Source organism: Aestuariibaculum sp. M13, assembly GCF_024723255.1.
Lineage (GTDB): Bacteria > Bacteroidota > Bacteroidia > Flavobacteriales > Flavobacteriaceae > Aestuariibaculum > Aestuariibaculum lutulentum.
In genome coordinates this window covers 519,044-576,714 of the sequence record NZ_JANIAC010000003.1, presented here as the reverse complement: position 1 = coordinate 576,714, position 57,671 = coordinate 519,044, and the positions used below count along the sequence as shown (strand labels likewise).

The window sequence follows — 57,671 nt, the reverse complement described above, 5'->3', positions numbered from 1 at the left end:
ATTATCAAGTATTTTTCTAACCGCAGGATAATTAAATTATAAATAAAAAATCGATAGCTAATTTGTTATACTTTAAATAAATCACTTAGGACTTGAAGTCCATAGATTTGTTAAACGAGGGACTTTAGTCCCTCGTTTTTTTACTCTAATATGAAATTAGAGTTATCTGAATCGGGCTTTATATGATGCTCCAAATATTAATTTACCATTTCATCGGTTATATTACCTGTACTCCAAACTTCATATCCTGTTGCCCAAGAATGTCTTCCCCAATATATTTTGCCCAATTGTGGAAATTCCTGTTGCACTTTCTTGAATTTCTACCCTTCAGCTGTTTTAACAAAAAACTAATACTTTACTTGGGGGAATATTCTATATGAAGATTAACAAAGTCTGCACTTAAAACCCCTTTTAATATTGCTAATTCTTCTGTCTCACAAATCTGAATCAGTAAGTCTAGACAACGAAACTAAATTTCTCCTTTCAATACTTTATATTTATACTTGGTTCACCAAACTATATGACAACTCAAACCACTAACTATATAAGATCCTTTTCGCAGATATTCTGACATCTTATAAAGATATAATTTTTATATCATGAAATTGCAGGGTTTCAGCCCCTATGTGAAACCAATAAAACAACAGAGAAATAATCTATTAATTTCTTTTTATTTATATACATCTTTAATTTCTATTATAATTAAATAAACTGAAGACACTTTAAGTTGCCTAATTTGATAATGAACAATTAAATAATAAAAAAGCCTAATGTAAGCTTAATCTTATATTTAAATTTTTCTTATAATTTTCAACTAATACCGAAGTATCTTATTAATTTCCTCTGTAAGTCGAGTATCCAAATGGCGTCAGAGTAATTGGGACGTGATAATGCTTGTTATCTTCTATTTTAAATACCACTTCTATATATGGATAGAAAGTTTCCTTATTCTGTTTATTAAAATAGGAGTTCGTTTCGAATCTAAGTTTATATATTCCATAATTAGAAGAATCCCTTTTATTTTCTAAAAAACTAGTTATTCGTCCATTTTTGTCTGTGAATTTGTTATCGATTAGAGTCCAATCATCACTCAACTCTTTCCTAAACAAAATAATTTTCACGTTTTCCACAGGTGTTCCAACTGTTATATCTAACACATGAGTTGATAATTGATAATTCCCTTTCTGCGCAGAAATATTTTGAAAACTTAATAAAAATAAAGAAAAGATGGTTATTAATAAGATTCTTCTATTATCAATATTTTTTAAATAATTATACATTCTATTTTTTATTTGAGAATATACTTCTTTACGATTTCAATTCTTATCTCCTTGTTATTATTGCAATTCGCAAATAATAAAATAATTGTTATTGAAATTAAAAAACCACATTTCCTTTAAAAATAAGTGATTTCACATTTGACATCCTTGAAACTACCTCAGCTGAACAACTAGCATCAAAAAGTAAAAAAGTAGCATCATCTCCAACTTTGGGCCATTGTTGAACACCTTCATCATCTAAAGGAACAACTCCTGCAGTAGCCAAACTTAACATTCTAGACAATTCAAATTCAGTAACTTTACCATACAATTGTGCTGCTAAATTTGCCTTGTATAATACACTTCCTGTTCCAAAGGTATTCCAATGATCCATAATACTATCATTACCTGTCATAACTTTTACACCATATTTCATTAAGGTTGGAATGGGCATAATCAGACCTCCAAATGGAATAGTTGATATAATACCAATTTGAGCATCCTTAAGCTTTATCGCCATTTCCTTTTGTTTCTGATTGTCTAATCTTCCTAGAACAAAACAATGGCTTAAATAAGTCTTCCCTTTCAACTCAGGATTTTCATTAACCTTTTCTATAAGATATTCTACAGTTTTCAATCCAGAATCACCAGTTTCATGTAAATGAATATCTATTCCTTTTTGGTTTTCTAAAGCTAGTTGCAATGTAAAATCCATTGATCTCTCTATAGATCCATCAATACTATACGGATCTAATCCTCCTATAAAATCTATATCAGATTTAGCTACTTCTTTCATATAGGCAATGGAATCAGTATAAAATAATCCATGTTGCGGAAAGGCTACTAATTCAGATTCAAATCCATTTTCTTTGTTTTTCAAAGCAATTTGTAAATTTTCTAATGATTTTAATTTAGAAGTTGGTTCAATATTCACATGACTTCGTGCAAATGATGTTCCATAAGATTGCAATAGCTCTATAATTTGTTCTGCCTTGTATGTAGAATTCCGTAGTAATTCTGGTATAATTTTCTTTTCTAATGAAATCATACCTTTAACACCGTCTCTTCTTTTTTTAACTGCATGCCACTCACCGCCGCCATACAAGGTTTTATCAAGGTGAATATGCATATCTTTAAAAGAAGGTAGCATTAACATTCCTTTGGCATCTATAGCATTTATATTCCCCTTATTTTTGTGTATTGCTTTAATTTTACCTCCCGACATCTCAATTGAAAATATATCTGTTTTGGTAGCAATAACTTCTCCTTCTTTAAATTCAAAACCTATTTCTAATCTTACATTTTCCAGAGTATAATTTTGGTTCATATTTTTATCTATAAGGCTTGGTTCACTAATCAATGATTGAGCATTCAGAAATCCAGATGACAGAGATACTCCAGCCATACTTAATGTTGAAATTTCTAGAAATTTCTTTCTTGTAATAATAGGTTGTTTAACATCCATTATTTTACTTTTTTTTTAACTTGAATAAATTATTATTAAATTATAATTCAAATGTATAGCAGTATAACACTTGAAGCATTGAAAGATCTCTATCAATATTTGTAAAATTTATCTCTTTCCTCTAAATACCTTAGGAGAAACCCCAGTTTTCATTTTAAAAAAATTGGAAAAATAGGCATGATCTGTGAATCCTAGCTCGAACGAAATTTGACTTATGGAGAGCGTCGTACTTTGAAGAAGTCTCTTTGCTTCCTTAATAATGCGTATTTGTATAAGGTATGTCGCAGAAACCTTTAAATGCGTTTTGCATAAAACATTTAAATAATTAGCAGAAATATTTAGTTTATTAGCGTAAAAACTAACATATTTATTTTCCTTATAAAATTCATCTATTAACATATTGAATCTAGCTAGACGAGGATTAGACTGATAAATTTTAAATTCAGTGAATTTATTTTCTGCTTCTCTACTAACAATAGAAGCAATAACAGTAGCGCGAGCCGTAATTAATTGCCTAAGAGATTTTTCTTCCTTCAATTCATTTTTGATAGCATTAAACTCATACAAAATTAGTTTGAATGCTTCACTGGATAATTGAATTACGGGATGATTTTGATAATTTGTAAAAGAAAATCTAAAATAAGGTGCAAAATGTTCGAAAAATGATTTTTCTACCATTAATTGATAACCCAAAGTGTCAGCTTTCAGCGACCATTTATGTATTTGTCCAGGAAATAAAATATGAACCTCTCGATTACCTAAAACGTAATCTTTTGAGTCCATATTGTGTATTCCTTTGGCTTTTAAAAAAAGAATTATAACAAAAAAATCATGCTTATGCGGTTTGTCAATAAACATTTCACCTTTTAACTCATTAAATATAATCCCCTCTTTACCTGCTACCTGATTCTTACGGAATTCTTCAATATTTTTTATTGACAAAAAGCCTTCTTTAGAACTATCCATAACTATTAAATGTCAAAAGCATCTCTATTCAACTTAGGGTAATTTTCTTAATATAAAATTATTATATATGGTATAAAGTCATTATTACTTTTTATTAAAAATTACGAAAAAATCTAAATAATAAGAAAAACATTTTTTTAGATTTTTTTAGATTTTTTCTAATATCACAAAATTTCAATTTAAAGTTCCAAAAAAATATTTTAATTAGTATCCAAAATTAGTAGACACAGCTAGTTTTGCATTCTACAAAATTAAGGATTAGAGGCTATTTTTGGTTTAGTTTAATTTTAAGAGTTATCTCTTTTATTACTAAAACTCTAGCAAAAAAAAAGTTTAAAATTACATTCTCCTAATTTTGTAATAATTTAAAAGTAATTCACTTTATAGGGACAAACATTATAATAATAAATTGTTTTAGCTGGAAATTTTGAAATACACCAAACAATTAAGAGAGAAATAAAAAGCTTGTAATCACTTATCAAACACATTCTTAATAAAAAGCCGCTAGAGGAGCATGGATACTTTCGTTGATCATGGGACCCATTCCTAAAATAATAAAATTAATACTACTTAACACAAAGTAAAGTTATTCTTTTTACAAAAAAAAAAAAATGGTTTCTTTGATGGCGCTGACATGCTGTCAAGTTTTTTTTTCAGAAAAAATAGTGCTTATGGAAAGGGTTTTGTAATTTTTTATTGGAGTTACATACTCATATTTTCACAGAAATATTTCACCCGTTTATCAAATTAATTAAGACTTTTTGTTCTTATTAAAATGATCCAAATAGTTTAATTTGCAATGGTGATTTTAAGTTATAGCTTAATAGCCTGTAGTAGCAAATTATAAAGTGATCTTTTTTTTTATAAAATTTTAACCCTTATAATTATTAATTAATCAAAGAAACAAATTTGTAGCTTTTTATGAAATCAGCAGTAACAACAAAAGAGCAATTAAGGGAACGTATTAAAGAATTAACTTGCCTTTATGAAGTCTCTACAATTATTGTTCAGGCCGATTACGACTACATCGAGGACAGTTTAAAAGCCATCGCTTTTAGTCTAAAAAAAGCTTTACAATTTCCTGAAAAAGTTGAAGTTTATATTAATATTCCAGGCCTAAAAGTTTTAAGTGGAACGATAAAAAAAACAACCTGTAGTATTTGGAGTGACATTCCCGTTTTCAATATCATTAAAGGTAAAATATCAGCTCATATTGTATCTAAAGACACTTCTGAGCATTATTTTTTAGAGGAAGAGCAGGCTTTAATAGACAACATCTCATTAAAAATTGGCAGCCTATTAGAACGAATTGAAATTAAAAATAATGCGTTACTTTTAAAACGACAAATGGAACGTGCCGACCGCTTGGCGGTTTTAGGAGAACTGACTGCCGGTATCGCTCATGAATTAAACACCCCACTTGCAAATATTTTGGGCTTTGCCGAGTTGCTTGCTTCAGATTTTAAGGCAAATACCGCAGCCTCGGAAGATTTAAACAAAATCATTCAAAATGCTATTTTCTCAAGAGAAGTTGTTAAAAAGCTTATGTTTTTTTCTTGCGAAATGCCTCAGGAAATGACAATGGTTAATCTGGTTCCGAATATTAAAAGTGCTATCAACTTGCTCGATGCCACCTTTAGAAAACAGCAGGTAAAATACATTGTGAAAATTGAAGAAGAAGAACTTTGGTTGCGAGCAGACACGGTTCAGCTTACACAAATTATATTTAATTTAACAATGAATGCCATCTATTTTTCACCTAAAGATAGTCTTGTAATGATAGAAGCCTTTCAAATCAATAATGAAATTATTCTGAAAATCACAGATCAAGGACCGGGTATTCCTGAGAATTTACATGACAAACTATTTCAACCCTTTTTTACAACAAAACCCACCGGCGAGGGTTCAGGCCTTGGGTTAAGTGTTGTGCACGGTATTGTTTCCAGTCATAAAGGAAGCATTACAGCTAAAAGCAACAACAAAAAAGGCACTATCTTTGAGGTACGACTTCCTAAATAAGAATTAATGGTATTAAAAAAGGAAAATATATTGATTGTAGATGATGATATTCATATATTGGAATTAATTCATAGGCATTTAAAATCATTGCAGTTTCATACCTATAAAGCTATTTCGGTTAAAGAAGCCGTTTCTATTTTAAGAGATACAAGGGTCGATTTACTTATCACCGATTTAAAAATGCCGGAAGTTGACGGGTTTGAGCTTTTGAAATTCGTTTCAGAACATTATCCTCAATTACCTAAACTGGTTGTTACAGGCTACCCCTCTATTCAGGATTCTCTTGAGGTCATTAAACGTGGCGGTATGGGGTATTTAACCAAACCATTCACCAAAGAAGAATTATTAAATGCGGTGCAAAATGCCTTTAATAAGTATGAAAACATTAAAAAGGAAACAAAACAAACAGCTAATCTTCAAAATGGATATGGAGAGCTTATTGGTGCCTCTAAATCCATCAACAAGGTATTTCAAATTATAGATCGGGTAAAAAACAACAAAGCCACAGTTTTTATTCATGGAGAAAGTGGCACTGGAAAAGAACTTATCGCCCGTGCCATTCATTATCAAGGGAAGTTCTCGAAAGCGCCTTTTATTGCTGTGAATTGCGGAAGTATTCCTGAAAATTTATTGGAAGCCGAATTGTTTGGTTACATGAAAGGAGCCTTTACCGGTGCCGATAATAACCGTCAAGGATTCTTTCAGGCCGCTCATGGCGGTACCATATTTTTAGATGAAATTGGCAATGCCTCTCTCGCTGTTCAGCTTAAATTATTACGTGTGCTACAGGAAAAAGAAGTTCTAAGAGTCGGTTCGCAAAAAACAGAAAAAATTGATGTTCGTGTTATTGCTGCTACTAATAGCAACCTGAAAGACATGATTAAAACAGGACGTTTTCGCGAAGACTTGTTTTACCGACTTACAGTTGTTGAAATTGAGGTTCCTGCTTTAAAAAACCGAAAAGATGATATTCCTCTTTTGGTTGAAAAATTTCTATTTAAATATGGTGTTGAATATAAAGACCGATTTATAAAAATAACCCCAAGTGCTTTAGAAGTTTTAATGCGCTACGAATGGCCTGGGAATATTAGAGAATTAGAAAACATAATTCAACGAGCGGTTATTATGTGTGATAACACTGTTGATGTTGAACATCTTTCTGATGCCTTAAAACACCACATTAACTTCCCTGAAAATAATTTACTTTCGTTGAGAGAAGCTGAGAAACGTTACATTCAGCACGTATTACATTCAACCAACAACAATAAAACTCAAGCTGCTAAAATTCTTCAAATAGACCGTAAAACGCTTCGGGAAAAACTCAAAGATTAACTTCTTGGTTCACTGAGGATTTTTGAATCAATTGAGGAAAAATTCCTCAGTTACTTTTCTGCATCTTTCAAATTAAACCACTACTTAACCTTTATTCTTCAATGGTTTACAAGATGATATCATTTTTGTGTGCGATAATGGCATAGCGGTTGCCTTTATAATGGAAACCGTAAAATAAGTTATTATATGAACACAAAATCTTCTAGTATTTGCTTATCATGCATTAACATGTCCACCTGCGTGCTTACGAGATTTAAAAACACTGTATGGTCGTGTAGCGAATATGCGCAAACAAACCAAATCATTAAATACAAGCAAAACGTTTCAAATCACCCAATAAAACAGTAAAAACAAGATTATTAAGAATTAAAACAAAAACAATGACTGTAATTAATGATATAAAAAAACCTGCCAAACCTAATGCAAAAGGCATGGTTAAAAATGTTCTAGAACAATTCAACAACGCTGCAAATCATATTAATCTGCATCCAAATATTCGTAAAATACTAAGCATTACCAACAACGAAATTATCGTAAATTTTCCTGTAAAAATGGATAATGGCGATGTTGAAATCTTCCAGGGCTACAGAGTTCAACATAATAATGCTTTGGGACCTTATAAAGGGGGATTACGTTACCATCCTACCGTAGATATAGATGCAGCAAGAGCCTTAGCAATGTGGATGACCTGGAAAACCTCGCTGGCAGGATTACCTTATGGTGGCGGGAAAGGAGGTATTCAAATTGACCCGAGCAAATATTCTCAAAACGAATTAGAACGGATTACCAGACGCTTTACTTTTGCTTTAGGTGATAATATTGGTCCTGAGCATGATATTCCGGCTCCCGATGTTAATACAAATGCACAAACCATGGCCTGGATGTCGGACACTTACATGAGTACCAAGGCTCCAGCAGAGCGTTCTAAAAACCTGCATGTTGTTACCGGAAAACCTATTGGAAGCGGCGGCCTGGATGGTCGAGATCGTGCTACCGGTTACGGGGTATACTTAACCATTAAATTGTGGGTTGAGCAACATGACGACAGCCTTAAAAACAAAACCTTTATCATACAAGGTTTTGGTAATGTTGGATATTGGGCAGCCTATTTCTTAGAATTAGACGGCGCTAAATTAATTGGAGTTCAAGATGCCTTCGGAAGTATCACAAACCCAAACGGTATTCTTGTAGAAGATTTGTTTTCGTATATGAAAAATAATCACGGAAGCCTCGTTGGTTATCCTAATGCTCAAGCTATAGAACAAGATACCTTTTTTGCTCTAGATTGCCATATTTGCGTGCCTGCCGCTTTAGGAAATCAGATTACTGAAAACAATGCCCATCTCATAAAAGCCTCTCTAATTGCTGAGGGCGCCAATGGCCCTATAAACGTTGAGGGTGAAAAAATATTACTGGAAAAACATATTACCATCATTCCAGATATTCTCTGTAACTCAGGAGGTGTTATTGCCAGTTATTTTGAATGGCTTCAAAACAGAAATGGCGAATTGTGGCAAATTGTAGACGTTATTGATAAACTAGAAAAGAAAATAAAGAACTCTTTCGATAGAGTTTCTGCGTATGCACAAAATGAAAATATAGACTTACGTAAAGCGGCTTATTGTATTGCCATAGAACGCATTGAAAAAGCTTACATACAACGCGGGATTTTCCCATAAATAAATCCATTATGAAATACGGTAATTTAATTTTAGAAAAAAAAGAATATGTCCAGGTTAAACATTTACTTAATCTATCTGGGTTTACAGAAGATGTTGAAACGAAAAAGTCCTTTGTTAAATTCATAGAAGAATTAAAAACAGCTCATGTTCTTGACGAAGAAGATATGCCGCAAGATATTGTGCGATTAAACAGTATCGTTACGGTAGCTTCATACCATAACTGGGAGAAAACCATTCAAATTGTTCAACCTGCCGAAAAAGACTTGAAAGCCAATAAAATTTCAATTCTTACGCCCATGGGAGCCGCTTTATTTGGATATGCAGAAGACGATCAGGTTGTTTGGAATTTCCCTACGGGACCTAAAGAACTTAAAATACTTAACGTCATACAAAATGCGGCAAATTCGAGTCTAAACATAACACAGCAATAATATTATGACCTTAAAAATATACGAACAAGATTCTGACATTGAAGTTGTACATAAATACAACAGTATAGAACTAAAAGGTTGGCTTAATCAGCTGCAATATATAAACACTGAAATAGACAATCTGCTAAAACTATATCAAAAAACCACAAACAACAGCATTATACCTGATGATATATATAGTTTTTTTTCGAAAAGAAAAACACAGAATAATGAGTTGTATGACACGATTTTATCTTATTCAAATACTTATATGAATGTTGTGGAATGTAACGACATACAGTGTGACATGGCTTACTTAAATGAATATGAACGTCTTCGACGAACTTATCAATATCACTTAAACCGATATCAAAAACTTAAAGACGTTTTATATAAACGTGCTTTACAATATGTTTAAGAGCAAAATAAAGCCTTTTAAAATGTATTTCATGAGCGGAATGATTACCACTCTAATTATACTAATCATTCTGCTTTTGCTATAATAATGAAACGCTTATTAAATCTGATTTATTATAGTTTCATATTTAAGACCGTGAACAAAAGTCTGTTCACGGTCTTTTACAAACTAACCTAATTACCTACATTTTATGTCATTTATAAATAACAATTATACTCCCCGGGAATTTGAAGCCAAAAGAAGACTATTACTTCAAAAAGATTTTTTAGAACTTCAACAATGGATGGATACTGTTGAGTATATTCATGAAGAACTAAATGTTTTCGGAATGATTGAAAAACAACTCATTATTAAAACAGCTATAGCAAGTAATATTCAGGCATTACGACGAAAAAACACTCTTGTATTAAGCAATTTGTGCAAATACGAACAACAGCTTAAAAACGAATTGGAATACGGAAAAAATGACTACGACCATATACGTTCTAAAGATCATGAACGGCAACAGGCATTTTTTAAAAACCATATCTTAGATTACAGAAAACTAAAAAAAAACATTTATATTTTAATGCTACAATTTAAAAGAAAATGATATTTAAAATCTATTTTAAATAATCATCCATCTACTAACTTTAAACACACTATAGACCCTAACATTAACCAATTAAATTAATTATCAATTTTACATGGAAGGGCATGTAACAAATTAACTAGAAAAAGTATTCAACCATAGCATTTCAATAAGAGATATGAAAATCTTAAATTTTTTCCATAATATTTATTTACATATAACACAAAAACCAGAACAAGTGCTTGTTCTGGTCTTTGAAAAGGGTCGTATTATTTTGCTTCTTTTAGTAACTCCTCAAAACAAAGTAATGTATCTTTAAATATCTAATGAGGCAAACAATACATCTAATTTATCTTCAGATGGTCTCGGCGCATCGTAATTAACAATATTTCCCTCAGGATCTAAAAGAATAAATCTAGGAATGCCGTAAATGTAATAATCTTTGACAAACTGAGAGTTATAGTCATTATCGGCCAAAAGTTGGATACCTCCCATATTTTTTGCCTCAATCATATCACGCCATTTTTGCTCATCTTTTTTGGTGTCAATTGAAATACTTACAAACTTAATATTTTTATCGTGGTACTTTTTTTCTACTTTTTCTAAATACGGTATCTCATATTTACAAGGACCACACCAAGTTGCCCAAACATCAATATAAACATAACTTCCTCTATAGTCTTTTAAAGAAGAAGCCCCCCCTGCATAATTAACATAATCGTTAAATTCTGGCGATCTATTTCCTTTGGCTAATGCTTTATTTATTTTTTGCTGCTCGTTGTATTGCGACAAGTTTTGCTCCTGAAAAACAACCATTTCCCGCTTTTGTCTATTAATAAATACAGAATCTAAAGCTGCTTTGTTAGCTTCCAATTCACTTTTAAAAGCGTTAAGGTAATTGTTGGTTTTAGCATCAAAATCCTCTTGGTTTAAACTAAAATAAGTTTTATAGTCGTTACCGTAAAGTTTATTAAGCCCTTTCAATTTAAATTTCAAGAAATTATTTTCGGCTTGGCCTTTTCCTGAGAATACTAAACTTTCAGAAATATTTTCGGCATCTAATTGCAATTGGATGTCCATATCGTTTGCTAAATAAAGATTAAAAGCACTTTTATAAACCGCCGTAAAATTAGCTGGGTTTTCTAACTTTAAAGTATCTCTAAAGCGGCCATCTGTATCTACATCGATCATTACCGTTTTATTTTCCTTTGGATTAAAAAGCCTTAAATCTAAACTGTCTATTGGATTGGCAATTGTGCCATGAACCACCACATAATCTTTAGGTGGTTGTTCATTTATACACGAAAACACACTAAAAATCAAGGCTATAAAAAATAGATATCTCATAATTGTTTTATTGATAATTATTAATAATCTGGGTTTTGAATTACATTTTTATTACCAATAATAACCTGAGAAGGTATTGGCAAAACAAATTGCTTTTCTGAAATAATTGAAGTTTTTATGTTTGATGCATCAATATTTCCCAACACATCATAACGAACCAAATCAAACCAAGGCTCTCCATTTTCAAAAAACAGTTCCAATAGTTTTTCCTGTCTAATATCTTCAAGCAGCGTAGGCCTATCAGAAAGTGTTTTTGGTGTAACTGTAGCACGGTTTCTAATGGTGTTAAGGCTTTTTAGAGCTTCATTTAAATCGCCTCCCGTACGTCTCGCTTCTGCTTCTGCATGTACTAAATATATCTCGGCCAACCTTAAATGATACATGGTGTTACTTTGCGATGCTGTACTAACCAAAAACGGATATTTACCTTGCATATTAGGCCCTTGGTTAGCTTCGGCATAAGCAAAACTAAAACGAGGATCATAATTAGCGCCTGCGCCTGTTAAATCGCCATCATTGTCTGCTCCTACTTGGGCATCTGCCGAGCTGCGCAAATTTTCGCTATAAGAAGTTCTGTTAACCAAATTCATATTGGTTCCACCTTCTTGCCCAGAACCTGTAACGGGCGCAAAAATAACTTCTACCGAATTAAAACTATTGGCAAATATATCTGCATATTGCGTTTCAAGAGCATAACCTTCGGTATTATTAATAACATCGTTAGCTAAAATAGCAGCCTGACCGTAATTACCCATATACAATTCAACTTTAGCCAAAAGCGCTTGAGCGGCTAATTTTCCCGTATAAAAATGTTCGATAAACTGTGGTCCATTGGCTACAGCAAACTCTAAATCATCATGTATAAATTCATAGACTTCTTGTACCGTATTTCTTGATGCTGCAACTAATTCTGTTGAAAAATTATTTCTTAATACAACTCCGTAAATAGAGTTTGTATCATAAAACTGCCCAAAATAACGCAATAGGTTAAAGTAAGCGAATGCTCTTTGAAATCTTGCTTCAGAAAGCATTTCAGCTTTACGAATATCTGAAATACCTTGAGCATCACCAGCCTCTAAACCTTCTATTAAAAAGTTACACAAATTAATAATTTTGTAATGTGCATTGTACAAATTGGCCAAAACCTGGTTATCTACCGGTACCTGATTAGTATTATACCCTGTTCCACCGGTTAAATTTCCTGTTATTAGCCCTTCATTTCCATAGCCCGCTAAATACAAAGGGAAAGAACTTAAATCAAACTCTCTGCCTAAATCGTACACCCCATTTAACACCTGTCGAGCCGATTCTTCATCTCTAATAGTGTTTTCTTGAGTTAATTGGTTAATCGGTTTTATGTCTTCTATACTACAACTTGATAAGGTTACAACAACTGATGCCAATACCAAGCTCTTTAATTTATTTATATATGTTTTCATCTTTTTTTACTACTTTTAAAATTGAACTTGTACGCCTAGGGAGAATGATTTTGACAACGGATATGGGTCTTCGTTATCTACTTGATCGGTTATCCCGCCTCTTTCAGAGAACGTTTCTGGATCCATACCTGGCCAATTGGTCCAAGTTACCAAGTTAGTACCTGCAAGCACAAATCTTGTACTGGTAATACCTAGTTTATTTAAAAATTTACCATCTAAATTGTAACTTAATTGTAAACTTTTTAATCGTAAATACGATGTATCGTACAAATAACGATCTGATGTTCTGCTGCTAGCCGAAGGGTCAAAATACAAAGCTCTAGCATAACGTGCATTTGGTGTTTCTGGTGTCCAAGTATTCAAAGCATATTCGCTATATTTATTTTCCCCTAAAATATTTAAGGTTCCAAATGGAATATTGCTCCAAGTACGTTCACCACCGACCGAATATTGCATCAATGCGGTAAGCGCAAAATTTTTGTACTGGAAGGTATTAGAAATACCTCCAAAATAATCAGGCTCAATATCGCCAATAATCACTCTATCTTCTGTGGTTATTTGGCCATCCCCATTTACATCCTCATACATATAATCACCTACGCTGGTAGAAATCTGATCGTAGAAGCCTACCGGAGATGCCGCGTTTAATGCATCCACCTCGGCCTGATCTTGGAATATTTTAACCACACGGTAGCCCTTTATAGTACCCACTGGTTCACCTTCAATAAAATAATCAAGCTGGAATGGGTTGATATTGGCACCGTTGAGTTTGTCTAACTTGTTTCGGTTTAACGACCAGTTGATATTAGTAGACCAAATAAAATCTTCGGTTTTAATAATATCTCCTCCTAAACTTACTTCAATACCTTTATTGGAAACATCAACAAAGTTTGAAAAATAAGAATTAGGTCCAAGTTCTAAAGGTAGTGGCGTATTAGCCAAAGCTCCAATGGTTTTTCTATTATAAACATCTACACTTCCGCGTAATCTGGAGTTCAATAATGAAAAATCCAATCCAATATTAACCTCTTCCGTTTCTTCCCATCCAATATTTGTATTAGGGAAGTTGTTATTTGGCACAATAGCAGAATTCCCGTTGTAAATATCATCTGATGCTTTTTGGAAAAACTGTAAGTAAGCAAAATTTGAAACATTAGTTGACCCTACCCTACCTGCACTGGCGCGTAACTTTAAAACATTAACCATCTGGCTATCAGCTAAGAAATTTTCATTAGCAATATTCCAACCCACCGATAAGGATGGGAAATAAGCCCTTTGGTTTGATGGACCGAATTTTGACGACACATCGGTTCTGAAATTGAATGTGGCGCTGTACAGGTTTTTATAACTATAGTTAACACGTGAAAACAACGAATTTAAACCCGACTCTACGCGATTACTAGAATACGAACCTACCGACTCTGCCGATGATCCGTTTATTAAAATATCATCATCTGGGAAACCAGTGTAAAACTGACTGCTTAAATCGAAATTAGTGCGATCCCAAGCGGCACCCAACAATAAACCGATACGGTTATTGGAAAGTTTTAAACTATAATTCGCCGTAAGGTTTGAAGTTACGTTTGAGACCAAACTTGTAGATTCGCTTAAAAAGGATTCGTTTGGAAAAAACACAAAATCGGTTTGTGTAATTTTTGGGATAAATGAACTCTCGTCTGTATAGAATACTGCAGTATTTACATCGGCCTTTAATTTTAAGTTTTTTACAGGCTCTATCTCTATATATGCGTTACCAATAAAATTGTAGTTTTTCTTCTTTGTTTTGTTTTGCAAGCGCATAATTGGGTTAGGCTCTAAAGTAGCAAAACCATAAGAGAAATCGGTTTGTCCTAACAGTTCGCCGTTTGTATCGTACACTGGTAAGTCTGGACGTGCCCTAGCTATTGAACTATTAACTGTATACTGCCCAAATAAATCATCTTCACCAGAATTTGACTCTACATGTCCTAAATTAGTGGTAGCTCCAATTTTTATTTTATTAGTAAGATCGGTATCTAAAGACATGCTTAAGGTATATTGTTTAAGCCCATCTTTAATAGTTAAGCCTTCCTGATCTATAAATGCCAAACTTAAAGCATAATTATTTTTATCTGTACCACCATTAAGGCTTATGTTCGCTTGATTGGTAACTGCTAAACTTCGAAATACTTCTTTATTCCAATCAGTATCAGCATCACCAAAATAATCCTCATTTAAACCGTTATAACTTACCTGAAAAGTACTAAAGTCTATATCTACATTTCCTATATTGGCAAGATCGAATGCAAAGAAGGGATCAATTTGTCCAGCATTCATTGCAGCTACAGAATTTGATATTAAGGTATCGTAAAAATTGCGATACTGTGACGCATTTAAAACACTTACAGTATTAATAGGTTGCGCCAAAGTGGTTGTATAAGAAACATTGACTCTATTTTTTTGATTACGTTCTCCTCTTTTTGTTTGAACGATAATAACCCCATTAGCACCCCGCGAACCATAAATAGCGGTTGCCGCTGCATCTTTTAACACATCGAAGCTTTCAATATCGTTAGGGTTAAGTGTTAATAAAGGATTAGCGCCTTGCAATCCATCAATATTAAACGGAACGCCATCAATTACGTATAATGGCTGGTTAAGTCCACCAAAACCGGACAATGGAGAGGTGATTCCTCTAATATTTAATCGTACAGGTGATCCAGGACGACCAGACGATTGTGATACGTTAACCCCTTTTACCAAACCACCAAGAGCACGATCAAACCCAATTGTACCTGTAGCAGCTTGAACAATATTACTAGGCTTTATAGATGACACAGCTCCAGAAACCTCCTCGATATTTTGTTCGCCATAACCAATAAGAACGACTTCTTCCAGCTGACTAAAATCTTCTTCCATTACTAAATCAATAACATCTCTGCCGTTTAGTTCAATCCTTTGGGTTTTGTAACCCAAAGAAGAAAATACCAAAACGTTCTCGTTGAAGTTAAAATCAATTTTAAAACTGCCATCATAATTGGTAACAACTCCTTTTTGGGTACCTTCAATTACAACGGTAACCCCTGTCAACGGCATACCTGTTTTATCTTTAACAGAACCTTTTATTTGTTTATTTTGGATATTGTTAGACTCGTCTACATCCTTGTTCCCTGTAAGAACAATTTGGTTTCCTAATACCCTATAAGTTATTGGTTTATTTTTAAATATATGAGTTAAAACCCCTGAGAGTTTTTGGTTTTTGATATTTAATGAGATCTTTTGATTGATATCTAACTCATTACCGTTATAGAAAAAGTGAAAGCCGGTTTGTTTTTCAATTTGGTAAAAAACCTCATTTAGGGAAATATCTTGTCCCATTATGGTTACCTTTTGGTCTTGACCATAACTGGTATTTGCATTAAGCTGTGTGAGACTCACAAATATTAAAAGAAAAGTGATTTTCATTTTAAGTTGAGATTGGTTCAAAATACACATAAGCGCATTTTTAATTCGCTGTTTTTTCATAAGTTTACATTGGTTTAATTAGATACTAGGCTAATAAATCGTTAATTATTATGGAAGGTGTTGGCGCACCTTCCTTTTCTTTCATAAAATTAATCTGGTTTGGTAATGGTTACTATACCATTTTTATTGGTATAATTAAATGTTTTGTAAGTTTGAAATGTTTTTAAGACCTGATCAATACTTTCGTTTTCAAAAGTTGCAGTTATCATAATATCATTAAGATCTGAATAAGTATTGTTCAACTTTATTCCGTATTTTCTTTCAATCTTATTTTTTATAATTTTAAAAGGATCGTCTATAAATACTAACTTACCCTCTTTCCAATCTATATACTTATCCACATTCACCTGTTCTGTTTTTAATTGACTTCCCTTAAAAAACACACGTTGATTAGGCAAAAGCTCTATAACTCCTTGATTTATTATTTTGTTATGCGCGGCCACTTTACCTTCTACCAAAACTGCATAAGTTTTATTGTCGTGCCTATAAGAAGTTACATTAAATTTTGTACCTAAAACCTCGACATCCATATCTTGGGTATTGACGATAAAAGGTTGTTGGGTATTCGTTGTAACATCGAAAAAAGCTTCTCCATTAAGATAAACCGTACGATTTTCCTGCTTTTTTATAAAGTTAATTGGGTATCTTAACTCCGAGCCTGCATTTAACGTTACCTTTGTTCCATCTGATAATACTATACCAAAGGTTTTTCCTAACGGCACTTTTAAGGTATTATAAGTTAGTTTTTCCTCTTCTTCTCTTTTTGGGGTGTAAATTAACTGACTATTTTTTTGATCGGACACCTTTTTACCGTTTGCATCTAAAATGGCACCACTATGCTCAGACTCGACCACTTTTATGCTGCCATCTTCCAACTGAAGAACTATTTGATTACTGGTATTTTCTATTTTATTAGTATTGTTATTATAGAAAAAGATATAGCTTCCCATTAAAACACCAATTATAACAGCCGCATATTTTAAAACGGTCTTAAATCGCCTAGGTAAAACATATGAATTTACTTTTATGTTTCTTTTAACTTGCTGAAAGGCCTCTATACTATTAACATGAAATGAAATACTATTTAAATCATTATTTATAAGCACATATTCTTTAAACTTTTCTTGATTTTTAGGCTTCTCAAGCCAATCCAATAAAAGACGACGTTCTTCTTCGGTATTCGAATCATTTAAATATTTAAAAACAATTTGTTCCATTTATTATTCTTATCTATATCTAATTTATTTTTTACAAAAAGCAGTTTTCTTCTAAAAAAATTGAAGATTTATCTATTCCATTCAATATATAGATGCATAAAAAATTATTTGCCCTTAAAAATTTTTTATTTTTTTTTAATATTGTCAATCGTAAAACAAAATTCGATAGACTCCATAATGGATGAAAATAAACTAATAGCACAAATAAAAACAGGCAACAAACTAGCTTTCAAGCAACTGTTTGACAACTATTATGAGACCCTATGTCTATATTTAGTGAATTTTACTAACAACAAGCAGGCAGCTGAAAATTTGATTCAGATAGTTTTTATAAATTTTTGGAATAAACGAAGTTCTATTGAAATTAATTCATCTGTAAAAAACTATCTACGAAAAATGGCTTATCGAGAATTTTTAATGGATTTGCGGAAAAATAAAAAAGAAGCTTCTATTCTAGAAACATTAAAATATGATGCTCTAATAGAAGCAAATGTTCCTACCGAGGAAGAATTGGCTAATAAAAATGAGCGTCTTCTATTTATAATTTCTCAATTACCAGACAGGTGTCAAGAAGTTTTAATACTTAAAATGGATGGTATGAAATATAAAGATATTGCTGAAAAACTAGAAATTTCAACAAAGACTGTGGAGTCACAAATTCGTATTGCATTCAATAAAATAAGAAAAGAATTCAAAAATGAACTCTTTCTATTCTTAACTATACTGGAATAACATTACTTTATACAGTTTTAATAAAACGTATTTTTTTAATAAAATTTTTCTTAAACTTACCTTATATTCAAATACTTTATTAAACAGCATATTAGAGTATTCATTTTTTAACAATGTTTAGCTTATTGACTTAAAAAAAGGTCTTTTAAAAAAAAAACTACAATCACGTAAAGCTAACAACACTTTCTCTCTCTCCCCTTACTTATATAATGACTATTAGTTTATCATGCCAAAAATTTTATAAATGAAATAATAAAAGTTAAATAATCAGCATTATGTATTACATAAAAAACAATACATTTGTATAATTCATTGAATATAAAATCAGTAAAAAAACATGCAAAAACATCATCTTTTCCAATACAAATATTTTAATTTAAAAAAAATTGGTTTGACTCAACACTAAATCTAATAAACAATTTTATATCATTTTTAATTTAATACTAACAGAAATAATACGGACTAATTTGTTTGACGACCATATTCAAACTTTAAATCATCTCTACTAATTTAAAAATAGTATTTTCTAATATTAATTAAAAATTGTTTCTAGAATAAAAGTTTATGAATATTTCCAAAAAATGCGAGTAAATTCTTAGGTTACTTATACAATTAAATAATTTAACACGTGATAAATATGAAATTTATTTTTGAGATCCAACTCTTAAACTAATCTTAAATACAATCCCCATGTAGAACAGTACGTTTTTTACAATAAAACAAAACATGTTTTTCTATAAAATTAATATTCCACATCAGTCTTAATTTAAACCTTAATCTATTACCATGCCTTATTTCGTGCCATTACTACTCATTAGTCTCTTATTTTCTAGTTGTGAATTGAAACCTAAATCTTTTTCAGAAAATGAAATTTCATTAGTTCCAAAACCAGTTAGTATGACACTTAAACATGGTTCCTTTTTATTTTCCAGCAGTACTTCCATTTATACAGATAACAACTTACAAAAGCCAGCCGCCACTTACTTATCCGATTTATTCAATAAAGCTGCCAGATTTCCTTTAAAAATGGAAAACTCGACAGAAAAAGCCAATGTGGTGTTTTCCGAAGATGTCTCCATAAAGCCAGAAGGCTATCAGCTTGTAGTCTCATCAGAAAAAATAGAAATTAAAGCCAGTGATGCTGCGGGGTATTTTTACGGCGTTCAAACTTTAAGGCAGCTCCTACCTCCAGCCATTGAGGTAGCTAACAGCATCTCCCAAACTTGGTTGGTACCCGGCATTTCCATAACAGACGAGCCACGGTTTTCGTGGCGTGGCATGCACATGGATTTCAGCAGGCATTTTTTTGGTATCGACGAGGTAAAAACCTTTTTGGACTATATGGCTCTGTACAAATTAAATACCTACCACATGCACCTTACAGACGACCAAGGATGGCGCATTGAAATTAAAAAATATCCATTACTCACCAATAAGGGAGCTTGGCGTATTGAAAGTTCGCACGATAAAGCGTGTAAAGAAAAAGCAAAAGCCGATCCGTCGTTTACCATAAATCCAAACCATTATCACGACATAGAAGAAAAACGTATGTACGGTGGTTTTTTTACCCAAGACCAAATCAAGGAAATTATTGCTTACGCGGCCGATAGACAAATTGAAGTGATTCCGGAAATAGACATGCCTGGCCACTCTAAAGCGGCTATTGACAACTACCTCTATTTATCGTGTACTAACGAGGCGGGATGGGGCAAAGACTTTTCTACTCCTGCCTGCTTGGGCAAAGAAAGCACATATGAATTTACAAAGAACATCCTTTCAGAGATTGTAGATCTGTTCCCTTCAGACTATATTCATATTGGTGGAGATGAGGTAAACATCCAGTCTTGGAAAGAATGCCCGTTATGCAAAAAAACCATTAAGGACAAACAACTGGAAAACGAACACGAACTGCAATCGTATTTCAATAGAGAAATTGAAGCCTTCCTGAATTCAAAAGGAAAAAAACTAATTGGCTGGGACGAGATTGTTGAAGGAGGATTATCGAACAGTGCAACCATGATGTGGTGGCGCAATTGGGCACCAAAAATGATTGAAATTGCTGCAGAACAAGGCAATGACATGATTATCACCCCGTGTTTTGAGTACTATTTTGATGCGCAACATGAGGTAACACCATTCAAAAAAGTATATAACTACGAGCCCATTCCGGAAGATTTTTCAAAAGAACAGACGCAGTATATTTTAGGTATTCAAGCCAACCTGTGGTCTGAAATGATACCAAATTTTAAACGTCTCCAATACCAAGCATTCCCCCGTTTGTTAGCGATGGCCGAAACGGCATGGACTCCAAAAGAGCATAAAAATTTCAACGATTTTGAAAATAGGATGAACCTTCAATACAATAGGCTCGATACTTTGAATATCCACTACCACATTCCATCAGTTAAAGGACTTAAAGACAAAGTGGCGTTTTTAGATAACACCACGATTACTTTGGAAGCACCACTAGAAAACATGGATATTTATTATACCACCAACGGCGATACGCCAACAAAGTCTTCAAAGAAATATACAGGGCCTTTTCAAATTTCAGAATCTACTACTTTAAAAACCATCGCCTTTCGTGGTAAATTGGCTAGTGACATTAAATCAGCCGAAATAGAAAAACAAACCTATTTAGAATCCCTCGCTATTGAACCTAAAATGGGTTCTTTAAAACGTTGGGCTGCGGTAAATCAATTTACAGTGGTTGACGATGTTGAACTGCCCGAAAATGCCACTTTTGAATCGGTAAACGATATTCAGTTTAAAGGCTTTAATGGCAAATCGCAAGTATCGCTGGTGTTTAACGGCTATTTTTACGCCAACACAGATGGTTTATTCGAATTCTCTACAAAATCTGATGATGGCAGTTTGTTGTATATTGGTAACAATTTAGTTGTAAATAACGGTGGAAATCACTCGGCTATAGAAAAAAACGGTATGGTGGCCTTAAAACAAGGCTGGCATCCGTTAACCATAAAATTCCATGAAGCTACTGGAGGCGGACAATTAACCGTATGGTATCAATCACCCAACGGTGAAAAAAACATTTTAAAAGGAAATGTAATTGCTGAATAAAGACACTCAAAAACTTAAAAGAACATGAAATTATCCGTAAAGACTCTTTTTGTTTTTGCCATGATTTTTATTCTGGCATGTCAAAAGGAAAACAAAATTATAGTAGCCAACGCTTACCCAGAACCAAAAGATCCAGATACTACCTTGATTTCTACTTGGAAAAATGTACCCGAAGGACTTCAAGCCTCAGTAGCTTCAAAATATATTAGGTTTGTAAGAAATGAAAAACCAAACCTTGAACAGCAAGATGTTTGGGACGGTGTGGCCTGGAAAGGCGAACGGCTTTCTTTACAGTTGGCTTTATGGAGTCAAGATACTTTAACCAAAGTGAAAACTGAAATTTCAGATTTTAAATCGGACAACAACGAGGTATTACCTGCAAACATCGCTAATATAAACTTTGTAAAATATGTTATCACCGATGAATTTGCTAGCGGATGTGGTTACAGAAAACCTGAAGATTTTGATGCATCATTGGCTGCCGATGTTTTAGAACCCATAAATTCCTTTGCGATAAAAGCCCATGAAACCCGACCAGTATGGATTACTATAAATGTACCGCAGGATGCTAAACCTGGCCTTTACAAAAGCGTTGTTTCATTGAATATAGAAAGACAAAAAAGCAAAACATTCAACTTAAATTTGAAAATAGTTGACAAAACCTTACCCTATGCTACCAATTGGAAATTCCATTTAGATCTATGGCAGAACCCTTATGCTGTGGCACGATACCATGAAGTAAAGCCCTGGTCTGAAGCACATTGGAAATTACTAAAACCTATTATGGAGCGCTTAGCAAATGCTGGACAAAAAGTCATTACAGTATCGTTAAACAAAAGACCTTGGGGCGGACAAACTTTTGATGCGTTCGATTCCATGGTTGAATGGCATAAAAAAATCGATGGTACTTGGACTTACAATTTTTCGATTTTCGACAAATGGGTACAGATGATGATGGATCTAGGTATCCGTCAGCAAATCAATTGCTATTCTATGGTGCCTTGGGGTAACGAATACTTTTATTTTGATGAAGCCTCGAACCAAGAAATTAAAATTACGGCTGATCCTGACAGTAAAGCCTACCGAGATTTATGGGTACCCTTTTTAAAACAATTCAAATTACACTTAGAAGAAAAAGGTTGGGAACACATTACCCAAATAGCTATGGATGAACGCGCTCCTAAAGAAATGAAAGCAATGCTTAAAATACTTAACGAGCACGCTCCTAACCTAGGGGTTTCGTTTGCAGATAACCATAAAAGTTATAAATTGTATCCCGATGATTTGAAGGACATGTCAGTTGCCTTCGGTCACCCTGTAGATGATGAAGATTTGAAGCAACGCAAAGCTATGGATTATTTTAGCACCCATTACGTTTGCTGCTCTGATGCCTTCCCCAATACGTTTACATTTTCATCACCCGACGAAGCCGTTTTTATTGGCTGGTACACTATGGCTGCAAACTTTGATGGCTTTTTACGATGGGCCTATAACAGCTGGGTAGAAACCCCTTTGATAGATTCCAGATTTAGAGCTTGGCCTGCAGGAGACACTTATATTGTTTACCCAAACAACTGGAGCTCTATACGTTTTGAAACTCTTCGTGAAGGTATTCAAGATGCTGAAAAAATCAGGATTCTAAAAGAGACGCTTTTAAAATCGAATCGGTTAGACGACCTCGACTATTTAAATCAAATGGTCGCTCGTTTCAATACCACAAAAAAGCCAGAAGATTTGCCAAAGATACTAGACAACGCCAAAACAATACTGAATATATTGGCCGAAAAATAAATACTTATCGCTCATTACAGAGCGCAAAAAAACAATTATTAACTAAATCTATAAAAACTATTTAAATTACTTTTAAAATGAAACTTATCCTTTATGCTGTTATTGGCCTAATCTCAATAACATTACACGCTCAAACCCTTAACCATTCGAAGGTTTCAGATGTTAATATCATCCCAAAACCTGAATCTGTAGTCCTTGGTAATAAGCAATTTACCATTAAAGATGGGTTTACTATTAAAGCCCAAACCGAAAGTCAGAAAAAAGCAGCTCAGCACCTTCAAAATTTTGCCCAAAACACCTTAGGATTAAACCTAAAATTAACTACTAAAAAAAAGGCACAAATTGTTTTTCAACAAAAAGAAAACTTAGGTAACGAAGCCTATCAACTTGAAGTAAGTCCAAAACGTATTACCGTATATGCCAACGATGCTTCTGGATATTTTTACGCTGTACAATCTTTAAAGCAGCTTTTTCCAACACAAGTTATAAAAGCCTCAAAATATCTGGTGCCAACGGTTAGCATTACAGATCAGCCTCGCTTTAAGTGGCGCGCCTACATGCTAGACGAATCTAGATATTTTCACGGTGAAGCGTTTGTAAAACAAATGCTAGACCAAATGGCTTTATTGAAAATGAACACCCTCCACTGGCACTTAATAGATGACGCTGGATGGCGTGTTGAAATAAAAAAATACCCTCTATTAACCGAAGTGGGAGCCTTTAGAAAAGACAGCGAAATAGGTACTTGGAAAAGCGGAAAAACATCGGGCGAACCCCATGGCGGTTTTTATACTCAAGAACAAATTAAAGACATCGTTGCTTATGCTACCGAGAGACACATAAATATTGTTCCCGAATTTGAAATGCCTGGGCATTCCAGCGCTGCTATTGCTGCTTACACCTGGTTGGGCACTGCAGGTGTAGATATTGACGTTCCTGTTAAATTTGGGCGTTTATACGACAACTACGATGTCACTAAACCAGAGGTTATTACCTTTATAAAAGATGTTTTAAAAGAATTATTCGAGCTTTTCCCTTCGGAAGTTATACACATTGGTGGCGACGAAGTTGGCTATGAGGTTTGGGAAAAATCAGAATCGGTTCAAAAATACATGAAAGCACACAACATTAAAACCCCAGCCGATTTACAAGTAGATTTCACCAATAAGATATCAAAATTTATTGAATCTAAAGGACGTCGCATGATGGGTTGGAACGAAATTATGGGTAAAAATATCCATAAGGATTTTGGCGAAAAGAAAAACGATAAAGAAGCCGAAACCGAACTCGCTAAAAATGTTATTGTTCATTTCTGGAAAGGTGACATCGATTTATTAACCGATGCAGCTCAAAAAGGCTATGGTATTGTTAACTCTCTGCACAGCAGCACGTATTTAGATTATAACTACAAAAATATACCCTTGAAAAAAGCATATAGTTTTAATCCTATTCCAGATGGTTTAGATCCCCAATACCATAAAAATATTTACGGTCTTGGCTGCCAAATGTGGAGCGAATGGACGCCAACCAACCCCGATGTAGAGCGCCAAACATTCCCAAGAATTGCAGCTTACGCCGAAGTTGGGTGGACTACATCTGAAAACAAAGATTACAGTAGCTTTTTAACAGCCCTTAAAAAATTGCAAAAATATTGGGATGACTTAGGTATTAATTACTTCAAAGACTACGAATAAAATCCTCTTAAAATATTTAAAAAGTAAAATAATGATATTATTATCATCCTTAAATACCCTTAAATTAAGGCCTCTAAAGACAACACCAATCTTTATTTTGGCATTGTTACTTTTCATGGTTAATTTCAGTGCTGCACAGGATTTAAATCTGAATCCCAATCCACAAGAACTAGTATTTAACGAATATATAGCCACACCAATCCAATTTAATGTCGTTCAGAAAAACGCCGACAAATCTACCGAGCATTTGTTGGCTTCCTTTTTCAACGAAGACAATACATCAAGTAAGGGCTTCTCAATTCATATAGGAACTATAGATGACAAGTTTTCAAGAAAACTGAAAAATCAAGTTCCAAACAAGCCTGAGAGCTATCATATCGATTTATCTAAAAAACACATATCGGTTATTGGTCGCGATACCCGGGGTACTTACTATGGCGTTAGGACTTTAATTGCTGTTTTAAAAAACCCAAAAACACCTCTGGGCTACATTACCGACTATCCAGATATCACTGCAAGAGGAACTGTTGAAGGTTTTTATGGGACACCGTGGAGCTTTAACCACCGTATACGTCAAATCGATTTTTATGGCCAAAACAAGCTAAACACATATATTTATGGACCTAAAGACGACCCATATCATAGCTCTCCCAATTGGCGCAAACCCTATCCCGAAACCGAAGCTAATCAATTAAAAAAACTAATAGAACGCGCTGCGCTTAACCATGTCGATTTCGTTTGGGCTATCCATCCGGGGAAAGACATTAAGTGGAATGATACTGATAGAGTTGCCCTACTCCATAAATTCGAATTGATGTATAAATTAGGGGTGCGGACTTATGCTGTATTTTTTGATGATATTTCGGGTGAAGGCACTAACCCCAAACAACAAGCCGATCTTCTAAATTATTTAAATACCGAGTTTGTTGAAACAAAAAAAGATGTTAAACCACTTATCATGTGTCCTACAGAGTACAATAAAAGTTGGTCCAACCCCAAAGGAAAGTATCTAGAAACACTTGGAGAAGCCCTCGACCCGTCCATACGTGTGATGTGGACAGGCAATCGTGTTGTTGCCGATATTGATAAGGAAACTATGGAATGGATTAACGCCAAAATACAGCGTAAGGCTTTTATTTGGTGGAATTTTCCAGTATCTGACTATGTGAGAAACCACATGCTTTTGGGTCCTACTTACGGTAATGGAACCGATGTAACTCAAAATTTATCGGGATTTGTTTCTAACCCCATGGAACATGCCGAAGCCTCAAAAATTGCTATTTACGGGGTTGCCGATTACACCTGGAACATGTCTAAATACCAAGCCGAAAAAAAATGGTTGGAAGCGATGCAGGTTGTTATGCCCGAAAGCTACAAAGCCTTGGAAATATTTGCACGCCACAACAGCGATTTAGGTCCAAATGGACACCGTTATAGACGCGACGAATCGGTAAGTTTTACTCCAATAGCAGAAGCCTTTTTAAAAGACCTTGAAGCTGGTCAAAACATTAAAAACTTTGAAACCGTACACAACGAGTTTCAAGCCATGGTTGAAGCATCATACATATTACTTAACAGTTCAGACAATCCTGTGCTTTTAGATGAAATTCGTCCATGGATAAAACAATTCCAACTTTTGGGACAGTCGGGACTTGCAACACTGAATATGTACAAAGCATTACAAACCCAAAACACCAATGCTTTTGAACGCAGCTACCAAGCCGTTAAAGCGCTAAAAACTGAAATGTATGCCTTAGACCGCAGTGAAAACCAGAATCCTTACCAACCTGGTATTAAAACCGCTTCGTTGATAGTTACTCCGCTAATAAACAATAGTTTTAAACTGTTAACCCAAAACTACAATAAAGCCTTTGGAAAACAATTAGAACTTGAAGCAGATTACAATCCGCATACACTATTTACAAATATTGCCCAATTGGAAAACCAACAAGTTAACCTTCGCGACCGTACTTTGGTTTTAAATCCGCCTTTAGAAATTATTCGTTTAGAGCCTGGAGCCTATTTAGGTTTTGAGTTACAGGAAGCTACACGCATCACCCAAATGCATTATAAGCTTACGCCTGATACGATTTATACTAATTTAAAACTGGAAATATCCAACAACGGAGAAGAATGGGCTACCATACCCCATCCACTAGACAATAAAGACCTTGTAAAAGTGTCGGTTAACCAAACTGCAAAATATATTAGACTTATCAATACAAGTACGGAAACTTTAGAAACAAAACTGAAGCAATTGTCTATTAACATTAAGTAAAATAAATTTGTACAGTTAAAAAAATTTACTAAAAACTAAACCACTATCCATAGGTTTGTAACACGAGGGACTAAAGTCCCTCTATTTATTATCTATTCTAAAAATTAGAATAAGTCTAAATCAGAATTTTTAAACTCTACCCTAATATTTAAAATATCCTGATAAAATTTTCAAATTACTAAAGTGCTGCAATGAAGCAGGGTTTTAGACCCTATTTTAAACCAATAAACTTAAAAAAAGGGGTACCGTTTTAAAACGGTACCCCTTTTTTATTTAAAACCAAATAAGACAAAACTCTTTAGTTATCGTCTATTTTTTCGCCAAAATCGGCTTGTTGCTTTTCAACGGTTTTAAGCCTTAAATCGTTAAGTTCTTTCTTCACCTTTTTAAGCTCTTCTTTTAAAGCCTTATTTGCGGTATCATTAATTCCTGTTGCTCCTCCAGCTTCAATTTTGATTTGAGCATTTAATTCTTTCTCATCAAAAATTAAATCCTCATTTGTAGGCACACTATTAAGCGTAATTTCTCCTGTTATAGGCCTTAAAGCGCCTTCAAAAAACATAGATGCTTTCACCTTAATTACACCTGGTTTAGTAGTACTTTTTATTAAAACTGGTGTTGTACCCCAACTTACCTGTCTTGGGTTAGCAATAAAAGGTTCGTTTCCTAGTAACTGGCCTTCTCCCAAAACTTCAAAACTAATCATGCTATTATTTAGATGCTTTATATTACCCTGTTTGTCAGCTACTGCAGCAATTACGGTCACAAAATCCGAACCATTAGCTTTTAAATCTACACCTTCATCATCTACCCATAATACAATTTGTTCGGGTCTTAAAGCTGGTCTAACCGTATCGGTAACTACTACTTTTCCGTTTACAAAACCTTCGGCTAATAAAAATACCTCGTTTTGTTTTTTCTTTCGGTGCATCGCCTTAATATCCATAAAATGATAAACATCTTTAAAAACAATTGGTGGTGCTGGCATGCCATTTTCTGATTTTCCCTTTTTATAGGTATGCGTTTCACCATCTTTAAAAACGGTTAATTTCACTTCATCACAATTCGAAAACACAGTCACGTCATTCGAACTAAATGGAGTCATTTCATTGGCAATATAAACCATCGGTCCCGTTTCGGCAATAATATTAGACTCTTGGGAATCTCGTTGGGCCTTAAACATAAAATACGAATATTTAGGCTGGCGATAGGCATCCATTATGCCGCCATAAAATGGGTCGGGATGGTAACCGCGTTGATGATCGAAGGAGTGCCATAAAGCACCACCCATATGCTGTGGTGAGGTTTGATACAATGAATTGTAACAAATATAAGAATAAGATGGTTTTGAGTAGTGCATTGCCTGTACCAACATGGACTGTTCACCCCACCCCCGATGCACACGGCTTGGCGAATTGTGCGAATTCCAATCATCAACATTATCGCCCCATTCTCTCGTATAATAATTTTTGTTCAGCTCCATAGAATCTAACGGATAGGTAAACTGTACTGGAAAATGTTGGCTACCCTTAGCTTGTAAATCACTCGCAGTATAAGATAAGCCACCATTCATTTCGGCCTCTACAATGTGTTTGGTATTTAAAGCAAAAGCATCTGGATACCAGGTTTCATTCAATATAGGCTCCCATAACCAAATGCTAGGTCTGTTACGGTCCCTGCGCACCATATTTCTAATATCGCTATACACTAGCTGCTCGAAACTAGGCTCGTTATTCCAGAACTGCCAACCTGGTGTATTTACAATAACAAACAACCCTAATTCGTCGCAAGCATCCATAAAAGCAGGGTCTTGCGGATAGTGTGCATTTCTAATAAGCTTTAAACCTACATCCCTCAACTTTTTAGCATCTCGCCAGTGTATACTATTGGGCACAGCATTACCAACAACAGCAAAATCTTGATGGCGGTTAGCACCCATTAAAGGTTTTCCGTAAGGTTTTCCATTTAGCCAAAATCCCTTTTCGGCCTTAAACTCTACACTTCTTATACCAACTCGCTTTCGGTAGCCATCAACCACTTGTCCCTTTGCATTTAAAACAGAAATATGTAATTGATATAAATAGGGACTCTCGGGCGACCACAGCTCTGGTTTTTTAAGCTTATCAATTTTAGAAAATATCTGTGCTGTTTGCTTTTTTAATTCGACGCTAACTTCCGATTTTAAAACCCGCTGCCCTGCTTTATTAAACCACTCGTAACGAATTTTTCCATTGAAATTTTTATGGGTTTCATTTCTTAGGTGAAGCTTAGCCTGAATAGTTGCCGATTTTTGAGAAATCTCATTAAAGGTTATAAACAACCCTCCACTGGCAATTTCATCTTCGTAATTGGGATTAGTTATAAAAACCGAATTGTGAGACACTAACCAACAATCGCGGTAAATACCACCAAAATAGCTAAAATCCAGTACCTCCTGGTCTTTGCCTGGCGGGTAGGACGGGTCATTACTATTATCGGCCCAAACCGCAATAACGTTACTGGAACTCCAATTTAAATGATCGGTAACATCTACAATTACAGGTAAATACCCTCCAAAATGTTCTTTTAACAATTTACCGTTAACGTACACTTTCGATTTTCCCATGATGGCCTCGAAATGCAAAAACAGTTTTTTACCTTTTAAATCTTGATTGGGTGTAAAATGTTTGCGGTACCATACTTCACCCTGGTAATTAGCACCTCCACTCGCCTCCTCGGGCAAGTACTCGATACCATCTGGCAAATTAACTACAGGCCAGTTACTATCGTTAAAATTAACCGCTTCTGCATCCTGTAACACACCTTTATGAAAGCGCCACGCCACATTCATTGAAGATACGGCTCTTCCCGTATTTTCTACAGGAAAAAATCCTGCTTTAGAAAACTCGGGCTGATGCTGGGCTGTTGCTAAAAAAGTAGCAAAGATAGCTAGTAAAATAAATAACAGATACCCGGTAATCATGTTTTTTCTCATCATAATTCTGCTGTGCTTAATATATTAATAAATAGATTTTTTATAAAACTTTGGATGAAAGCGCTTTCCATAAACTTTCCAATAATCGTAGTGTACATCATTTAAACGCTGAATAAAACTGTCAAAGTTTTTATTTTTTGATGTAGACCACATATTTTCTGCAAATGCGGGCATACGTGGCAGCAAAATGTACTCAAGGTGTTCGACAGACGATATAAACTCGGTCCAAACAGCAAACTGCCCACCTATTATAAACTGCGCTTCTTCTTGCGAAAGCTCACTAGGTATTAAACTGTATTGATACACTTTTTCTAAGGTATTTATAGAAAAGGCTGCTGCAAAAGGCTCATTATCAGGGTTATCTTGGTATCGGTTAAAATACAATGGATCGCTGGGTGCCATAATCACATCCCGTTTCATTTTAGCGGCTTCTATACCACCTTTTTCACCACGCCACGACATTACGGTAGCGTTCTCTGCTAGACCGCCCTCGAGAATTTCATCCCAGCCTATGAATTTTCTGCCGTGTTGCTCTAAAAATTTACCAACGCGTTTTATAAAGTAACTTTGCAGCTCTTCTTCATCTTTTAAACCTTCGGCTTTCATTCTTTTTTGGCAGGTAGCACATTTTTTCCAGTATGATTTATCAACTTCATCTCCTCCAATATGTATATATTTAGAAGGAAACAGCGCCATAACTTCAATGAAAACATCTTCTAAAAATTGAAAGGTAGATTCTTGTCCTGCACAGTAGTTTAAATTAACATTTTCTGGATTAACAACACCATTCCACAATGTTGAGTTTGGGGAATGCTGCTGATGCTTTTCACATGAAAATTCAGGATAAGCCGTTAAAGCCGCTCCAGAATGCCCAGGAATATCAATCTCTGGTACAATAGTTATATTTCTTTCCTGCGCATATTTTACAATATCCTTTACTTGTCGTTGTGTATAATAACCACCATATTTATAAGGTACTCCGTCTAATTTTTTAGTATAAGTAGAATCTTTTTTATAAAAGATACTGCCAGGTATTTCGGTGCGCCATGCGCCTACCGAAGTTAATTTAGGGTATTTTATTATTTCTAAACGCCACCCCTCATTATCGGCCAAATGCCAGTGGAACACATTTAACTTGTAAAAAGCCATAAGATCTAAAATTTCTTTTATCGTTTCTACGGTATAAAAATGACGACTGACATCTAAAACCATACCGCGCCAAGACACATTAGGCTTATCGGAAATGCTCAAATTTGGCAGCTTAATTGGAGTTTGATTGTTATGAGCTATCACAAATTGCAATAACGACTGTACTCCATAAAACAATCCGCTTTTAGTATTGGCAGCAATTAGTATTTCTTCAGAAGAAATGTCTAGTATGTAACCTTCGTCTCCTAAGTTTTTTTTAGGCTCGTTTAAGATTTCAAGTAGTATGTTTTTATTATTTTGCTTTTGGGAGGCAATAAGCACACCAGTTTCCTTTTCAATCTTATCAATAAGATAATTAGCTAATTTAGCTATTTCGGTCGCATTTGAAGCACTAACCGCACTACCTACTGTATGATCTAAAACAAATTGTCCTTTTTGGAAGGTTATCTGCTCGGGGGCGGGAATGAGTTGTGCGTGTATAAGCATACTACTAATGAAAGCAGTTAGGATAAGACAGATTTTTTTCATAGTTCTTTTTTTATATTAGATTCTCAAAAATGATTGCATGTATTTCATTTTCACTAAATAATTTCCTAATTATTTAGCTTGGTTTCAACCTTAAATTATTCTTTGATTTTCCAAACCTTAACATAATCCACAGCCATTTCGTATGGAAAATTTTTAGTAGATGTTACACTACCTGGCCAGAAATTAACTCCAGAGGTTCCTTTATCTGCACAGGCATGGTTTAAAATGATATAATAATCGGTTTCAAAAGGCCATTTCTCCTCAAACTCATCATGTGGATGGTGTACCATAGTGAGCTGATCGTTTACATAAAACTCTATCCGGTTAGGCAACTTAACAACACTATACGTATTATAATCTTCGGTTTTAATAGAAGGTGTTGCTCCCGTTGACACATGTTTTGTTTCCCCATTGGTTTGATGCACTACTTGATGCACAAAACTATCGGTGTTTAAACGCTCCATAATATCTATTTCACCTCCATGTGGCCAACCAGGGTAAACTTCATTTTGAGGCATTAGCCAAATGGCTGGCCAACCGCCTTGACCTGCACTGGAAAACTTTGCTCGCACCTCAATCTTTCCATATTTAAAACTAAATTTGTTTTTAGTAAGAATGGCTCCCGTTTCAGGAAGATTGGTTTTGGAGTTCCAGCGAGCACGCATGTGCAAATAACCATTTTTAACTTCTGCCAACTGCTCATCATTTACCACATAATGGTTCCATGGTGCTGAATGCTTTTGACTTTCAAAACTACTCCAGAACGCAGGATTGTAAGTACTTCCATTAAAATGATCTTCAAAAACCAATTGATAATTCTCTTCCTGATGTTTATTCCTTACCACCGAACAGGATACCCCTGTTATAAAAAGAATTGCAATGGCCAATACTTTAGGAGTCTGATGAGTTAATTTCATGTTTTTGTGTTTGCTTACTATTTTCATACTTTACTGATACAATTAATTTTTCACTTTTTAAACCGAACCAATTTTAACTATATACATCTTCATTTTATCACGTGTTATTTCATTTAAAAAGGCTGTCCAAAAAAAATTGCACAGCCTTCATGCTATTAATCTATATAGAACCTAAAGAAGGAGCTCTACTATATTACTCCAGAAGGTAAACTAACTATTGAACAATTAATTTACTTACTTTTTTTATGGTTTGGTTTTCAAAACTCAACATGTAAATACCCTTAGATAACTTATGGGTACTTAACTGCACTTCTCTTACTTGGCTAACGTTTTCTTGCGCAACCAATTTACCAGTAATATTATAAATTGAAATAACGCCGCTTACATAATCTGGAAGCTGAATATTTACATAATCATTTGCTGGATTTGGATATACTTTTAAAGTACCACTACTCTTGAACGTTTTAGCCTTTAGGGTAGTATTATCTAAAACTTGATAAGTAGTGCCAAAATTATTTATTTGCCCTTTAATTGTTGTATTCGATCCTATATTTGCGGTTTCAGAATTTGATGATACAGCGCCTGTTGGCCTTTCGTTAGCATCAAAATCGAAATACGCATCAAAATCAATTGGTGTTTCTGATTTTTTCGTGTCGATAGTACTTAATGCCGTACCCGCTGTAATTCTCAATTCATCAATATTAGCCTCTGTAGTCCAGCCAATTTGAAATTGTTCTGCACTTAAATCGCCAGTACTGCTAGGATATAATCCACTAATAGCTCCTCCATTTCTTTCTATTCCGTTAATGTATAACTTTACCGTTCCTGCATCGAAGGTTAAAGCTACGTGATTCCAGCTGTTTGCAGATATTAAAGCTGTATTCCAAAACGGTTGCTGCCCATGGCTTGTACCATCTCCAATACGAACATACACACCGCCGTTATCGGCACCAGGTGTTAATAAACCAATGCGATTGTTTCCTGATGCTTCTACCTTAAAAATCCAAGTATTAGGCGCAAAGGTTTCTATTTCGTACCAAAACTCAATGGTAAATGCGGTTTGGTTAGATAACAACGCACCTATTTCATTTGAAGAAAATCCGTCACCAGCTGTTCCTGTTGTTTTAAGCCCATAATTTTGAGCATTTAAGGTAGCGGTTAAAGCTAGGGCTAAAATAGTCATTAAATAAGTAATTTTTTTCATTTTTAGTTTAGTTTTTAGTTTGGTTAATTATTATTTGTAAGCCATTTGTGCCGCCGTGGTTAAGGACGGCACAAATAGTTTTTATTGTATTAGTGCTTTTCGCCTATGCCTTTGTTTTTGTATAACTGTATGTAATAATTATCTAATACTTGAGAGTCTTTATATTTTGCTCGAATATCTTTTAATTTTGATTTCATTTCTTCTACTACATGGGCATACTCTGGATTGTTGTAAACATTATTAACTTCGTTAGGGTCTTTTAGCCTATCGTAAAGTTCCCATTGGTCAACATCATGGTAAAAGTGAATAATTTTATATTCTTTTGTTGCAATACCATAATGTCTTTTCACCGCATGTTCGGCAGGATATTCATAGTAATGGTAATACACTGCATCTCTATCCCAAGTTTCTTTTTTACCCGTTAAAAGCGGCACTAAACTTTTACCCTGCATATCCTCTGGCGCTGTAATCCCAGCAATCTCTAAAAAAGTTTGGGCGAAATCTAGGTTTTGTACCATTTCGTCTTCAGTAGTACCTGCTTCAATCTTATTGGGCCACTTGATTAGTAAAGGCGTTTTAAATGATTCGTTATACATAAAACGTTTATCAAACCAACCGTGCTCCCCTAGATAAAACCCCTGATCGGATGTATAAACTACAATTGTATTATCGGATAAATGTTGTTCATCTAAATAGTCTAAAACGCGTCCTACATTTTCATCAACCGAAGCAATAGTACCTAAGTAATCCTGCATGTAACGTTGGTATTTCCAAACGGTTAGTGTAGAATCGTTCATGGTAGGATATTTTTCCCTAAAATCCTCGTTAATAGGACCATAAACAGCATCCCACTTAGCACGTTGCTCAGGGTTCATTCTTCCTATACTTTCGCCTAATTGACTCCATTCTTTTATTTCTAGTGCGTTAACTGTTTCAGGTGTGAGCTTAGTATCGTTTATAAACGACATGTGCTTTAAAATACCCATTTCTGCTGTTTTCGCTGCAGTTCCTCTAGTATCATAATCATCAAAAAGTGTTTCTGGCAACGGAAATGTTTTTTGGGTAAAAACCTTATAATGCTCTTCTTTTGGCAACCAAGCACGGTGTGGAGCTTTATGTAAATACATAAGCATAAAAGGTTTATTCGGGTCGCGACGGTTTTTCATCCAATCTAAAGTTAAATCAGTGGTAATGTCTGTAACATAGCCTTCTACAATTGTATCGCCTCTTTGGGTAATAAATCTTGGATTATAATAATCACCCTGTCCTGGTAAAATTTTAAATTCGTCGAACCCTTTTGGATTGTTTCCAAAGTGAAGTTTACCAAACATTGCCGTTTGGTATCCTGCCTTTTGAAGAATTTGAGGAAAGGTTACATTAGTGGTATCGAACTTACTTAAGTTATCTATTTTACCATTAATATGACTATGTTTACCTGTTAAGATTACGGCTCTCGATGGTGCACAAATCGAGTTGGTAACACTGGCATTAGTAAACAACATCCCCTCATTGGCTAAACGATCTATATTGGGGGTTTGAATCAATTTATCATCGTAGGCGCTAATAGCTTGATAGGCGTGGTCGTCAGACATGATAAATACAATGTTTGGTCTTGTGGGTTCTACTTTCTTTTTAGAATTAGAACATGACACAAAAAAAACAAACACAGATAAGACAAATAGGCTTCTTTTCATTTTATACATACGTTATTCGGTTGCCGGTATTGCGGCAGTTTTAGACCAACCTGGGTTTTGGTATAGCGCTCCATTATCGCCTAACGAATTTGTTAAAGTAAATTCATCAAGAGGTACGGCACTTAAATAGTGTGTCTGCGGAAAATTGTACCCATTATAGGCTCTGTTAGAAGTCGATCTTCTAAACGGCTGCAAATATTTTGAACCTCCATTTTCAGGAGAATAAGACACATTATCGCCCTCATTAAGATCATTACCATATTGCGTGTAATATGCATCCCATAAATTAAACCCTTCAACAATATAGTCTTTCATAGTATCGAAGGCACGCCAACGATACATATCCATAAGGCGCATACCCTCAGCGATAAACTCATTTCTTCGCTCTCTACGAATATTATAAAGTGTTTCGTCTACCATGCTTCCTGCTGAATACACGGCCAAATCGCGTTCTTGACTTAGATCTGTATTGTTAATTGTTTTTTGGACATCTTTATCAATCCCAGCACGTTCTCTTAATGTGCTCCAATATGCTAAGGCATCGGAATTTAAACTACCGTTAAGTTCGTAAGACGCTTCAATATAATTTAAATAAGCCTCTGCAGCTCTAAAAATAGGACACTCTGTACTACCTGCAGTTGAAGCTACGGCCTCTTGCGGGTCGGTGCTCATCCACTTTTCCATTTGGTAACCCGAGGTCACTCCTTGCCAACCAGAACCAGTTATTAAATCAGGAAATGCAAAAAACTCTTGAGATCCGTCGGAGTTTAGTTTTCTAATATCTCCTTCTGAAAGTAAAGCAGCCTGCAATCTTTCATCTCGATTGGTTACAATATCCAACAGGCGTTGGTCTCCTTCATATTCAGATCCAGAAGCATATATAGGTAAGCCGTTCTTCATTAAAAATGATTCAACCAACGATCTTGTAAAACCTACACCTGCGCCAGTTCTTTGTAAATAATGTGTTGCGCCATGGCCTAAAACCGTACCAATATCGTAGCTTTTAAATAACAACACTTCTGTATTAGCTGCTAAATTATGAGACACAAACATATCTTGATAGTTTGCAGCTAACTGATAACTATTAGCCACTGGTTGAGCATAATCCATAGCTTTTTGAAAGAAAAAATTGCTTTCTGCCTGAATACTTCCAGATTGAAATGCAAAATCTGGATGTAAATAAGCTCCAGGCCATTTAGCATTACCAGGCACCCTTGCACTACCTTGGTGATATTTTAACCAAGTAGCTTCAAACAAAGCCACACGAGAAGCTAATAATTGGGCCGTAGATTTATTAATTCTGTTTTTTGAACGACCGTTTTCAAGCAGTGCAATTGCTTTATCTAAATCGTTTAAAATAAATCGAGCTACCTCATTTCTCGGTTGTCTTTTACTGGCTTCGATTAAAGTTTCATTATCATCAGAAAGTACCGTAGTTATAATTGGAAAATCTCCATAGGATTGAAGTTTATTAAAATAGAACCAAGCTCTAAAAAAGTAATTTTCCCCACGGTAATGCTTAACATCTGGATTTTGTTCATCAAGCAAACCAGCCTCTAATCGGCTTTCAACCGTTTCAATAAAATAATTACATTCGCGTATGTCTCTAAAGCGCCAATCGCCAACACCCCAGCCAGCTGTAGAGGGTACCAATTTAAAACCTGTTAATAGGTTTTCTTCCTCCCACGGTCCTATAAGATCGTCACTGTTTCGATCTTTGGCATAGAGCGATCTTGCCCCGACATCGGCCGTAACATCAAAACTGCTGTAAAACTTATTAACAAACAGCTCGAGATCGGATGGTTTATTGAAATATGATTCTTCTGAAAGGAAATCTTGGGGTTCGCGTTCTAAATAATCTTCGCAGCTCGAGGCCGTAAAGCAAAGTATTGCAAAGATTAGAGAATAAAATATTGTTTTCATGCTTTTTCTTTTTAATCCCTTAAAATGTTACATTAATTCCGGTTGAATAAGTAGCCGACATAGGGTATGTTTTCCCACTACCATTTATTAAATCCTGAATTCCCTCAGGATCGAACATTCTTAAATTGGTATGTGTGTATATATTTTCTCCAGACATATAAATTCTTGCACTAGAAATACCTAATCTTGCTAAAAGATCCTGTGGTACATTAAATCCTATTTGCAAATTCTTTAATCTAAAATACGATGCGTCCTGTAAAAAATGTGTTTGTGGTTTGTAGTTTTTATCACCAATATACGGACGTGGATAATACGAATCGAAGTTAGCTCCCAGCTCGGCACCAAAGGCTCTAAAATAATCGAGATGTTCGGCATAAGGTGCTACTTGCCATTGACTAATACCTGGATAAATTGCACTACCTGAAAGTAAAGCATCTCTTTTACCAACTCCTTGTACAAAGGCACTAAAATCTATCATTTTATAACGGAAACCTAAATTGATACCGAAAGCATATCGTGGTGTACTGTTACCTATTACAGACATATCACCACTATCGCCCAGTTTTTGTGCGCCAGCATCAATTAATTTATCTCCGTTTAAATCGATGTATTTAATATCGCCACCTTCCCAATTGGTTCCAAAATTAGGGCGGTTGTTTTCTAACCATTCCGACATTTCTAAATCAGACTGTGCAATTCCAGCCGATTGGTAACCCCATATTTCACCTAATTGTTTACCTTCATAAAATTGGTCAACCCCATTTACAAATAGAATCTTTTCAGGGTTGCTGTACTTGGTTACTTTTGTTTTGACATCACTTAACACAACACTAAGATTGTAAGAGAAGTCCTTTCCGATTAGATCTTTCCATCCCAGTTCTATTTCCCAACCTTTCGATACAAGTTCCGCATTGTTGGTTTTAGGTACAGTTGCACCAAAACTACCAGGTTTTAAAGGTGCAGGACCAATCATATCTATGGTTTTACGTTCAAAAATATCGGCAGTTGCCGTTAAACGATTTTTAAATACTGCCAAATCGAATCCGTAGTTAAAACTTCTAATTTTCTCCCAAGTTATAGAGGTACTAAAAGGTGCTGGCATAGGCAATTGTGAAGGCACTGAACCATTTACTGCCCAATTCCCATTACCAATACTCATATTTTGGAAATAAGGGTAAAAGCTATTGGTATTTTGGTTACCTAATACCCCCCAAGATCCGCGAATTTTAAAGTTGTTTATTTTTGTTGAAATATTATCCCAAAAGGCCTCTTTTGCCACATTCCAACCAGCAGAAAACGATGGAAAATACCCCCAACGCTCGTTCGTTGGGAAACGCGATGCTCCATCGGCACGAAAATTAGCCTCTAATAAATAACGCTCTTTGTAATCGTAGTTTAATCGAGAAAACAAACCTACGTTACTCCACTCTCCTTTAGACTCAAAAACAAATTTCTCACCGTTTTGAGATATAAACGGACGATCGTCTGAATCGATATTATCTGTTCCTAATCTAGTAAAATGTGATTTATAAAGTTCATTTTGAACTCCTACTAAAACTTTAAAATTATGATTTCCAAAGGATTTGGTATAGTCGGAATAAAGATTAATTCCTGAGTAATTTACCTGTCCGTTTTGTACTTCAAAATAGTTTTGTCCAGGAGCTGTAATTGCTAAAATATCCCATCCGCGTACCTCTATTTTGGGTACATAACCAGAAAATATTGGAATATATTCACTTTTTAAAGTTGGTTGCACTACAGAGATTTTGGCTAAATGTTTAGAATTGTTATGGTTTTCTATCCTTGAGTTAAACTCTCCGTAAATTTTCCAATCTTTTATTGGCTCATAAGTTAATTTTAGCTTATTGTACAGATAATCGGTTTGCTCCAATAAACGTCCACCTTCTTGCAATTGCTGAACCATGGAGTTTTCCATATAATCGCCATAAGGTGTATATAATGGTGATGTAGGTACCGCTCTCGATAGGTTGTGATAAAAACGCTCATCTTGAGCCGTTGGTCTATCATGATTCTTACGCATGAAGCGTGTGTTTAAACTTAATTCAAACTGATCGCTTAAAGCCGCATCAATTTTTGTATTAAATGAGAGCCTATCGAAAGTTTCATCTGAATATGTAAAAATACCTTCTTGCCCCAAATAGTTAGCCGAAGCATAGTATGCCACTTTTTCACCGCCGCCACTAACACTTAGATTATGTTCTTGTCCTAAACTCATGCTTTTTAAGTGCACATCGTACCAATCGGTATCGCCATAAGCTGCTCTGTTTTGCAACCAACTGGTTCCACTGGAATTAGGCTGTGTACCAAAAGCCAATTTATAATTTTGGTAATCTTTTATCCTCTGTATGGCTTCCTCTCGATAAATAGGGTTTCCTCCAGTATTGACACTTAAATCGTTTAACAGGTAAGCATACTCTAAAGCATTCATACGTTCTGGAACATTTATAGGAAAAGCATATCGAAAATTGTTCGAATAACTAATAGTTGTTTTTCCTTTCCTACCACTTTTAGTAGTTACCAAAACCACCCCAAATGGCGCACGTGACCCATAAATAGAGGCTGCCGCCGCATCTTTAAGCACCGAAATGTTTTCAATGTCATTAGGGTTAACCGAACTCAAATTACCCTCAATACCATCAATAAGCACCAACGGACTTCCTGAAGACCCTTCGCCAATTGTTCCTATCCCTCTAATATTAATATTAAGATTACCATCTAATTCTCCACCAGAATCTGTACCAATGTTTAAACCAGCAACAACACCTTGCAACGCTTGATCGGCCCTTAATACTGGTCTAGACTCTAAAGCCTCACCTCCAATTTGACTAACGGCTCCCGTTAAATTCTCTTTCTTTTTGGTACCAAAACCTACTACCACAACTTCACTTAATTGATTTTGCTCTGGCATAAGCATTACATTTTTTTCTATAATACCTGCTGTTTTTACAGTAACTGATACTTTTTCGTATGACACATAACTGTACTCCAAAATATTCGATACTGCCGTTGGAAAGCTAATCTCATAAGCGCCATCAAAATCTGTGGCCACTCCTATCGTGGCTCCTTTAAGCAGGACAGTAGCTCCTGGTAAAGGCATGCCCGTGTCATCTGTTACAACTCCTTTAACCGTAGTGGTTTGGTTTTGCCCATAACTGCTGTTAAACCCTAAAATGAGGCACAACATTAGAGCTAATGATACTATTTTTTTAATATTCATTATTATGCTTTTCAATTTTATAAAGGAAGAGAAGCCCTAGTGAGCTTCCTCCCTCTAAGTTGTTCATTTTAATAGAATTTACCGTCGTGACCAGTTTGAGAAGATACATCAAAACTAGAGTTGGTATATACCCTAATCCAATCTAATTCCATAATAGCCTCTTCACCAACAGTCATATTTGGCATTGTTCCGGTCCACCCACCAATACCTGGAGTAATAATCATCATCATACCTGAAGGGTTATCCCAAGGCCAATCGTTATTGCCTCCATCTCCTTTAACATGTTCAAAGTACTGGTGTCCATTAATACCTCCAATAATGCGGTCTTCTAAAATTTCTACCCAGTAAATGTTCCATTTTGTTTCGTCTGCTATTTTAACGCTCGCCGCTTCGGCATTACTGGTATTTGCAGAGAAATTTTCGGTATGTAATGCGAAATGAGCCTCGTTTTTATATGGTGCTTCCACTAAATCTATTTCACCACACTGTGGCCATGGAATTTTTTGAGAGTCGTAATTACTTTGTCCCATGAACCAAATAGCTTCGTTGAATCCTTGCTTACCTGAGTTACGGTAACGTACTTCAACACGCATATTTTTAGTAAATTTCACCCATTTTACACCTCCTTGGTCATGACGCTTACTATAAAGAGCTGACATTTCGTACTCAGCAGGATCACCATATTTATTTACAGTTGGTGCTGCTAATTTTTTGGTTTTAAGCTTTAAAGTCCCATTTTCAAGCACTCTCATTCCGTCATTAAACACAGCATGATTAATAGCTAATCTAGTATCGAAATTCCAGAAACCGGTTGAGTTATCTGTAAACTCATGGGCATTCCAAAAATTCCAGCCTTCTTTTGTTGGATGTGCCACACCCTGATCGAGTGACAGTTGTGCTGCTGTTTTAGAAGGATCATCATACACTACAGTTTCATCGTTCATAGGGTGCAGACCTTGATTTATGGTAACTTCGGTTTTAACAGAAGCATCATCTGCTTTTTGAATTTCTATAATACCAGATAAAGTTGTTAATGTTTTGTTGTCTGAAGCATTCACTTTTATTAAAATAGGGGCTGTTGTTGCCATTCCAGAAGCATTATCAGTAATAACAAACCTAGGATCTAAAGAAACCGCTTTCCAATCGACATTTGACGAAGTTAACTCTATTGTAAATATTTGATTTTTACCATCAATATCTATAATGGTATTCTTCACAATCAAGCCAGGCGCAACGGCTCCACTTTGTACTATTTTAAAATTTGTTTGATACTCATCATTTGGAGCTTTACCCTTTAAAACTACCATAATCTCTCTAGATTCTGAATCTGTATTTGCAGGATAATTTATGGTTACCGATTGACTTTCGTTAGCCGAAGTTCCTTCTGGCGTAGAGAACGTAACATCTGGTATTTCGGTACTTATCACCCAATCAATATTAGACATAAAATTTAAGACAAACTCCCCCGCTTCAGCGCCCACATTTGGAGTATTAGATTCAATAACAATTGACGGTTCTGGTGCCGCAAAAGCATCCTGAGCTACTTTTAACCATACTTTAGAACTTGGATTTTCATCTTTGCTGATAAACAAAATAGAATCGATACGCGCTTCCTCAAATTCATTAGCACTTACAGTAAGTTCTAGAGCTGTAAGACCTTTTTCTCCTGTAGTTTTATTCAGACTTAACCAAGTAAGGGTTTCTTTAACTTGAGCTTTCCATTCAATATTAGCCTCTACGTTAAAATTCAAAAGAGTTTCGTTAGCAGAAACATTTTTAAATTCAGCCTGAGATAAGATTAAATCCCTTCCCTTTTGGGTTACCTTAACGCTATCCTTTAATTGATATGCCGTAAAATACACCCATGACGTTCTTTCTTTAATAGTTGCATTCTCTTTTGAGAGTAACTTTACAACATTATCTCCCGTGCCCTTATTGGGAGAAACTGAAAGCCATTCGGCATCCTCTCCTTTAGTAATTTCCCAATATGAATTGGTTTTGATATCTACCTTCAGAGAATCTTCTGCTACTTCTAGTATGTTTTCTTCTGAGAAAAAAATAGGCTCAATATTAAAATAGGGGGTTCTGTTTTTTTCATTCGCCCCATCGTCATCGCTATCACAAGCCAGGAAAATAGAAATGATGGCCGATAACGCAAAAAATACCTTAAATAATGGTTGTTGTTTCATTTAACTTAGTGGTTTTTGGTTTTAATTGTTTTTATTCTTTGATTAGTTTACAACTGAAATCTCAATTCTCTTTCTTATTTTTTTAAATGTGTTTATAATTATAGATTTAGAATTGTTTTAATATTAATATTGCATACTTTTACTCCGCTATATTATTTATTTTATCACATAAAACACGGAATACAGCAGTTACATATAGGTTACATTTGTGATACATTTAAGTTACATTACAAAAAACAAAACACTATAAACACCTATAAATAAAAGGGTTTATCTAAAATATATCGATTAAAAAAATACTAACACAGGTTAACACATATGATACCAACTAAAATATTCGTATGCTTAATTTTTATAAGCTTATTTTTTAATGTATCAACATCTCAGGAGTATGTTTTACGCTTTCAAAACATTTCAACAAAACAAGGTTTATCCGACAACAGAATTACAGATGTACTTCAAGACTCTAATGGATTTTTATGGGCTGCTACAGAGTTAGCCATAAACAAATACAACGGAGAAAATACAGAGACCTACAACTTATCCCCTAAAGGTATTGTTAATCAACTTATAGAAGATGATAAAGGACATATATGGGCAGCGACCACGAAAGGACTATTTTTCTTTAATCCAAATCGTAACACCTTTGAGTTGATTCATTTTGAAAAAAACAAATTCACCAATGCTTTTTCTAGGCACATCATTAAAATGATTAGCACAAAAAATGGCTACTGGATTATTACAGATTCGTCTTTAGTTGGTTTTAAAATGAGTACTGATTTTAACATTATTGAAAATTCGATTAAAATTATAAAAACCCCACCAGCTTTAATATTTACAAGTATTATTGAAGGAGACGATGGCACCCTGTGGCTTGGCTCCAATAGTGGTAAAATTTTTTACTATCACTCAGAAGCTATTTCTAGCTACACCCCTTTAGCATATAACAATACAACATCTATAAACGATTTGGTAATTGATACCAATAACACGCTTTGGGTAGCCACCAATGGCAACGGCCTATTTAGTATAAACCAGAAAAACAATAAAACCACCCATTTTAAAAGCCAAACCCCTAAAGGGATAAACAATAATATCGTTTTATGCCTTTATTTAGATACCAATAGCAATATTTGGATTGGCACAGATGGAGGCGGTTTAAACCTGTTTCAAAAACAGCATAATTCTTTTTATTATTTTCAGCAAAGCTATAATAGCAACCATTCCATTTCAGATAATTCTATACTATCGATTAAACCTGGCTTAGATAATACTATATTGCTTTCCACTGTACATGGTGGTATTTGTATTTTCAAAAACCAACTTGAAATTAAGCGTATCTCCAGTCAACAACTAGGATTTAATACTAAAGACGGACAAAGTTCTACTATTTTAGAAGACAGCAACAAAACCATTTGGCTTTCGGCGGGACGTAATGGTCTTAGGCATTACAATCCAAAAACAAAAAATGTAAAAGTTTTTATCGACGATACCGAAAATCAATCCGACCTAAATGGCAACATTGTTTTATCACTAATGGAAGACAACCAACAGCGCATTTGGATTGGCACCTTACGTGGCGGGCTCAATATATATGATGTTAAAAAAGAGACTTTTCTGTTTGCTGAAGAAGGTCGAAACTTAAGAGGAATCTTTGCTATTAAGGAAAGTAAAGACAACACTATTTGGGTAGGGTGCCGAGATGGCGTGAAAGTTTACGACAATGCCCTAAATATAATTGAACATATTCAAGTTGGCACAAGGTATACTCCTGGAAATAACGTTACGGCTATTTACAAAGACATTAAAGGCGATATGTGGGTAGGCACTGGACACGGATTACACAAATTCCACCCAGCCCATAACACACTTGAAAAAACGAGTTATTTTTTAAACCAAAATGATTCTACAAGTCTGAGTAGTAATCATATTTTATCAATTGCCGAAACAAACGATCTTTCCTTACTAATTGGCACTTATGGTTACGGTGTAAACAAATACTCCAGAAGCAAAAACACCTTTGAACGATTAGAGTGTAACCAACAAATAGAAGGCAGCATTATTCGGGGTATTCTAAAAGACAACAACCAAAATATCTGGTTGAGCACCAATACGGGACTCTCTAAAATAAATTTCGATGGATCTATTATCAATTTATCACCAAACGAAGGTATTCAAGCTTTTAACGGTGGTGCAGCAGCTTTAAACAGCGATGGTTCTATTATTATGGCTGGAAACCAAGGGTTAACATATTTTAATCCGCAAGAACTTAAACACGATTCGCCACAGCCTAAAGTTTTTTTTACAAGTGCATCAAATATTACAAAAGAACAGGATTCTAGACCAGTTAATACCAGTTTCCAAATCAACAAAGCAACCCAAGACTCTCCCATAAACATACCGCATAATACGGTCTTATTTTCCATTAATTTTTCATCGTCCTATTTCTATGAATCTGAAGGCTTAAAATACGCCTATAAACTCGAGGGACTTAACGATACTTGGCAAGCCATAGAAAACACCAAAAGTTTAAGTTTTTCCTCGCTTAAACCAGGTAACTATAAGCTAAACGTCAGAGTCGCCAACGAATTAGGTGTTTGGAGTCCGCATACAGCATCGCTAAAACTTAAAGTAATTCCATCATTTTGGGAGCGTAATTCTACAAAGACAGTCCTTTTTGTTAGCCTAGTAGCGCTAATCATTTTTATATTTAGATGGCGCTTATCGGCCGTTAAACATCAAAAAGAAAAACTACAAAGACTACTTAAAATAAAAACCGACGAAGCAAAAAAGCAACAAGACGAAGTATATCAAGGCAAGATTGCCCTATTAAATTTTGAAAAAAAGAACCAAGAGCTCAATCAAAAAAAATTAAGAGGCGAGCTTAATTTTAAAATAAACGAGCTCACTAACAACACTTTACGCACGGTACATAAAAACAATTTGCTAAACGATATCAAAGAAAAGTTAAAAAAAGAAACCCAACAAAAACAAATTGACAAACAGAACCTAAGAAACATTATTAGTTTAATAGACGATAGCTTTATAATGGACAAGGACTGGAAAAACTTCTACTCGTTATTTAACCAAGTACATCCCACATTTATTAAAGACTTAAAAAAATACTGCTCCAAATTGAGCGAACGCGACATACAGCTTTGTGCTCTAATAAAACTTAACTTCTCGTCGCAACATATTGCAACCCTTTATGGTATTTCATTAAGTTCTGTAAAAGTAGCGCGTCACAGGCTGCGAAAAAAACTAAACATTGAAGGACAGCAGTCACTTAAAGATTTTCTTTTTGAAATTGATGCTGCCTAAAACCATTAATTTATTTAACAAAAAAATTACTGATTTAAGAAGAAATCATAAAAACATTTTGCCTCTTTTGTAGTCTGTTCGCTCTATTTAATTTTAGTGTTAGATATTACTATTGTTTATTGCAAGCTCTACTGCCTCAATTAAAAACGATTCATTTTCGGGCGTTTGATGTTCTCTTTTAACGATTTCGAAGAATTTGTTACGCATCTCTGGATGTTGGTCCATAATGTTATTTTCTTCTTTAATATCGACTTCTAAATCGTAAAGCTCAACGGTTTTATTACCTATTTTTATGTCTTTCCAAATCATTTTCCATTTACCCATTCTAACAGCGACCTGTCCTTTATAGCCAGCGAACTCCCAGTATAAATAATCGTGTGCTTTTTGTTGACCTGGATTGGTTAAGGCATTGTAAAAACTGATACCGTTACTTTTATAATCGGTTTTAACCTGAGCAATTTCGTTAAGCGTAGGCATTACATCATAAAACGCCGAAATATGGGTGCTTTTTGTTCCGGCCTTAATTTTAGCGGGCCAAGTGGCAATCATCGGTACCCGAATACCTCCTTCGTATGTAAAGCCTTTTACTCTTCCATAATCGTTATTAAAAAGCCCTGATCCATTAAACCAAGGTGTGCTTGCACCACCATCGCCTGGACTTGCAGGTCCGTTATCGGATGTAAACACAATTAAAGTGTTATCATACAACCCTTCCTTTTTTAGATACTCCACCAGTTTACCTACGTTTTCATCTAAATACGAGACCATAGCCGCATAAGTGGCTCGTGGGTATCTGGCTGGAAAATAGCTACCTCTTTGCGCTTTGAAATAATAAGGGTCTTCGTCACCTAGCTTTTCAACATAATGATCTACCCATTTTTTGGGTGCTTGCAACGGTACGTGGGGTATTGGTGTTGCCCAATACATAAAGAATGGATGTTCTTTATTCGTTTCAATAAAATCCATCATTTTATCGAAAATCAAAGATGGACTGTAATCAGGCTGTGTGTATTTTGCATAAGCAGCTTCGTCCATAGGGTCGCTATCCTTAGACAATCCTTCGTGCGGGGCAATGGTATCATTGCTTAAGTAGTAGCGCTCATCGTTTTCATATAAATGTAGCGGTGTGTACGTGTGTGCTAACCTTTGGCAATTGTACCCAAAAAAGTAATCGAATCCCATTTGCGTTGGCACAGATTCGGTATGGGGCGCACCTAAACCCCATTTACCAACTACGGCGGTTTTATAATTAGCCGTTTTTAGTAAATCGGCTATGGTTATAGTGCTTTTTGGCATGGGGCGTTGACCTTCTAAAGTTGAGTCTTTAATCATGGCGGTATAGTTCCACACGTTTCCACGCTCAGCCCACTCATCGTTACCTCGTATGCTAGCCTGCCCACCGTGTTTACCTGTTAATAATGATGCCCGGGCCGGAGCACAAACAGGAGCCGCCGAATAATGTTGAGTAAACAACATACCATCGGTTGCTAAGGCATCTATATTGGGGGTTTCTATTCTTGTTTGCCCATAGGCCCCTAAATCGCCGTAGCCTAAATCATCTGCCAAAATGTAGATAATGTTTGGTTTGGATAATTTATCTTCAGCAATTACTTTGGACTCTTTTTTATTTTGACATCCAAAGAATAAAGTAATACAAAAACATGCTGTAAAGTTGTATAATAGCTTCATTAGTTTATTTGTTTGTGTTAATAGTTGTTTTTCCAGATTTTAAACCTTTTCCTGTTACGGTTAAATTAATTTCTCCTGCTTTAGATTTCGATTGCACGATGAACACTAGTTTACCACTAAAAAGTTTCATGGTTGGTAAATGAAACATTTCTAGAGATGTAGCATCGCCATTACAAGCTGCTTTAAAGCTGCCTTCGCCCTTTACCTTAAACTTTAACTGATTTGTAGCGGTAGGACTAGGTATGCCGTTTTTATCGACCACGGAAACCGTAACAAAAGCTAAATCCTTCCCATCGGCTTTTATTATTTTTCTATCGGAATCCAATACTAACTTATAGGGTTTACCTGCTGTACGGATTTCTTTTTCTGCTGCCGAATTTCCATTGTCATCAAAAGCCACCACCTTTATATTACCAGGTTGGTATTTAACATCCATCCACATTAGACGGTACCGATTTTTTGGTGTACTATTGTTTTTCTTTTGGATGCCCATACTTTTCCCGTTTACAAACAATTCTGCGCTGTTATAGCTTGTGTAAACAAAAACCGGTGTGGTTTCGCCTTCGCGCCCTTTCCAATTCCAATGTGGTAAAATATGCAACGCTTCGTCTTTGGTATTCCATCGGCTTAGGGACAAGTAGTAGCGATCTTTTGGCAAGCTCGCCAAATCATTGATTCCGAAATATGAACTGCGCGATGGCCATTTGGTATCGTAAGGTGTGGGCTCTCCTAAATAATCGAAACCGGTCCAGACAAACTCACCTATTACCCATGGTTTATCGTCTTGCAAAACAAAATCTTCATCTGGGACATTGGACCAGCTACAGGCTTCTAAATCGTAAAGTTCCACTTCCTTGTTCCCCGTTTTTATGTCCTTCCAAATCATTTTCCATTTACCCATTTTAACGGCTACCTGTCCTTTATAACCTGCAAACTCCCAATATAAGTAATCGTGAGCTTTTTGGTGATCTGGATTGGTTGGGACATTATAAAAAGTTAATCCATTGCTTTTTTAATCGGCATCAACTTGAGCAATATTTTTTTAAGCTGTTCAATTTCTTTTTGAAGCTCTTTAATTAGTGTTATTTCATCTTTTGTTTCCACTTTAATTCTGGTATTCATAAGGTCTTTACGTTCGTATTTCCTAATCCATTCATTGATGCTTGTAGGGTTAGTTCCGTAGAGTCTGCCTAAATAGTTTTTGTTGAGTTTTCCTGCGGTAAGTTCATCTAAAATTTTAAATTTAAACGATTCATTGTAGCGTCCAATTTCTTTGTAATTTTGTACATAATTATTAAAATTATGTAGCCTTATTTCCGGACGGATCATAATTACAGTCAAGGTTGGCGGTATTGTTAGTTGTCGATTTCGAAACACTTTTCTATCAAATTAAAACTACTTTTGACATGTGTTGTGTCGCTCGAATTATCACTTCACCGTCAAGTAACTATACCGCGTGTTGTACATTGTTAATGTTCATAACTCTATTATATTCTTTCCTTTAGAGATTGTGTATTCTTTTGACCGCTTATCTTTTATTATTTTTAGCTTTATATCGTAATTAGTTGTAGCCGCGATAATTTCTTTGCCATTTTTTAGCTCGTATAGAAGCGAGACAGTAGCTTTCCCACAATGAATATTTTTTATTCCGTGTTTACTTTTTCTATTGATTATCCAGTCTATTTTATGGGCTTTGCCGTTTATTCTTATTCCTAAAACATTTTCTATCAACAATGCAACAGGTCCAATACCAGTCCAACCAACGAAGTCTTTTCGAGCCAATTTTTTATTATTTTCAATGGTTGATGGAGCGAAGGCATCTGGGGCATAGCACTCCCATAAAGTACCTGTTTCTTCATACACATTATAAAGTCCATATAGATATTTCTCTGCGCATTCAGTAGCAAATTTCTCATTATTTGTTTTTTCTAGCCCTTTAATAACCATATAATTGGTGGGTGCCCAAGTACCTCCTTTCCAGTAATGACCTCGTGGTGAGTAACCTTCTTCATCGGCTGCGAGAGAAGGAAATATGTTCTTTCTCCAAAATTCTTTTGGATTTTTTAGGTGCTGGATTAGTCTTTTATCCTTTTTAGGGGTAGTGATACCTGCTAGCATTGGCCAAAAAGAAGCAATTGTTTTTACCTTTTGTTGCTTTCCTTCTGTATCTACATCGTAGTAGATGCCATCTTCTTCATTCCAACACCATTCATTAATGCGTTTTCCTAGTTTTTTTGCTTTTTGTCTATATTGTTGAGCCTTTTTCTTGTGACCTAGGATTTTACATATATTCGACAAGTCGTTATAGTTCATAACCATTTGACAGCTTATATCTACCCAACCAACAGGCGAAAAGCTACTATGTTCTCCTGGGCGCCCTTTATCTCTTGGGGTATTATCCATTCCTGATGCTTGCCCATTACTCCAGTAAAGTTTATGAGGAGTATCTTGCGACAAGCGATGCTTCTCTAACCACTCTACATATTTTTCTAATACTGGCAGAATCATTTCGAAACGAGACTTATCTCCTGTAAGTTCATAGTTTTTCATTTCAACCCAACTAAAGATGGGAGGGTTAATGGCCCTACAGAATTTTTCGCCCCCACCCCAAGGGTGATCGCTCCCATCAGCTTCGGCTATAACACGCCATATTAACCCATCTTCATGCTGACGACTATAAAAATTGTCATGTGATTCTATGGCAGGAAAAATAGTATGTCCGTACCTAGCAAACATAATCATAAAATGAGTGTCCCATTGAAAAATTAACTCATTAAATGCTTCATCAATAAAATTAGAAACAAAAGGTGAGCCGTGAGGTGGTTTTTTAAAGTTAGAGAAGGCTATTTCCCATGTTTTCCAATACATATCCACCCAACCTGGGTGGCCTTCTAAAATTGGTTCAGGAAGTAATTTTTTACTTTCTGCAAAAGTTGGTATTGCTTTATTGTCGTATGTTTTCTTAGCAAAATAGTTTCCTTTTTCATTTTGAGCCATTAACGGCATATAAATTGTAAAAAGTATCAAAAAAGTTATATTTTTATTCATTGTTCAATTGTTTAATGTCTAGTCCTGTCTTTTCAGTAGATACCGTTTCTCCATTTTGAGCAATAGCTACAGGTTTTTTATCATTATCTTTGTTAAAAGGTCCTTTTATAGCCCAATCGTGTGCTACAGTAACGGTTTCTCAATTAGAATCGTCCAAATTTAAAACATTAGCATTTCTGACATCACCTTTTGTTAATTTCCAATAATGCTCTAATTTAATTTGATGACTAATTTGCTCTTGCCCATAAGTGCTAGCCACTAACAAAATTAAAGCTAAGCTAAAACACGATTTACTTTTTAATGTTTTATCAATCCCCTTAGAACTCATTTTAAATGTGAAAAATTTATAATTTATTTATACTGAAATATATTAAATGGCTTTGAAGTTCCTTCAATAGACAGAACCACAACACCATGTTTTGGCACCTGAAAAGACAAACTTTTTAAGTTAGTTTGTGGGTAGTCTTTTTTCTCCCATAAATTACGATATGTATAACCCTTAGTCTCATCAATACCTATTATATCTAGATCGAAACTAATAGTTGCTGCTTTGTTAGATCTGTTGAGTAAAGCGACAGCTACCTTTCCGTCCATCGTAGAAACAAGTGGTTTAGCCCACACCTCTAAATCGCCATGGTCAACCAATCGACGCGCTTGGTAAACTAGCGGATCTTGGTTAAGTGCTATTAGTTCTTCATTGGTAAGTATCTCAATGGTTTCCTTGCTCATATTTCGCAAGTCATTACCAGCCAATAGAGGCGAATTCATCATACACCACATGCTAAAATGGGCTTTATCTTCTTCGTAGCTCATACCGCGACCTACTTGAAGCATATCCATATCGTTAACATGTCCTGGCGAGGCGTATTTCCAAAGATCGGCATTCAAATCAATGATGTGTAAAATTGAATGAAACTGGTTTGTAATATCTCCAGATATACGCCAAGAATCGGCTATTCTTGGTGCCCATTTTCCAGGAAATTCCCAACGACAGATATTATAGACGGTACTAGGTTTTACTTCGTTAATAACGTTAGCTATTTGGGTATAGCGGGTTTCTTCATCTAAATTCATCCAATCGCCACCACACCAGTCTACTTTAATAAAATCGTAATTCCACTCTTTTAGCATTAAAGTAAGATCTTTGCGGTCATGTCCATACAATCCTGAACCCGAACCAATAGTGTCTTTGTCCCAATACGAAGCACAGGTATTGATTCCAGCATCAGAATAAATCCCTGCTTTTAGCCCTTTAGAATGAATATAATCGGAAACTGCCTTCATCCCGTTGGGAAATCTTTCGGTATGTATTTTAAGGTTACCTTCTTTATCGCGACCGGCAAAAAAACCATCATCTATATTAACATACGAATAACCTACTTTTACCATACCTGAAGACACCATATAATCGGCTTGAGCCTTTATAATATCTTCATTGATATTTACACGAAAATTATTCCAACTAGACCATCCCATAATAGGTGTTTGAGGTTTTAACGGTTTTTGGATAGTAGCCTCTTTTTGAGGTATTGTGTTGTTTTTATTGTCCTGATTTTGGCAAGATAGCAAGCCAATAAGTGCTAAAAAAATACTATATTTTTTCATATGGTTTTTATTAATACCAACATCGGCTAGTACATAATGTAAAAGCCGATGTTATTTTAATATTTTATAATGTGTTTTCCTTATTATTTAATGGGCATTATCCAATACGAATACTCGTAATCTTTATAAGGCAAAAGGTACTGCTCTAAAGGTAGCCTGCCCCAACTATTAATACTACCTAAACCTTGCTGAAATCCGTCGATATTAACAAACACTTCTTTTCTAGCATCCAGTTCACCAGCGTGTTTTTGGGTACGCTTTTCACCTGAACTTAAATCATCTTCACTGTAATTAAGTGCCGAGAAATGAAATGGTGTTTCACTTACAAACTTAAGGCCAGAGCCATCAGCTTTCGTTAAGGCAACCCATCTTACATCTAGTTTGTTTCCATTTTCCTGTGGGCGAATATACGGGAAATACTGCTCTGATATGGTTTGTTTATATAAGCCCACTTTAGCAGCATGCTGTCTGTCGGCATAAGCTTCAAAAGGGCCTTTTCCGTAAAAGGTCATGCTTTTATAAGCTTCTGGCAGTACCAGTTTGTTCCCAAATTTATAGATATTAGAATGCTCACCTTTTAACGCTTTTAATTGATTGGTTACTTTTACAGCGGCATCACCATTAATTAAATAAGTCGATACCACTTGTGCATCGCCATTTAAAATGTTGCGGGTAAACACCACTTGCACTTCGCTTTTAGATATTTGTTTTACCTCTGCTCTTACTGCATGGGCAGTTGCAGCACCTTTCCACGCCTTGTAGAGGTTTTGTGTACCAGCACCATAATCATTATCGATAGGTGCACGCCAAAAGTTAACTACAGGACCTTCAATTAAAAGGTTTTTATTATTCACCGTAAAGGTTTTTAATTGCCCTTCATTTTTATGGAAAGTCATATTGAAGGCATTACCCGTAACCGTAATGACATCGCTGTGGGTTTTATAGCTAAGTTTCTCTTTTGAAGCTACTGGTAACACTGGTGCGGCTTTTTGCAGATTAAACTGTTCATAAGCTACATTGTGCCCCGCTTTAAGTAAAGGTTCGTCTTGCTTTAAAATAGCTGAAACGTTTAAAAAGTATTCAGTATCCTTTTTAAATTGAGTTTTAAAAGGAATATTTATGGCTTTTTTGGATTGTGGTACCATAACTATATTATCGATAACACCACTTTCAACAACAGTCCCGTTTTCAAGGATTTCCCAGTTTAATTTATAGTTTGATAAATCTCTGAAGAAATACCAATTTTTAACATCGATAACCCCGTCTTCAAGGTTATTTTCGTAAAACTTGATGTCTTGATGTATGTGCTTAACCTCGTTGATGTGCGGGTTTGGTCTTCTGTCTGGTTGTACCAAACCATTATTTAAAAAATTATTATCGCTTGGTGTACCCTCTGGGCCGAAATCGCCACCATAGGCAAAAATTTCGCGACCGTTTTTAATGGTTCTAATTCCCTGATCTACATAATCCCAAATAAATCCTCCTTGTAATTTATCGTACTTTTCAAATAAATCCCAGTACTCTTTAAAACCTCCTAAGCTGTTCCCCATAGCATGGGCAAACTCACACTGTATAAGCGGTTTTGTAAACTCGTCGTTAGTAGCATATTTTTCAACATCGGCAGGTGTATCGTACATAGGCACATACAAATCGGTATTCCATTCAAAAACAGCACGCTCGTACTGTGTTGGTCTGGTTTCATCCATTTTTTTTGCCAATAAATATGACTCATAGAAATTATAACCGTTCCCAGATTCATTTCCTAAAGACCATATTAAAATAGATGGATGATTTTTATCGCGTTCTACCATACGCCCAACACGCTCTAAATGCGCATTTAACCACGCAGGATCATTACCTAAGGTGCGGTGTAGTGCGTAGCCCATACCATGTGCTTCTATGTTAGCTTCATCTATTACATAAATACCATACAGGTCGCATAGTTCGTAAAAATAAGGGTCGTTAGGGTAATGGCAGGTTCTTACCGCATTAATGTTATATTCTTTAAATATTTGAATGTCGCGCAGCATATCTTCGCGCGATATTACATGTCCTGTATCTGGATCGTGCTCGTGGCGGTTAACTCCTTTAAACAAAATGGGCTGGCCATTCACTAAATACTGACCATTTTTTACTTCGGAAGTCCTAAATCCTAACTTTCTTGAAATCGCTTCCAACACTTGGCCTTTCTTATCCTTTATAACAATGTTTAATTGATAAAGTTCTGGTGTCTCGGCCGACCAGCGTTTTACCTTTGGAAGGATTTTATTAAACTTTAACCTACTTTCCGATTTTGGTGCCAGCTCGTAGTTTGAGTTTGATGCGAATACCGTTTGATTATTTTTTGTGATTTCAACTACTACAGAACCTTTTTGCTTTTTGGCATCAATATTTTTAACATCTACCGCTAAATCAAAAACGCCATCAGTGTAATTGTTTTCTAAACCAGCTTTAGCAAAATAATCGACCAGCTGCACTTGAGGACGAGCGTACAAATACACATCACGCTCAATACCACTAATTCTCCAAAAATCCTGGCACTCTAAATAGCTTCCGTCACTCCAACGGTACACTTCTAAAGCAATCCTGTTCTTACCTGGTTTTACAAAGTTAGTAACATTAAATTCGGCAGGCAATTTTGACCCTTGGCTATAGCCCACCTTTTCACCATTTATCCAAATATAAAAAGCCGATTTTACCGCTCCAAAATGAATAAATATGTCTTTACCGTCCCAATTATTAGCTACGGTAAAGGTTCTTTTATAAGAACCCACCGGATTATGACCATCTGGAATGTCTGGCGGATTTAACTGTCCTTTTTGAAACGGGTAGCGTGCGTTAACGTAAATAGGAACGCCAAAACCTTCGATCTCCCAGTTAGACGGTACTTTAATCGTGCTCCAGTTAGAGGTATCAAAATCTTCTTTATAAAAACCTTCAGGTCTAAACTCTGGTGCTTCGCTGTAATTAAACTGCCAAATACCGTTTAATGATAAATGATTTTCTGCTTTAGATAAGAGATCTTCTTTAGCAAGGTCTAAAGTATTATAAGGAAAAAATGTTGCACGTGCATCTAATTTATTGATACCCAATATAGCAGGATTTTCAATAACGGGATCGAGTGTTTGCGCATAATTAAATTGTACTCCTAAAAACCAAAGGAATACCAGTCTTAACAACCGGTTTGCTTTTTTCATATGTTGTCTTTTTTTTTTTTGTATTAAAATTTTGTTGGCATATCATTTACTTTCAGAAATAAATGTGTTTCAAATAAATCATTATTAGAAATGTGTTAAACCTTTATATTATTGATTATTCTGGATTTAATTAGCTATTTTTTATTACAAAAGGCCTATCATGAATTACATAAATACTCTAAAATTAAAGGAAGAAATTTGATCATTAAAATATCAATAAGAGCATATCACTTTTTCTTAATATTTAGTTGTTAACTTTAAAGAGCCAAAATAATAAAAACAGAACACATACGCATTATGTATAACATAAATATTTTGAAGTTATCAAGAAACAATATAAGAGGATATAAGTGTCAAGTACATTTATTGACTAATTACCTATTTTTAAATTAGCAAATTCAAATAACTAAATCACTATTAACTGGAAGCCCATAAGTTTGTTTCACGAGGGATTAAAGTCCTCTCATAATTTGAAATCGGTTAACTTTAACTCTAATGTTGAAAATCGCTTTTAAATTTTTATATTACTAAAGGTGCTGTAATGAAATTACAGAGCTTTAGCCACTTATTTGAAACCAATAAAAAACATCTCATAGTCTAATGCTATGAGATTCAATAGGATTATATTAACAATATTAAAAAAAAATGCCTGAAAAATTTATTTTGAGAGAACATCTAATTCTGCTATTGCCAATGCATTTTGGCCATCTGCAACTGTTTTAGTTATAAATTTTATAAAACGTACTTTTGAATTTCTTTTAAATCCTATTTCTTGAAGAATAGGGTTATTTCTAATATTGGAGAACTCTCCTTCAGCCATAGTTTTCCAATGCTTACCATTTCTACTTACTTGAATTTGAAAATCTAAAGCAATTCCTATGTTCCCTCTTGATTGATCTGGTAAATAAGTTAAACCAGAAATATTAATCTTACTTCCAAAATCCACAACGATACTTTTAACATCATCACCCTTAGCTATCCATGTGGTTTCCGATAATCCGTCGAACAATTTTGAAAAATCACCCTTTTGACGTACGACCTTCCATTGTGCTTTTGATGGTCCAAATTTCCTTTCAGCAATTTCTCCTTGTGTTTCATTATTTATTACCACTGCCTTTATTGTCACTTTATCATCACAAATAAAAGGGGCTTTATATTTTAGTCCATTTTTACTTGGATCCGAACCATCTAAAGTGTAAAATACATGTCCTGATTTGTCTGGAGACATAATACTAACTTCTCCTTTTTGATTTCTTTCAATTTTAGGCGAGGACAATACCAAAGGGGCATTATAAATTGAAATATCAGCTATTAAAGGCTGATCTAGAGCCTCTTCAATATGAATTTGCAATTTATTAGTTGCTATATCTGGAAGTCTTAAAATTCGCTTATATCCAATAGTTGTTCCTTTTATAATATTTTTCCAATTATTTCCAACAAGGGCTTTAATTGTAAATCGTTTTATCCGTTGTCCTTCATTAATATATTCCTGTAAAACTAAACGATTGAATACTTGTTCTTTTCCAAAATCTATTTCAATTTGCGCCTGTTCAGTATTTGATTTCCAAAAGGTATTAAAATCACCATCAAAGGCATATTTGAGCTGATTTTGATTATTAGCCACAAAATTAGTTTGATTATCAATTAAGTTATTTTCAAAATCCAAATCTAATTGTTTTCTCCAATTTATTAATCTAAGTGAATCCTCTCTAAAAATACGTCCTTGTTTATTCGGACTTAAGTTCAATAATAACAAACTATTACGTCCAACACTTTCATAATAGATATCT

At 35.0% G+C, this 57,671-nt stretch carries 36 protein-coding genes and 1 pseudogene (2 of these 37 running past the window's edge); 13 read left to right on the top strand and 24 right to left on the bottom strand.

Translation table 11 applies throughout. The features are described 5' to 3' along the window. Window positions 1–20, top strand: the end of a protein-coding gene (locus tag NO995_RS13735) for a glycoside hydrolase family 16 protein (RefSeq protein WP_258228010.1). 1,555 nt of this gene lie to the left of the window's left edge; 20 of the gene's 1,575 nt are visible here — the last part of the coding sequence; the start codon falls outside the window, past its left edge; its stop codon occupies window positions 18–20. Window positions 21–197: 177 nt separating this feature from the next. Here the strand turns inward: NO995_RS13735 and NO995_RS17840 are convergent, their stop codons facing one another. The 4 genes from NO995_RS17840 to NO995_RS13715 all read right to left on the bottom strand — a co-directional run bounded on the left by NO995_RS17840 (window position 198) and on the right by NO995_RS13715 (window position 3,690). Next, on the bottom strand, window positions 198–308 hold the full coding sequence (locus NO995_RS17840; RefSeq protein ID WP_375141552.1) for a transposase: 111 nt from the start codon (window positions 306–308) through the stop codon (window positions 198–200). A 525-nt stretch (window positions 309–833) separates the two neighbouring features. Beyond that, on the bottom strand, window positions 834–1,280 hold the full coding sequence (uraH, locus tag NO995_RS13725; RefSeq protein WP_258228009.1) for a hydroxyisourate hydrolase: 447 nt from the start codon (window positions 1,278–1,280) through the stop codon (window positions 834–836). A 97-nt stretch (window positions 1,281–1,377) separates the two neighbouring features. Further along, window positions 1,378–2,586 carry an amidohydrolase gene (locus NO995_RS13720; protein WP_375141558.1) on the bottom strand — a complete coding sequence of 403 codons (1,209 nt, stop codon included), beginning with the start codon at window positions 2,584–2,586 and terminating at the stop codon, window positions 1,378–1,380. Between the two features lie 246 nt (window positions 2,587–2,832). Next, window positions 2,833–3,690, bottom strand: a complete 858-nt coding sequence (locus NO995_RS13715; RefSeq protein ID WP_258228007.1) for an AraC family transcriptional regulator — start codon at window positions 3,688–3,690, stop codon at window positions 2,833–2,835. 921 nt (window positions 3,691–4,611) lie between these two features. Between NO995_RS13715 and NO995_RS13710 the strand changes: the two genes are divergently transcribed. From NO995_RS13710 to NO995_RS13685, 6 genes are all read left to right on the top strand, one after another. Continuing rightward, window positions 4,612–5,709, top strand: a complete 1,098-nt coding sequence (locus NO995_RS13710) for a sensor histidine kinase (RefSeq protein ID WP_258228006.1) — start codon at window positions 4,612–4,614, stop codon at window positions 5,707–5,709. 6 nt (window positions 5,710–5,715) lie between these two features. Further along, window positions 5,716–7,041, top strand: coding sequence for a sigma-54 dependent transcriptional regulator (locus NO995_RS13705; RefSeq protein WP_258228005.1), 1,326 nt, complete (start codon window positions 5,716–5,718; stop codon window positions 7,039–7,041). A 380-nt stretch (window positions 7,042–7,421) separates the two neighbouring features. Continuing rightward, on the top strand, window positions 7,422–8,720 hold the full coding sequence (locus NO995_RS13700) for a Glu/Leu/Phe/Val dehydrogenase (protein ID WP_258228004.1): 1,299 nt from the start codon (window positions 7,422–7,424) through the stop codon (window positions 8,718–8,720). Between the two features lie 11 nt (window positions 8,721–8,731). Continuing rightward, complete coding sequence (locus tag NO995_RS13695; RefSeq protein ID WP_258228003.1) at window positions 8,732–9,154, top strand: GreA/GreB family elongation factor; 423 nt, start codon at window positions 8,732–8,734, stop codon at window positions 9,152–9,154. A 4-nt stretch (window positions 9,155–9,158) separates the two neighbouring features. Continuing rightward, entirely contained in the window at window positions 9,159–9,551 is a 393-nt protein-coding gene (locus tag NO995_RS13690; protein WP_258228002.1) for a hypothetical protein, read from the top strand. 190 nt (window positions 9,552–9,741) lie between these two features. Then, window positions 9,742–10,143 (top strand): hypothetical protein, encoded by a 402-nt coding sequence (locus NO995_RS13685; protein WP_258228001.1) that lies wholly within the window; start codon window positions 9,742–9,744, stop codon window positions 10,141–10,143. A 294-nt stretch (window positions 10,144–10,437) separates the two neighbouring features. On the opposite strand, the gene NO995_RS13680 is transcribed toward NO995_RS13685, so the two are convergent. The 4 genes from NO995_RS13680 to NO995_RS13665 form a co-directional block, all read right to left on the bottom strand. After that, window positions 10,438–11,469: a TlpA disulfide reductase family protein gene (locus tag NO995_RS13680; protein ID WP_258228000.1), complete on the bottom strand. Its 1,032-nt coding sequence runs from the start codon at window positions 11,467–11,469 to the stop codon at window positions 10,438–10,440. A gap of 20 nt (window positions 11,470–11,489) precedes the next feature. Continuing rightward, on the bottom strand, window positions 11,490–12,908 hold the full coding sequence (locus NO995_RS13675) for a RagB/SusD family nutrient uptake outer membrane protein (protein WP_258227999.1): 1,419 nt from the start codon (window positions 12,906–12,908) through the stop codon (window positions 11,490–11,492). Between the two features lie 15 nt (window positions 12,909–12,923). Continuing rightward, window positions 12,924–16,412 (bottom strand): TonB-dependent receptor, encoded by a 3,489-nt coding sequence (locus NO995_RS13670; protein WP_258227998.1) that lies wholly within the window; start codon window positions 16,410–16,412, stop codon window positions 12,924–12,926. A gap of 89 nt (window positions 16,413–16,501) precedes the next feature. Further along, the gene (locus NO995_RS13665) at window positions 16,502–17,629 is read right to left on the bottom strand and encodes a FecR family protein (RefSeq protein ID WP_258227997.1); all 1,128 of its coding nucleotides are present in this window, start codon (window positions 17,627–17,629) and stop codon (window positions 16,502–16,504) included. A gap of 177 nt (window positions 17,630–17,806) precedes the next feature. Between NO995_RS13665 and NO995_RS13660 the strand changes: the two genes are divergently transcribed. The 5 genes from NO995_RS13660 to NO995_RS13640 all read left to right on the top strand — a co-directional run bounded on the left by NO995_RS13660 (window position 17,807) and on the right by NO995_RS13640 (window position 27,205). Continuing rightward, the gene (locus NO995_RS13660) at window positions 17,807–18,361 is read left to right on the top strand and encodes an RNA polymerase sigma factor (RefSeq protein ID WP_258227996.1); all 555 of its coding nucleotides are present in this window, start codon (window positions 17,807–17,809) and stop codon (window positions 18,359–18,361) included. A gap of 786 nt (window positions 18,362–19,147) precedes the next feature. Then, window positions 19,148–21,442, top strand: a complete 2,295-nt coding sequence (locus tag NO995_RS13655; protein WP_258227995.1) for a family 20 glycosylhydrolase — start codon at window positions 19,148–19,150, stop codon at window positions 21,440–21,442. Window positions 21,443–21,466: 24 nt separating this feature from the next. Then, window positions 21,467–23,233, top strand: a complete 1,767-nt coding sequence (locus NO995_RS13650; protein WP_258227994.1) for a DUF4091 domain-containing protein — start codon at window positions 21,467–21,469, stop codon at window positions 23,231–23,233. A 77-nt stretch (window positions 23,234–23,310) separates the two neighbouring features. Beyond that, window positions 23,311–24,927: a beta-N-acetylhexosaminidase gene (locus tag NO995_RS13645; protein WP_258227993.1), complete on the top strand. Its 1,617-nt coding sequence runs from the start codon at window positions 23,311–23,313 to the stop codon at window positions 24,925–24,927. A 31-nt stretch (window positions 24,928–24,958) separates the two neighbouring features. Continuing rightward, a complete protein-coding gene (locus NO995_RS13640) occupies window positions 24,959–27,205 on the top strand; it encodes a beta-N-acetylglucosaminidase (protein ID WP_258227992.1) in 2,247 nt (748 codons plus the stop codon). Between the two features lie 298 nt (window positions 27,206–27,503). Here the strand turns inward: NO995_RS13640 and NO995_RS13635 are convergent, their stop codons facing one another. The 8 genes from NO995_RS13635 to NO995_RS13600 form a co-directional block, all read right to left on the bottom strand. After that, window positions 27,504–30,182, bottom strand: a complete 2,679-nt coding sequence (locus NO995_RS13635) for a glycoside hydrolase family 2 TIM barrel-domain containing protein (RefSeq protein ID WP_258227991.1) — start codon at window positions 30,180–30,182, stop codon at window positions 27,504–27,506. Window positions 30,183–30,203: 21 nt separating this feature from the next. Further along, a complete protein-coding gene (locus tag NO995_RS13630) occupies window positions 30,204–31,856 on the bottom strand; it encodes a beta-N-acetylhexosaminidase (RefSeq protein WP_258227990.1) in 1,653 nt (550 codons plus the stop codon). A gap of 95 nt (window positions 31,857–31,951) precedes the next feature. Beyond that, window positions 31,952–32,773: a glycoside hydrolase family 16 protein gene (locus NO995_RS13625; RefSeq protein ID WP_258227989.1), complete on the bottom strand. Its 822-nt coding sequence runs from the start codon at window positions 32,771–32,773 to the stop codon at window positions 31,952–31,954. A 214-nt stretch (window positions 32,774–32,987) separates the two neighbouring features. Next, on the bottom strand, window positions 32,988–33,977 hold the full coding sequence (locus tag NO995_RS13620; RefSeq protein ID WP_258227988.1) for a T9SS type A sorting domain-containing protein: 990 nt from the start codon (window positions 33,975–33,977) through the stop codon (window positions 32,988–32,990). Window positions 33,978–34,066: 89 nt separating this feature from the next. After that, on the bottom strand, window positions 34,067–35,671 hold the full coding sequence (locus NO995_RS13615) for a sulfatase (RefSeq protein ID WP_258227987.1): 1,605 nt from the start codon (window positions 35,669–35,671) through the stop codon (window positions 34,067–34,069). A 12-nt stretch (window positions 35,672–35,683) separates the two neighbouring features. Next, window positions 35,684–37,594 (bottom strand): RagB/SusD family nutrient uptake outer membrane protein, encoded by a 1,911-nt coding sequence (locus tag NO995_RS13610; protein WP_258227986.1) that lies wholly within the window; start codon window positions 37,592–37,594, stop codon window positions 35,684–35,686. Window positions 37,595–37,613: 19 nt separating this feature from the next. Beyond that, window positions 37,614–40,832, bottom strand: a complete 3,219-nt coding sequence (locus NO995_RS13605) for a TonB-dependent receptor (RefSeq protein WP_258227985.1) — start codon at window positions 40,830–40,832, stop codon at window positions 37,614–37,616. Between the two features lie 68 nt (window positions 40,833–40,900). Then, window positions 40,901–43,021 (bottom strand): BACON domain-containing protein, encoded by a 2,121-nt coding sequence (locus NO995_RS13600; protein WP_258227984.1) that lies wholly within the window; start codon window positions 43,019–43,021, stop codon window positions 40,901–40,903. A gap of 318 nt (window positions 43,022–43,339) precedes the next feature. Between NO995_RS13600 and NO995_RS13595 the strand changes: the two genes are divergently transcribed. After that, window positions 43,340–46,342 carry a two-component regulator propeller domain-containing protein gene (locus NO995_RS13595; RefSeq protein ID WP_258227983.1) on the top strand — a complete coding sequence of 1,001 codons (3,003 nt, stop codon included), beginning with the start codon at window positions 43,340–43,342 and terminating at the stop codon, window positions 46,340–46,342. A gap of 99 nt (window positions 46,343–46,441) precedes the next feature. Here the strand turns inward: NO995_RS13595 and NO995_RS13590 are convergent, their stop codons facing one another. The 8 genes and pseudogenes from NO995_RS13590 to NO995_RS13555 form a co-directional block, all read right to left on the bottom strand. After that, window positions 46,442–48,031, bottom strand: coding sequence for an arylsulfatase (locus tag NO995_RS13590; protein ID WP_258227982.1), 1,590 nt, complete (start codon window positions 48,029–48,031; stop codon window positions 46,442–46,444). Between the two features lie 4 nt (window positions 48,032–48,035). Continuing rightward, a pseudogene (locus NO995_RS13585) lies at window positions 48,036–48,872 on the bottom strand (DUF4982 domain-containing protein); the annotation flags it as partial. 155 nt (window positions 48,873–49,027) lie between these two features. Next, window positions 49,028–49,372, bottom strand: a complete 345-nt coding sequence (locus tag NO995_RS13580; protein WP_258227981.1) for a transposase — start codon at window positions 49,370–49,372, stop codon at window positions 49,028–49,030. A gap of 135 nt (window positions 49,373–49,507) precedes the next feature. After that, window positions 49,508–51,079 (bottom strand): alpha,alpha-trehalase, encoded by a 1,572-nt coding sequence (locus NO995_RS13575; protein ID WP_258227980.1) that lies wholly within the window; start codon window positions 51,077–51,079, stop codon window positions 49,508–49,510. 139 nt (window positions 51,080–51,218) lie between these two features. Then, a complete protein-coding gene (locus NO995_RS13570; RefSeq protein WP_258227979.1) occupies window positions 51,219–51,407 on the bottom strand; it encodes a hypothetical protein in 189 nt (62 codons plus the stop codon). A 23-nt stretch (window positions 51,408–51,430) separates the two neighbouring features. After that, window positions 51,431–52,684: a glycoside hydrolase family 27 protein gene (locus NO995_RS13565; protein ID WP_258227978.1), complete on the bottom strand. Its 1,254-nt coding sequence runs from the start codon at window positions 52,682–52,684 to the stop codon at window positions 51,431–51,433. A gap of 83 nt (window positions 52,685–52,767) precedes the next feature. Then, a complete protein-coding gene (locus tag NO995_RS13560) occupies window positions 52,768–55,881 on the bottom strand; it encodes a glycoside hydrolase family 2 TIM barrel-domain containing protein (RefSeq protein WP_258227977.1) in 3,114 nt (1,037 codons plus the stop codon). A 658-nt stretch (window positions 55,882–56,539) separates the two neighbouring features. Continuing rightward, window positions 56,540–57,671 carry the 3' portion of an alpha-L-fucosidase gene (locus tag NO995_RS13555; protein ID WP_258227976.1) on the bottom strand. The gene runs 800 nt beyond the window's last position, so only the last 1,132 of its 1,932 coding nucleotides appear in the window; the start codon falls outside the window, past its right edge; the stop codon is at window positions 56,540–56,542.

Coding starts and splice junctions, on each gene's coding strand:
- uraH (WP_258228009.1), bottom strand. CDS start 1,280: ATGTATAATTATTTAAAAAATATTGATAATAGAAGAATCTTATTAATA.
- NO995_RS13720 (WP_375141558.1), bottom strand. CDS start 2,586: ATGAACCAAAATTATACTCTGGAAAATGTAAGATTAGAAATAGGTTTT.
- NO995_RS13715 (WP_258228007.1), bottom strand. CDS start 3,690: ATGGATAGTTCTAAAGAAGGCTTTTTGTCAATAAAAAATATTGAAGAA.
- NO995_RS13710 (WP_258228006.1), top strand. CDS start 4,612: ATGAAATCAGCAGTAACAACAAAAGAGCAATTAAGGGAACGTATTAAA.
- NO995_RS13705 (WP_258228005.1), top strand. CDS start 5,716: ATGGTATTAAAAAAGGAAAATATATTGATTGTAGATGATGATATTCAT.
- NO995_RS13700 (WP_258228004.1), top strand. CDS start 7,422: ATGACTGTAATTAATGATATAAAAAAACCTGCCAAACCTAATGCAAAA.
- NO995_RS13695 (WP_258228003.1), top strand. CDS start 8,732: ATGAAATACGGTAATTTAATTTTAGAAAAAAAAGAATATGTCCAGGTT.
- NO995_RS13690 (WP_258228002.1), top strand. CDS start 9,159: ATGACCTTAAAAATATACGAACAAGATTCTGACATTGAAGTTGTACAT.
- NO995_RS13685 (WP_258228001.1), top strand. CDS start 9,742: ATGTCATTTATAAATAACAATTATACTCCCCGGGAATTTGAAGCCAAA.
- NO995_RS13680 (WP_258228000.1), bottom strand. CDS start 11,469: ATGAGATATCTATTTTTTATAGCCTTGATTTTTAGTGTGTTTTCGTGT.
- NO995_RS13675 (WP_258227999.1), bottom strand. CDS start 12,908: ATGAAAACATATATAAATAAATTAAAGAGCTTGGTATTGGCATCAGTT.
- NO995_RS13670 (WP_258227998.1), bottom strand. CDS start 16,412: ATGAAAAAACAGCGAATTAAAAATGCGCTTATGTGTATTTTGAACCAA.
- NO995_RS13665 (WP_258227997.1), bottom strand. CDS start 17,629: ATGGAACAAATTGTTTTTAAATATTTAAATGATTCGAATACCGAAGAA.
- NO995_RS13660 (WP_258227996.1), top strand. CDS start 17,807: ATGGATGAAAATAAACTAATAGCACAAATAAAAACAGGCAACAAACTA.
- NO995_RS13655 (WP_258227995.1), top strand. CDS start 19,148: ATGCCTTATTTCGTGCCATTACTACTCATTAGTCTCTTATTTTCTAGT.
- NO995_RS13650 (WP_258227994.1), top strand. CDS start 21,467: ATGAAATTATCCGTAAAGACTCTTTTTGTTTTTGCCATGATTTTTATT.
- NO995_RS13645 (WP_258227993.1), top strand. CDS start 23,311: ATGAAACTTATCCTTTATGCTGTTATTGGCCTAATCTCAATAACATTA.
- NO995_RS13640 (WP_258227992.1), top strand. CDS start 24,959: ATGATATTATTATCATCCTTAAATACCCTTAAATTAAGGCCTCTAAAG.
- NO995_RS13635 (WP_258227991.1), bottom strand. CDS start 30,182: ATGATGAGAAAAAACATGATTACCGGGTATCTGTTATTTATTTTACTA.
- NO995_RS13630 (WP_258227990.1), bottom strand. CDS start 31,856: ATGAAAAAAATCTGTCTTATCCTAACTGCTTTCATTAGTAGTATGCTT.
- NO995_RS13625 (WP_258227989.1), bottom strand. CDS start 32,773: ATGAAATTAACTCATCAGACTCCTAAAGTATTGGCCATTGCAATTCTT.
- NO995_RS13620 (WP_258227988.1), bottom strand. CDS start 33,977: ATGAAAAAAATTACTTATTTAATGACTATTTTAGCCCTAGCTTTAACC.
- NO995_RS13615 (WP_258227987.1), bottom strand. CDS start 35,671: ATGAAAAGAAGCCTATTTGTCTTATCTGTGTTTGTTTTTTTTGTGTCA.
- NO995_RS13610 (WP_258227986.1), bottom strand. CDS start 37,594: ATGAAAACAATATTTTATTCTCTAATCTTTGCAATACTTTGCTTTACG.
- NO995_RS13605 (WP_258227985.1), bottom strand. CDS start 40,832: ATGAATATTAAAAAAATAGTATCATTAGCTCTAATGTTGTGCCTCATT.
- NO995_RS13600 (WP_258227984.1), bottom strand. CDS start 43,021: ATGAAACAACAACCATTATTTAAGGTATTTTTTGCGTTATCGGCCATC.
- NO995_RS13595 (WP_258227983.1), top strand. CDS start 43,340: ATGATACCAACTAAAATATTCGTATGCTTAATTTTTATAAGCTTATTT.
- NO995_RS13590 (WP_258227982.1), bottom strand. CDS start 48,031: ATGAAGCTATTATACAACTTTACAGCATGTTTTTGTATTACTTTATTC.
- NO995_RS13575 (WP_258227980.1), bottom strand. CDS start 51,079: ATGAATAAAAATATAACTTTTTTGATACTTTTTACAATTTATATGCCG.
- NO995_RS13570 (WP_258227979.1), bottom strand. CDS start 51,407: ATGAGTTCTAAGGGGATTGATAAAACATTAAAAAGTAAATCGTGTTTT.
- NO995_RS13565 (WP_258227978.1), bottom strand. CDS start 52,684: ATGAAAAAATATAGTATTTTTTTAGCACTTATTGGCTTGCTATCTTGC.
- NO995_RS13560 (WP_258227977.1), bottom strand. CDS start 55,881: ATGAAAAAAGCAAACCGGTTGTTAAGACTGGTATTCCTTTGGTTTTTA.